45 protein-coding genes, 4 tRNA genes, 3 rRNA genes and 1 pseudogene (1 of these 53 running past the window's edge) are annotated in these 57,671 nt (G+C 51.0%); 22 read left to right on the forward strand and 31 right to left on the reverse strand.

The annotated features are described in order from the left end of the window. Positions 1–46 precede the first annotated feature (46 nt). The 14 genes from rrf to BUB30_RS31395 form a co-directional block, all read right to left on the reverse strand. Positions 47–158 (reverse strand): 5S ribosomal RNA (rrf, locus tag BUB30_RS31325). A gap of 236 nt (positions 159–394) precedes the next feature. Then, positions 395–3,293: ribosomal RNA gene (locus BUB30_RS31330) — 23S ribosomal RNA — on the reverse strand. 310 nt (positions 3,294–3,603) lie between these two features. Continuing rightward, positions 3,604–3,677, reverse strand: a tRNA-Ala gene (locus BUB30_RS31335). A gap of 48 nt (positions 3,678–3,725) precedes the next feature. Further along, positions 3,726–3,799 (reverse strand) — tRNA-Ile (locus BUB30_RS31340). 138 nt (positions 3,800–3,937) lie between these two features. Beyond that, positions 3,938–5,457: ribosomal RNA gene (locus BUB30_RS31345) — 16S ribosomal RNA — on the reverse strand. The 16S, 23S and 5S rRNA genes sit together here with 2 tRNA genes alongside, the layout of an rRNA operon. Positions 5,458–5,965: 508 nt before the next feature. Beyond that, positions 5,966–6,487 carry a DUF2480 family protein gene (locus BUB30_RS31350; protein ID WP_073142514.1) on the reverse strand — a complete coding sequence of 174 codons (522 nt, stop codon included), beginning with the start codon at positions 6,485–6,487 and terminating at the stop codon, positions 5,966–5,968. A gap of 22 nt (positions 6,488–6,509) precedes the next feature. Then, complete coding sequence (gene tsaB, locus BUB30_RS31355; protein ID WP_073142516.1) at positions 6,510–7,217, reverse strand: tRNA (adenosine(37)-N6)-threonylcarbamoyltransferase complex dimerization subunit type 1 TsaB; 708 nt, start codon at positions 7,215–7,217, stop codon at positions 6,510–6,512. Further along, positions 7,195–8,865, reverse strand: a complete 1,671-nt coding sequence (locus BUB30_RS31360) for a S41 family peptidase (protein ID WP_073142518.1) — start codon at positions 8,863–8,865, stop codon at positions 7,195–7,197. Before BUB30_RS31360 ends, tsaB begins: the two co-directional genes overlap by 23 nt. Continuing rightward, a complete protein-coding gene (gene rnpA, locus BUB30_RS31365) occupies positions 8,849–9,220 on the reverse strand; it encodes a ribonuclease P protein component (RefSeq protein ID WP_073142519.1) in 372 nt (123 codons plus the stop codon). Before rnpA ends, BUB30_RS31360 begins: the two co-directional genes overlap by 17 nt. A gap of 49 nt (positions 9,221–9,269) precedes the next feature. Then, entirely contained in the window at positions 9,270–9,431 is a 162-nt protein-coding gene (gene rpmH, locus BUB30_RS31370) for a 50S ribosomal protein L34 (protein WP_073142521.1), read from the reverse strand. A gap of 137 nt (positions 9,432–9,568) precedes the next feature. Next, complete coding sequence (locus tag BUB30_RS31375) at positions 9,569–10,561, reverse strand: adenosine kinase (protein WP_073142523.1); 993 nt, start codon at positions 10,559–10,561, stop codon at positions 9,569–9,571. A gap of 848 nt (positions 10,562–11,409) precedes the next feature. Further along, positions 11,410–12,276, reverse strand: coding sequence for a glycerophosphodiester phosphodiesterase (locus BUB30_RS31385; RefSeq protein ID WP_073143427.1), 867 nt, complete (start codon positions 12,274–12,276; stop codon positions 11,410–11,412). Between the two features lie 122 nt (positions 12,277–12,398). Next, positions 12,399–15,194 (reverse strand): outer membrane beta-barrel family protein, encoded by a 2,796-nt coding sequence (locus BUB30_RS31390; RefSeq protein ID WP_073143428.1) that lies wholly within the window; start codon positions 15,192–15,194, stop codon positions 12,399–12,401. 46 nt (positions 15,195–15,240) lie between these two features. After that, on the reverse strand, positions 15,241–15,981 hold the full coding sequence (locus BUB30_RS31395) for a GLPGLI family protein (RefSeq protein ID WP_073142527.1): 741 nt from the start codon (positions 15,979–15,981) through the stop codon (positions 15,241–15,243). Positions 15,982–16,124: 143 nt separating this feature from the next. On the opposite strand from BUB30_RS31395, the gene BUB30_RS31400 reads away from it, so the two are divergent. Then, entirely contained in the window at positions 16,125–17,627 is a 1,503-nt protein-coding gene (locus BUB30_RS31400; protein WP_073142529.1) for a sensor histidine kinase, read from the forward strand. Positions 17,628–17,670: 43 nt separating this feature from the next. After that, positions 17,671–18,363: a response regulator transcription factor gene (locus tag BUB30_RS31405; protein WP_073142531.1), complete on the forward strand. Its 693-nt coding sequence runs from the start codon at positions 17,671–17,673 to the stop codon at positions 18,361–18,363. On the opposite strand, the gene BUB30_RS31410 is transcribed toward BUB30_RS31405, so the two are convergent. Beyond that, complete coding sequence (locus BUB30_RS31410; protein WP_073142532.1) at positions 18,345–19,058, reverse strand: response regulator transcription factor; 714 nt, start codon at positions 19,056–19,058, stop codon at positions 18,345–18,347. The genes BUB30_RS31405 and BUB30_RS31410 overlap by 19 nt on opposite strands. Before the next feature lie 3 nt (positions 19,059–19,061). Beyond that, positions 19,062–20,333 carry a sensor histidine kinase gene (locus tag BUB30_RS31415; protein WP_084138503.1) on the reverse strand — a complete coding sequence of 424 codons (1,272 nt, stop codon included), beginning with the start codon at positions 20,331–20,333 and terminating at the stop codon, positions 19,062–19,064. Positions 20,334–20,475: 142 nt separating this feature from the next. Between BUB30_RS31415 and BUB30_RS31420 the strand changes: the two genes are divergently transcribed. Both BUB30_RS31420 and BUB30_RS31425 read left to right on the forward strand, forming a co-directional pair. Beyond that, a complete protein-coding gene (locus tag BUB30_RS31420) occupies positions 20,476–21,099 on the forward strand; it encodes a YceI family protein (RefSeq protein ID WP_073142536.1) in 624 nt (207 codons plus the stop codon). Between the two features lie 28 nt (positions 21,100–21,127). Then, complete coding sequence (locus tag BUB30_RS31425; RefSeq protein WP_073142538.1) at positions 21,128–22,048, forward strand: WD40/YVTN/BNR-like repeat-containing protein; 921 nt, start codon at positions 21,128–21,130, stop codon at positions 22,046–22,048. A gap of 241 nt (positions 22,049–22,289) precedes the next feature. Here BUB30_RS31425 and BUB30_RS31430 read toward each other — a convergent pair whose 3' ends face one another. The 4 genes from BUB30_RS31430 to BUB30_RS31445 form a co-directional block, all read right to left on the reverse strand. Then, positions 22,290–23,621 carry a paraquat-inducible protein A gene (locus BUB30_RS31430; RefSeq protein WP_084138505.1) on the reverse strand — a complete coding sequence of 444 codons (1,332 nt, stop codon included), beginning with the start codon at positions 23,619–23,621 and terminating at the stop codon, positions 22,290–22,292. Between the two features lie 133 nt (positions 23,622–23,754). Next, positions 23,755–24,516, reverse strand: coding sequence for an SDR family NAD(P)-dependent oxidoreductase (locus BUB30_RS31435; RefSeq protein ID WP_073142541.1), 762 nt, complete (start codon positions 24,514–24,516; stop codon positions 23,755–23,757). 64 nt (positions 24,517–24,580) lie between these two features. Then, positions 24,581–26,293, reverse strand: coding sequence for an IlvD/Edd family dehydratase (locus tag BUB30_RS31440; protein WP_073142543.1), 1,713 nt, complete (start codon positions 26,291–26,293; stop codon positions 24,581–24,583). A gap of 101 nt (positions 26,294–26,394) precedes the next feature. Continuing rightward, positions 26,395–26,907, reverse strand: coding sequence for a YdeI/OmpD-associated family protein (locus BUB30_RS31445; protein ID WP_073142544.1), 513 nt, complete (start codon positions 26,905–26,907; stop codon positions 26,395–26,397). Between the two features lie 172 nt (positions 26,908–27,079). Here BUB30_RS31445 and BUB30_RS31450 point away from each other — a divergent pair, with 172 nt between their 5' ends. From BUB30_RS31450 to BUB30_RS31485, 8 genes are all read left to right on the forward strand, one after another. Further along, the gene (locus tag BUB30_RS31450) at positions 27,080–27,529 is read left to right on the forward strand and encodes a MarR family winged helix-turn-helix transcriptional regulator (protein WP_073142546.1); all 450 of its coding nucleotides are present in this window, start codon (positions 27,080–27,082) and stop codon (positions 27,527–27,529) included. 233 nt (positions 27,530–27,762) lie between these two features. Further along, the gene (locus tag BUB30_RS31455) at positions 27,763–28,473 is read left to right on the forward strand and encodes a pirin family protein (protein WP_073142548.1); all 711 of its coding nucleotides are present in this window, start codon (positions 27,763–27,765) and stop codon (positions 28,471–28,473) included. A 49-nt stretch (positions 28,474–28,522) separates the two neighbouring features. Then, complete coding sequence (locus tag BUB30_RS31460) at positions 28,523–29,392, forward strand: pirin family protein (RefSeq protein ID WP_073142549.1); 870 nt, start codon at positions 28,523–28,525, stop codon at positions 29,390–29,392. Between the two features lie 46 nt (positions 29,393–29,438). Next, on the forward strand, positions 29,439–29,834 hold the full coding sequence (locus BUB30_RS31465; RefSeq protein WP_073142551.1) for a DUF6069 family protein: 396 nt from the start codon (positions 29,439–29,441) through the stop codon (positions 29,832–29,834). A gap of 60 nt (positions 29,835–29,894) precedes the next feature. Then, the gene (locus tag BUB30_RS31470; RefSeq protein WP_073142554.1) at positions 29,895–30,473 is read left to right on the forward strand and encodes a nitroreductase family protein; all 579 of its coding nucleotides are present in this window, start codon (positions 29,895–29,897) and stop codon (positions 30,471–30,473) included. Then, positions 30,473–30,874 (forward strand): OsmC family protein, encoded by a 402-nt coding sequence (locus BUB30_RS31475; protein WP_073142556.1) that lies wholly within the window; start codon positions 30,473–30,475, stop codon positions 30,872–30,874. Before BUB30_RS31470 ends, BUB30_RS31475 begins: the two co-directional genes overlap by 1 nt. A 60-nt stretch (positions 30,875–30,934) precedes the next feature. Continuing rightward, complete coding sequence (locus tag BUB30_RS31480; RefSeq protein ID WP_073142557.1) at positions 30,935–31,693, forward strand: outer membrane protein assembly factor BamD; 759 nt, start codon at positions 30,935–30,937, stop codon at positions 31,691–31,693. A gap of 32 nt (positions 31,694–31,725) precedes the next feature. Continuing rightward, positions 31,726–32,178: a hypothetical protein gene (locus BUB30_RS31485; protein WP_143165161.1), complete on the forward strand. Its 453-nt coding sequence runs from the start codon at positions 31,726–31,728 to the stop codon at positions 32,176–32,178. A 5-nt stretch (positions 32,179–32,183) separates the two neighbouring features. Here the strand turns inward: BUB30_RS31485 and BUB30_RS31490 are convergent, their stop codons facing one another. Continuing rightward, positions 32,184–34,064: a sensor histidine kinase gene (locus tag BUB30_RS31490; RefSeq protein ID WP_178377245.1), complete on the reverse strand. Its 1,881-nt coding sequence runs from the start codon at positions 34,062–34,064 to the stop codon at positions 32,184–32,186. Positions 34,065–34,308: 244 nt separating this feature from the next. Here BUB30_RS31490 and BUB30_RS31495 point away from each other — a divergent pair, with 244 nt between their 5' ends. From BUB30_RS31495 to BUB30_RS31505, 3 genes are read left to right on the forward strand one after another with little or no spacing between them, the layout of a single operon-like run. Next, complete coding sequence (locus BUB30_RS31495; RefSeq protein WP_073142563.1) at positions 34,309–36,591, forward strand: TonB-dependent receptor; 2,283 nt, start codon at positions 34,309–34,311, stop codon at positions 36,589–36,591. 15 nt (positions 36,592–36,606) lie between these two features. Further along, positions 36,607–37,461 (forward strand): DUF4249 domain-containing protein, encoded by an 855-nt coding sequence (locus tag BUB30_RS31500; protein ID WP_084138506.1) that lies wholly within the window; start codon positions 36,607–36,609, stop codon positions 37,459–37,461. A gap of 46 nt (positions 37,462–37,507) precedes the next feature. Beyond that, a complete protein-coding gene (locus tag BUB30_RS31505; protein WP_073142567.1) occupies positions 37,508–39,697 on the forward strand; it encodes a PQQ-dependent sugar dehydrogenase in 2,190 nt (729 codons plus the stop codon). A gap of 11 nt (positions 39,698–39,708) precedes the next feature. Here BUB30_RS31505 and BUB30_RS31510 read toward each other — a convergent pair whose 3' ends face one another. Further along, a complete protein-coding gene (locus tag BUB30_RS31510) occupies positions 39,709–40,209 on the reverse strand; it encodes a cupin domain-containing protein (protein WP_073142569.1) in 501 nt (166 codons plus the stop codon). Between the two features lie 205 nt (positions 40,210–40,414). On the opposite strand from BUB30_RS31510, the gene BUB30_RS31515 reads away from it, so the two are divergent. Then, positions 40,415–40,487, forward strand: a tRNA-Lys gene (locus tag BUB30_RS31515). Between the two features lie 54 nt (positions 40,488–40,541). On the opposite strand, the gene BUB30_RS31520 is transcribed toward BUB30_RS31515, so the two are convergent. Next, positions 40,542–41,006, reverse strand: coding sequence for a hypothetical protein (locus tag BUB30_RS31520; protein ID WP_073142571.1), 465 nt, complete (start codon positions 41,004–41,006; stop codon positions 40,542–40,544). Positions 41,007–41,012: 6 nt separating this feature from the next. Further along, a complete protein-coding gene (locus BUB30_RS31525; protein WP_073142573.1) occupies positions 41,013–41,957 on the reverse strand; it encodes a heme-binding domain-containing protein in 945 nt (314 codons plus the stop codon). Positions 41,958–42,155: 198 nt separating this feature from the next. On the opposite strand from BUB30_RS31525, the gene BUB30_RS31530 reads away from it, so the two are divergent. The 5 genes and pseudogenes from BUB30_RS31530 (at position 42,156) to BUB30_RS31545 (ending at position 46,421) form a co-directional block, all read left to right on the forward strand. After that, positions 42,156–42,230: transfer RNA gene (locus BUB30_RS31530), tRNA-Val, on the forward strand. Between the two features lie 226 nt (positions 42,231–42,456). After that, positions 42,457–43,215 (forward strand): hypothetical protein, encoded by a 759-nt coding sequence (locus BUB30_RS31535; protein WP_073142575.1) that lies wholly within the window; start codon positions 42,457–42,459, stop codon positions 43,213–43,215. A gap of 207 nt (positions 43,216–43,422) precedes the next feature. Further along, complete coding sequence (locus tag BUB30_RS31540) at positions 43,423–43,752, forward strand: PadR family transcriptional regulator (protein WP_073142576.1); 330 nt, start codon at positions 43,423–43,425, stop codon at positions 43,750–43,752. After that, a pseudogene (locus BUB30_RS36045) lies at positions 43,749–43,943 on the forward strand (permease prefix domain 2-containing transporter); the annotation flags it as partial. The gene BUB30_RS31540 and the pseudogene BUB30_RS36045, both read left to right, overlap by 4 nt. Positions 43,944–44,006: 63 nt before the next feature. Further along, positions 44,007–46,421 (forward strand): ABC transporter permease, encoded by a 2,415-nt coding sequence (locus tag BUB30_RS31545; RefSeq protein WP_073143430.1) that lies wholly within the window; start codon positions 44,007–44,009, stop codon positions 46,419–46,421. A 75-nt stretch (positions 46,422–46,496) separates the two neighbouring features. Here the strand turns inward: BUB30_RS31545 and BUB30_RS31550 are convergent, their stop codons facing one another. The 6 genes from BUB30_RS31550 to BUB30_RS31575 form a co-directional block, all read right to left on the reverse strand. Then, entirely contained in the window at positions 46,497–48,434 is a 1,938-nt protein-coding gene (locus BUB30_RS31550) for a WG repeat-containing protein (protein WP_073142578.1), read from the reverse strand. Positions 48,435–48,620: 186 nt separating this feature from the next. Further along, a complete protein-coding gene (locus tag BUB30_RS31555) occupies positions 48,621–50,072 on the reverse strand; it encodes a WG repeat-containing protein (protein ID WP_143165162.1) in 1,452 nt (483 codons plus the stop codon). A gap of 5 nt (positions 50,073–50,077) precedes the next feature. Beyond that, entirely contained in the window at positions 50,078–50,620 is a 543-nt protein-coding gene (locus BUB30_RS31560) for a WG repeat-containing protein (protein WP_073142581.1), read from the reverse strand. 161 nt (positions 50,621–50,781) lie between these two features. Next, positions 50,782–51,507, reverse strand: coding sequence for a hypothetical protein (locus BUB30_RS31565; protein ID WP_143165163.1), 726 nt, complete (start codon positions 51,505–51,507; stop codon positions 50,782–50,784). 27 nt (positions 51,508–51,534) lie between these two features. Beyond that, positions 51,535–51,828: a YciI family protein gene (locus tag BUB30_RS31570; RefSeq protein WP_073143432.1), complete on the reverse strand. Its 294-nt coding sequence runs from the start codon at positions 51,826–51,828 to the stop codon at positions 51,535–51,537. A gap of 93 nt (positions 51,829–51,921) precedes the next feature. Beyond that, a complete protein-coding gene (locus BUB30_RS31575; RefSeq protein ID WP_084138508.1) occupies positions 51,922–53,907 on the reverse strand; it encodes a sensor histidine kinase in 1,986 nt (661 codons plus the stop codon). Positions 53,908–53,951: 44 nt separating this feature from the next. Here BUB30_RS31575 and BUB30_RS31580 point away from each other — a divergent pair, with 44 nt between their 5' ends. After that, positions 53,952–55,184: an acyloxyacyl hydrolase gene (locus tag BUB30_RS31580; RefSeq protein WP_143165164.1), complete on the forward strand. Its 1,233-nt coding sequence runs from the start codon at positions 53,952–53,954 to the stop codon at positions 55,182–55,184. Positions 55,185–55,268: 84 nt separating this feature from the next. Here BUB30_RS31580 and BUB30_RS31585 read toward each other — a convergent pair whose 3' ends face one another. Beyond that, positions 55,269–57,671, reverse strand: partial view of an FtsX-like permease family protein gene (locus tag BUB30_RS31585; protein ID WP_073142588.1) — the 3' portion only. 3 nt of this gene lie beyond the right edge of the window; 2,403 of the gene's 2,406 nt are visible here — the last part of the coding sequence; its start codon lies off the right edge, out of view; its stop codon occupies positions 55,269–55,271.

Genomic DNA, 57,671 nt, shown 5'->3' on the forward strand with positions numbered 1-57,671 from the left:
AGCAAAAAAGCCTTGTCGATTTCTCAACAAGGCTTTTTAAATAAAAGATAGGCAACGACTTACTCTCCCGGGTGTTATCCAAGTACCATCAGCGCTGGCGGGCTTAACTGCTCTGTTCGGAATGGGAAGAGGTGATCCCCGCCGCTATAGTCACCTTAAGATCTTTGGTGTTGGTGGGGGCTTATCCCCGCCGTCCCGATAGCTATCGGGATCACCTTAAGATTTGCCCTTTGTGTTTTTACACAAGGGGTCTTAATGTTCATAGCTGATTGTCGTTCGTTTTATGCGAACAACGCTCAAACTTAATATCGTTGACATGTTGTCTGATGAAAGAGCAGTGTAGAAGAGTTAAACGAGCACACAGTGTGCGTCTGAATAAAATTGTATTTTATCTTTCTTGAAGCGTTCGGGTAATTAGTACTGCTCAGCTTTGACATTTCTGCCTTTACACCTGCAGCCTATCAACGTCATAGTCTCTGACGTCCCTTAATGGAAGTCTCATCTTGAGGTGAGTTTCGCGCTTAGATGCTTTCAGCGCTTATCTCGTCCCAACGTAGCTACCCGGCGATGCAGCTGACGCCACAACCGGTACACCAGCGGTTGGTCCAACCCGGTCCTCTCGTACTAAGGTCAGATCCTCTCAAACTTCCTACGCCCATCACAGATAGGGACCGAACTGTCTCACGACGTTCTGAACCCAGCTCGCGTGCCACTTTAATAGGCGAACAGCCTAACCCTTGGGACCTTCTCCAGCCCCAGGATGTGACGAGCCGACATCGAGGTGCCAAACCTCCCCGTCGATGTGAGCTCTTGGGGGAGATCAGCCTGTTATCCCCAGCGTACCTTTTATCCTTTGAGCGATGGCCCTTCCATACAGAACCACCGGATCACTATATCCGTCTTTCGACCCTGCTCGACTTGTCAGTCTCACAGTCAAGCATGCTTATGCTATTGCACTCCACATACGGTTACCAAGCGTATTGAGCATACCTTTGAAAGCCTCCGATACACTTTCGGAGGCGACCACCCCAGTCAAACTACCCACCACGCACTGTCTCCGCAGGTCTTGCGGATTAGACATCAGATAAATAAAGGGTGGTATTTCACCGTTGACTCCCCTATACCTAGCGGCACAGGATCAATGCCTCCCACCTATCCTACACATCATCTACCCAATGTCAATGCGAAGCTATAGTAAAGGTGCATGGGGTCTTTCCGTCCCGTGACGGGTACACGGCATCTTCACCGTGACTACAATTTCACCGAGCTCATGGCTGAGACAGTGCCCAGATCGTTACACCATTCGTGCAGGTCGGAACTTACCCGACAAGGAATTTCGCTACCTTAGGACCGTTATAGTTACGGCCGCCGTTTACTGGGGCTTCAGTTCAACGCTTCGCCTTGCGACTAACGTCCCCCCTTAACCTTCCAGCACCGGGCAGGTGTCAGGCCATATACTTCATCTTACGATTTCGCATAGCCATGTGTTTTTGTTAAACAGTCGCCTGGGCCATTTCTCTGCGACCTTCTTTATTGCTAAAGAGAGGCAACCCTTTTCCCGAAGTTACAGGTTTAATTTGCCTAGTTCCTTAGCCATGACTCACTCGAGCACCTCAGGATTCTCTCCTTGACTACCTGTGTCGGTTTGCGGTACGGGTACCGTATCAATATGCTTAGAAGATTTTCTCGGAAGTCTGCTTACATTCTCTATCCATTCGGCCGGAGCCTCCTGGTACTGTTGGACTTCAGCATTCTCTGCGGATTTGCCTACAGAAAATATACCTACATCTTTTAACGCCCTATTTCGTCAGGGCGCGGAATTGTCACTCCTCCTTCTCTCCATCGCTCAATACGGTAGTATGGGAATATTAACCCATTGGCCATCAGATTCGCCTTTCGGCTATTCCTTAGGTCCCGACTTACCCGCGGATGATTAGCATTGCCGCGGAACCCTTAGTCTATCGGTGGGCAGGTTTCTCGCCTGCCTTATCGTTACTTATGCCTACATTTGCTTTTCTGACTGCTCCACCGTCCATTACCAGACGACTTCGCCGCTGTCAGAATGCTCCCCTACCACTTAGCATTGCTGCTAAATCCTGAGCTTCGGTACTACACTTGATGCCCGATTATTATCGATGCTCTGTCGCTCGACCAGTGAGCTGTTACGCACTCTTTAAATGAATTGCTGCTTCCAAGCAAACATCCTGGCTGTCTAAGCAACTGAACCGCCTTAGTTCAACTTAGTGTAGATTTTGGGACCTTAGCTGCAGGTCTGGGTTCTTTCCCTCTCGGACACGGACCTTAGCACCCATGCCCTCATTGCAGAGTATATTTGTTACCATTCGGAGTTCATCAGGATTTGGTAGGATGTGACTCCCCCTAGTCCTATTGGTAGCTCTACCTGTAACAAACTCAACCTCCACACTGTTCCTAAAAACATTTCGGGGAGTACGAGCTATTTCTCAGTTTGATTAGCCTTTCACCCCTACCCTCAGTTCATCCAAAAACTTTTCAACGTTTACTAGTTCGGACCTCCATCCCGTGTTACCGGAACTTCATCCTGACCAAGGGTAGATCACAAAGTTTCGCGTCTATTCCCACTGACTAAGCGCCCTATTCAGACTCGCTTTCGCTTCGGCTGCGGACCTTAAAGCCCTTAACCTCGCCAGTGACAATAACTCGTAGGCTCATTATGCAAAAGGCACGCCGTCACTGAATCTCTCAGCTCCGACCGCTTGTAAGCGTATGGTTTCAGGTTCTATTTCACCCTCCTATTCGGAGTACTTTTCACCTTTCCTTCACAGTACTGGTTCACTATCGGTCTCTCAGGAGTATTTAGCCTTACCAGATGGTGCTGGCAAATTCAAACGGGGCGTCTCCGACCCCGCCCTACTCAGGATACCACCTCCTTCTAACATTTTACATTTACGGGGCTATCACCCGCTATGGCCCGGTTTCCCACCCGGTTCAACTTCTTGTTAGTCAGATTATGTGGTCCTATAACCCCGATCCAGCCGTAACTGAATCGGTTTGGGCTCTTACGCGTTCGCTCGCCACTACTTGCGCAATCACTCGATTGTTTTCTTCTCCTCCAGGTACTTAGATGTTTCAGTTCCCTGGGTTTGCTCCATCCCTTACGGGTGGTAATGTGTCTTCAACACACTGGGTTGCCCCATTCGGACATCTACGGATCAATAGCTATTTGCGCTTCCCCGTAGCTTTTCGCAGCTTATCACGTCCTTCTTCGCCTCTGAGAGCCTAGGCATTCCCCATACGCCCTTATTTACTTCTTTCAACGACGTCTTATCCAATTACTTGGTAAGACTCACCTATGTGCTCGTTTAGTTATATGTATTGTTTGACGAATCACTTCGTCTCCCATACACACTCTTTTACTACTCTTTCATCAGCATGTCAATGAACTCCTTCATCAATCTTTTTCCAACCAGGTGGCATCGAGATGGCTTATCTCATACAGCCCGCCGATTGGGATTGATAACGTGGTAACTTTTTTCAGTCCTCTCAGATCTGGTTTACCTTTTCTAACTTTTCAATTGTCCTGGTAACGCATCTCGTTAACCAGTCTTTCTTTACTTCTTCAAGTGGAGAATATCGGAGTCGAACCGATGACCTCCTGCTTGCAAAGCAGGCGCTCTAGCCAGCTGAGCTAATCCCCCTGATTCATTACAAAGTCCTGGGCCCTTCCACCAAACCCATTTTTACCGTGGGCCTGCGTGGACTCGAACCACGGACCTCTACATTATCAGTGTAGCGCTCTAACCACCTGAGCTACAAGCCCGGATTTTGTCCTCTTTCCTAATAAACTCGAATAAATGTAATTGATAGCGAACCCTAATAAGAGTCGTCGGTTTTCGTTTCGTTGTGCGTCCTTTGGCGAACAGCCTTTAAAGGTTGTTCAAGACTAACACAACTCCAGAAAGGAGGTGTTCCAGCCGCACCTTCCGGTACGGCTACCTTGTTACGACTTAGCCCTAATCATCGGTTTAACCCTAAACAGCGCCTTACAGCAACTGCCTTCAGGTCCTCCCGACTCTCATGGCTTGACGGGCGGTGTGTACAAGGTCCGGGAACGTATTCACCGCGCCATTGCTGATGCGCGATTACTAGCGATTCCAACTTCATGCAGGCGAGTTGCAGCCTGCAATCCGAACTGAGACGTACTTTTTGTGATTGGCTTACCATCGCTGGTTTGCAACACTCTGTATACGCCATTGTAGCACGTGTGTAGCCCTGGACGTAAGGGCCATGATGACCTGACGTCGTCCCCTCCTTCCTCTCCGCTTGCGCGGGCAGTCTTTTTAGAGTCCCCAGCTTAACCTGTTGGCAACTAAAAATAGGGGTTGCGCTCGTTGCGGGACTTAACCCAACACCTCACGGCACGAGCTGACGACGGCCATGCAGCACCTTGCTCCTTGTCCTTGCGGAAAAATCCATCTCTGGATCGGTCAAGGGCATTCTAGTCCAGGTAAGGTTCCTCGCGTATCATCGAATTAAACCACATGCTCCACCGCTTGTGCGGACCCCCGTCAATTCCTTTGAGTTTCACCGTTGCCGGCGTACTCCCCAGGTGGATTACTTATCGCTTTCGCTTGGCCGCGTACTGTATATCGCACACAGCGAGTAATCAACGTTTACAGTGTGGACTACCAGGGTATCTAATCCTGTTTGATCCCCACACTTTCGTGCCTCAGCGTCAGTTACAGCCTAGTAAGCTGCCTTCGCTATAGGTGTTCTTGACGATATCTAAGCATTTCACCGCTACACCGTCAATTCCGCCTACCTCATCTGTACTCAAGCTCATCAGTATCAATGGCACCCCTCTAGTTGAGCTAGAGTATTTCACCACTGACTTAATAAGCCGCCTACGCACCCTTTAAACCCAATAAATCCGGACAACGCTTGCCACCTACGTATTACCGCGGCTGCTGGCACGTAGTTAGCCGTGGCTTATTCACCAGGTACCTTCAATTAACCTCGCAAGGTCATTTTATCCCCTGGCAAAAGCAGTTTACAACCCAGAAGGCCTTCTTCCTGCACGCGGCATGGCTGGTTCAGACTTCCATCCATTGACCAATATTCCCTACTGCTGCCTCCCGTAGGAGTCTGGCCCGTATCTCAGTGCCAGTGTGGGGGATCAACCTCTCAGTTCCCCTACTGATCATCGTCTTGGTGGGCCGTTACCCCGCCAACTAACTAATCAGACGCATGCCCATCCTTTACCTCCGTAGATTTAATAATCAAATGATGCCATCCAATTATATTACGGCGGGTTAATTCGAGTTTCCCCGAGCTATCCGCCTGTAAAGGGTAGGTTGCATACGTGTTACGCACCCGTACGTCACTCTCATATCTATTGCTAAATATTTACCGTTCGACTTGCATGTATTAGGCCTGCCGCTAGCGTTCATCCTGAGCCAGGATCAAACTCTCCATTGTAATAAACTTTCATACTTTCCCAATTGCTTGGTCCAGTATACGTCTCAGCTTTCTTCACCCAGATTTCTCCAGGTCAAATACTCGCCAGACTACAATAATTGTCTGAATTCCTAGACTCTCATTTATTTTTTCTTTCTTAAGAATCAATCACAAAAACCCCAACCTCGCGGCTGTAGTTTTCGTGGGTCCGCTATCAATTATCATCCATTCAAAGAACGTGTTTTATCCGCCGAGGCGAATAACGTGTGGTTTCTCAACCCGTTCTGAAAACCCTTCCGATTTTCAGCCCTTATTTTCAATTTGGGAGTGCAAAGGTACTTGGTTTGTTTTCACTTCCAAAAAATATTTCAACTTTTTTTATTTCCCCTGCCCTGCTAGCAAAAGGGTCCCAAATGTACTTCCTGTTCGATAAACTGCAAAAAATCTTCAGGAATTAGTTATCCACATCGCCCCAGAAAAGCACTATTCAGCACAAATCGTACTGATTATAAAGCGTTTAGGCGATCGCCTAATTTTTTGGTTTTTTATACAGCGGAACCGTGCTGCAAGGCTCGCCAAACATAATGCTGGCGGCATAGGGTCTTAAATTATTTGTGGCCTCCACATAAATCGCCACCGGAACGTCAACTTTGCTGCATCCTTTCACCACAATCTTGGCATTTTGGAACGACGACCAGTCCACTTTTTCAAGCGATTTTTTGAAAATGGCGGTCTCCAATTCCTCCAATGTTCCAAAAACAACTTGTTTTGCATAGGGCTGCAACGCAATTGACACCAACATATAGGCCCAGGTAGGCACGATCGCATCGGCCGTACAGGTGATGGCCACATATTTATCCTGGTAGGCTGCCCAGTCGTGTTGACGAATAAAATCGCGGAAATCTTTTTCCTTCAGGATCAATCCCTGGTAGAGCTGGCCCTTTATATCCAGCACCACGCGCTCGCCGGGCTGATAATAGTGCTCCAGGTCGAAGGTGACCAGCGCACTGTTGGCTACTTTATTGACGATTTGATCCTGTGTTTCTTCCATAGATGCTGGTAGAACAAAAATGTTAGGCCAATTTGTTCGGCACGGGTTGATTTAGGGTGGACGGCTTCTTCACCATGAATTCCTTCAAATAAAAAGGCTCGAAATGCACCAGGTCCTCCACTTCGTTTCGCAAAAGTTTTTTACTAGCCAGCGCCCCGAGACTCACCGCCGAGGGCGTGACCCCCGAAACAAACAAAGCCGCGGGGTGACGGATCACTTCACGACACTTTTCTGCGCCGTTGCCAAAAAACAAAATGGGCGCTTCGTTTAATTCCGTTATAAAACTTTGCTCGTCGATGATCTTTGCTTCCACCGGCTGCAGCGCTGTGTTCTGTGCGTCGAAGAGCTGGCAGTATACTTCCATTCGCCGCGCATCGATCATGGGGCAGAGACGGGCGCCCGTGATGTTGGTCTTATTCATTTGTGCCGCCAGGATCTCCAGCGTGCCCACAGCGACGAGCGGCACCGACAACGCATAGCACAATCCCTTTGCTGTTGAGGCGCCTATGCGAAGCCCTGTGTAGGATCCTGGGCCGGAAGAAACGGCCACGGCCTTTATATCGCTGACCTTCACATCGGCCCAACGCACCACCTCATCGATCAGCACCGCCAGCTTTGACGCATGCGATTGTTCGCGGTGCACTTCGGCAGTGGCCAGCAACACTTCGTTTTCATGGAGCGCTACGGAGCAAACCGTGGTGGACGTTTCAAGGCTTAGGAGCAAGGACATCGGTTGAGGTGAGCGTTTTATGATAGGTCCCGCCATCGTTCAAGAGCTTGCGGGCTTCCAGTATGGTTTGATCGCGGTGAATGGAGACGGCGGCCTGGCCTTCGTTGAGGCTGTAGTGAAAACCGATCTGCTCTTCCAGCATCTCCACGATCTCGCCCTTGAAGCGCATGAGATCCGTGGCCTTGAGGGCCTCCACTTTATTTTTCAATCCCGAGAGCTGGCTTTCCATCTCCGTGTAATAGCGTTCTTCCTTTGCCACCTCGATCAATTGGTTTGTGTTTTTTTCCAGCACCGTGGCGTAGGTAAATTTTTCTGTCTTTAAAAACTCCAGGAATTTTTCGTAGTCCTTGTCGCTGAGATGAAAAGATTGCAGCGATGCCGGTGCGGGGTTTTCCGCGCAGTAGCGGGTGGCATATTCAAAAATGAGTCCGTCGCTTGCCATGGATGCGGCCACTACGCTGAGGAATTCATCTTGCATGACGATGTCGGGATCCAGTCCGCCGCCGTCATAGACTTTGCGACCGTGGAGTGTTTTGAATTCTGATTTTAGGGAGTCGGCCATTTTCACGACGGTGCCGTCTTCTTTGCGGTGGGTGTAGTCGAGGGCCTGGATGCAGCGGCCGCTGGGGATGTAGTATTTCGCGGTGGTCACTTTCAACTGCGAGTTATACGCCAATGGCCTGGTGGTTTGCACCAATCCTTTGCCAAATGTCTTTCTTCCGATGAGCACGGCGCGATCATAGTCTTGTAACGCTCCCGCCACGATCTCGGAGGCACTGGCGCTGCCGTCGTTCACCAACACGGCCAACGGGATCTCCGTGTCCACGGCGTTGTTCAGGGTCTTATATTGTTTGTTCCATTCCTCCACTTTTCCCTTTGTGGAAACCACTTCTTGTCCTTTCGGCACGAAGAGGCTGACGATGTTCACCGCTTCGTGGAGCAGGCCTCCCGGGTTGTCGCGCAGGTCGAGGATGATCTTGGTTGCTCCTTGCCGCTTCAGCGCCACCAGCGCGTCGGAAACTTCACGGCCGGCCCCGGTAGTGAAATCATCCAGCTTGATATAGCCTACGGTGGGCTCGACCATGCCGAAGTAGGCAATGTTGGCGAGGGTGATTTTTTCGCGGGTGATCTTGAGTGTGATGGGATCTTTTTGGCCGTAGCGCTTCACTTTCAGTTCCACGTCGGTGTGGGGTTGGCCTTTGAGCAGGGCGCTGACGTCGCTCGTCATTTTTCCCTGGAGACTTTTTCCATCGATGGAGATCAGTTCATCGCCCACTTTGATGCCGGCCTTGTTGGCGGGAAAATTTTTGTAGGGATGGGTGACGATCGTTTTTTTATCGATCACGCCGATGAGGGCACCGATGCCGCCGTATTGACCTGTCGTGGAGATGCGGAAGGATTCGAGTTCGTCTTCGGCGATGTAGTCGGTGTAGGGATCGAGCGACATGAGCATGCCGTCGATGCCTTTGCGGATAAGTTTTTGGGGTTCTACTTCATCGACGTAATAGGCGTTCACCTCTTTGAAGAGGGTGGCGAAAATGTCGAGACTTTTGGCGATGTCGAAATATTTTTCGGCCGGCTTGCGGAAGGCCACCAGCAGCGCGACGGAGATCACCAACAGAAAGGGCCACTTAATTCTTCTCCACATAGTCGAAACGTTTTATCGTTTTTACCAATCGTTCCTGGATCTGCGCCGACGGCAGAATGTCTTTCACACTATAAATATACGCAATGAGTAATTTGTTCTGTGCAGGAAAGCGTTCCTTATTCAGGCGGTAGGCTTCGCGGATGCGACGCTTGATGAGGTTGCGGTCGACAGCCCTTTTGAAGTTTCGTTTGGATACGGAGACCAGGACCTGGTGGGCGGACGGCGCCGGGTCGGGGTGGGGCATGAAAAACACCTTGAAGGGAAAGAAATAAAAAGAGGAACCCTTGTCGAAGAGTTCCTGTATGTGTTTTTCTTTTGAAAGACGTTCGTTCTTGCCGAATGTATACCTCCCCATGAGCTGAAATTAATCAATCTCGGGTGGGGACGCGTAAGGCGGAAAGCAATTATTTATGCTTTACGGTCTTCTCGCTGGAAACAGTCAACTTCTTACGGCCGTTCTTTCTGCGGTTCGCCAGCACTCTGCGGCCATTGGCCGTTGCCATTCTCTCACGGAAGCCGTGCTTGTTCTTTCTCTTTCTGCGGGAAGGTTGAAATGTACGTTTCATCGCGGTATTTGTTAACCTCTAAAAATAAAGGGCTGCAAAGATGACCAGGATTTTCTGGATTTACAAGATTACCCTAAGTTTTGTGCCCCCTTTGCAGTTTATATTCTGAAAATCAATACGTTATATAAAATGCCGGCCTACACCAGGTCGGCCAACACTTTGTGAACTTGCGCCGTTTGGAGGCGTGGTCCGAACTGCGACACCACTCTGGACGACGCCAGGGACGCCAATTTGCCCGCCTCAGCAAAGCTGTGACCGTGGGTGATGGCATACATGAACGCCCCGGCAAACATGTCGCCGGCGCCATTGGTATCGACGGCTTTTACGGTGTAGGGCTCTATGTTAATAAAGGTGTCGCCATCGTAAATGAGGGCGCCATTGGCGCCGAGGGTGATGGCGAACCGCTTGGCTGCTTTTTTGAGCTCCTCGCGGGCTTCATCGATGGAGCTGGTGCCGGTGAAGATCATGGCTTCCTCGTCGTTGCAGAACAGGAGGTCGACGCTGGCGCCTACTACCTGCTTCATCTGGTCGCCAAAATATTTTACCATGCTCGGATCCGAGAAGGTGAGGGCCACGCCCACTTTATGTTTTTCGGCGATCTTTTTTGTTTCCAACATGGCCTGGAGGCCGTCGGGACTGGGCACGAGGTAGCCCTCCATATATATATAAGCCGAATTCTTTATTGCTTCTTCGTCGAGGTAGGCAGGGGAGAACAATGCATTTACGCCCAGGAACGTGTTCATCGTGCGGCCCGCATCGGGTGTGGTCATGACCAGGCAGCGGCCGGTGTGCCCCTCGGGAAGGCTTTCGTATTTAAGGCTTGTGCCGATACCGTTGCGGGTGGCGTCTTCGAGGAAGAATTTTCCGAGATCATCTTTTGCCACTAAGCAAGAGTAAAAGCTTTTGCCTCCGAATTGGTTGATGGCCGCTACCGTGTTGCCGGCAGAGCCGCCGCCGGAGAGCTTGCTTTTTTTCATGTCGATCGCCTTCATCAATTCCGATTGGCGCTTTTCATCGACCAGGGTCATGAGACCTTTTTCGATGCCGTTGATCTGGAAGAAGGTGTCGTCTACTTCGGTGACTATGTCTACGATGGCGTTGCCGATGGCGTATACGTCGTATTTTTTCATGAGGGATGTTTGATTTTGGATATTCGGGTGCAATGATAAGAAAAAGGGATTGGTTCGCCGCGGGGTGGGTGTTGAGATAGGGAGTGGTAACGTGGTAGATGCTTGTTTTTTTTCTGAAGCATGGTCCCCGAGGCGGGAGACTATGCTTGGGTGGGTGAATGGCCTTGATTGGGCTGGTGGGGGAAGATGATGAGGATTGGGATGGCTGGATCGCAGGAGGTGTGGAGCAGGGTTGGTGAGCGGGGTCAGAAATCTTTGTTGGTGGGACACCAACAAAGGGGTGTGGGGTTGGCTCTGAGCGTGGAGAAAATAAATATGGGTGGGGCACGAATTGCTGGGAGCGCGTGGCGTGGGGAGATGTCAAGGGGTGGGGCCGGAAATCTTGTTGGTGAAGAACATTAACAAAGGAGGGTGGGGACGGCATTAACAAGGGGTGGTAGTATGGCGGAGGAACGGCCAAGGATAGGAGTGGAAAGCCCGAAGTGCGTTGGGTTGGGGTGATGGGCGGACTTGGAACGGATAGCCTGACCCAAGGTACGAGGGGGGCCGCCAGATGCGCTAGTTAGGTGTCACACGTTTATTTTTTTCATAATCATAATGTGTTGCAGCTGAGAAATCTTTGTTGGTGGGACACCAACAAAGGGGTGTGGGGTTGGCTCTGGGCGTGGAGAAAAAAAAATATGGGTGGGCACGAATTGCTGGGAGAGCGTGGCGTGTTAACGGGTGAGCCATAAAATCTTTGTTGGTGAAGAACACCAACAAAGGCGTTACACCAACAAAGGTGGGCTATTGTTCCAAGCATAGCCTCCCGCCTCGGGGACTATGCTTGTTCGGATACGATGGCTGATTTATTTCCGGCCGATGTTAAGGGTCATTTTGTATTTACGGGCGCGGTCGGGGTAGTCGGTGATGATGCCGTCGACGCCCATGCCTTTGAGGGAGAGCATGTCGGAGACTTCGTTGACGGTCCAGGGGATGACGCGGATTTTTTCCTGGTGGAGATAGTGTACTTTTTCTTTGTTGATCAATTTAAAATACGGGCTGTAGACGGAGGGTTTGAAGCCGAGGTCCTTTAGGTTGGCGTCTATCGACTTGGTGTTTTCGACGAGGGCGGCGAGGCGGATGTCGGGATATTTTTTGTGCCAGTATTGGAGGACGCGAAAGTCGAATGACTGGATGACGAGACGGTCGGTGGGGATGTATTCGTTGACGAGGTTGTAGACCAGGTCGGAATACTCTTCGATGGTGGGGTGAAATTTCTTTTCGTCCTGCGGGGAGCTTTTGATTTCGATGTTGTAGTCGACTTCGTAGGAGTTGAGGTTTTTGATTTGAGTTTCTACGGCGGCGAGCACGTCGCTGAGCAGGGGTTTGGCCACGCGCATTTTTTGTTGTTCGGGAAACTTCTCGTTGCCTTTAGAGCCACAGTCGAAGAGTTTCACTTCGTCGTAGGTCATCTGGTAGATGTTATACTTCTTCTCGCTTTTTTCGGCGATGGCAATGCCGGTGGAGTCGAGGCAAATGGCTGCCGACATCCACGGTTCGTGCGACACGACCACTTGTTTGTCTTTGGTGATGACGACGTCGAGCTCCAGCGTGGTGACGCCGGTGTCGAGCGCAGCAAGAAATGCGGGTATGGTATTTTCAGGACGCAAGCCCCGCGCGCCGCGATGGCCTTGCACATCGAACTTGGGGATGTATTGTGATGAGGCTGCCATGAAGATCAAACTGAAGAAAAGGAGATAGGGGTACCGGAATCGCATAAACAAAGATAGGTGCGCCGCTCAAACGGCACAAGTTTCTTGGGAAGAGCGGTCACGATGATCCGGTGTGTCGCCGCTCATTGCCGTTGGATCCGGATCATGCCGCCGCGCGGGCGATTGCCCATGGGGTTGAGGTGCTTGTTGAGGGTGTAGACAAAGGTGAGCATGTAGTATCGCCCCAGCGAATTGGTGACCTGGCGTTGGAAGTAGTTGACGTCTGCCGTTTGGGACACGCCAAGACTCTTGTCCAGCACGTTGTTGACGGCAAATTTCAGCTCACCGCTTTTGTTCTTTAAAAGAAAACGCGACACGGAGAAATTGAGCAGGGGTATCGCCTGCTTGTAGTCGTTGGTGATGCTTTGGTAGACGAGGTAGTCGAATGTTCCGTTGAACGAAAAGTTTTTGAGGAACGTGAGGTTGGTCTCGGCGGAATAGGTCTTGTTGAAGAACAGTTGGTCGGCTTGCGTATTGAACTCGTAGTTGGTGGACTGCCGGCTGAGGTTGGCGCTGAGGTCGATGTCGAAGATCTCGTTGTAGCGAAAGTTGTAGCGCAACGTGCCTCCCACTGTATTTTGGGCGATGTTGCTTTCGACATCATTCACCACGTTCGCGCCATTTTGCCGGGTGGCCGTGGCCGTGATGCCAAAGCGGCTCTTCAGCTTCGTGATGGGAAAGCTGTAGGTGGCGTTGCCGGTGACGCGTGTGTTCTGGTCGACGTTGACGGGTCGTGAAATACGAACTTGTTGATCGGTGAACGTCTGTGAGGTGGTGATGGCGTTGCGTGTGTAGGTGGCATCGATAAACGCAAAGAAGCTGGAGAAGTTTGTCGGGTTGAAGAGGGTGAAATTCAACCTCCAGTCGTGGGCATAGGCCGGCCGCAGGTTGGGGTTACCGGTGGTGAGGTTGAGCGGGTCGCTGTTGTCGATGACGGGTTGCAGTTGCTGGAGCGTGGGTTCTTGTACCGAGGTTTCATAGTCCAGCCGGAAGTGTTTGCTGGAGGAGAAGTCGTAGTTGAAGCGGGCCACGGGTAAAATGTTTTGATAGGATTTGTTGATGGTGGTGTTGAGCAGCTTCAGATCGCCGTTGAGAAAGGTCTGTTGGATGCCGGTGCCGACGGTGATGTTGTATTTTGTCTTGTTGACTCTGAAATTGAGACCACCGCGATGATATTGATAATCGCTGCTGTATTGATTGCTCAGCGGAAGGTTTAATGTTGCTTCGTCGCCGTTGAGGTCGTACACACGGCGGTCCACATCGTTCATGTTGCGCCGGTAGGCGTAGTTGGCTTCGAGGTACATGCGGTTGCCCAACGGTTCGGTGTAGGAGAAGTTGATGCCGTATGAATTGTTCTTGGTGTCTTGCACGTTGTTTTGCAGCACATGATTGATTTGGGTAGTGTCGCCATAGAACGTGTTGGTGGCATCTTGCGCGCCGTCGCGGTCGGTGTCGGTGATGCCCAGGGTGAGGGTGGTGGAAAGTGTTCTGCCCTTCTTGGCAAACCGGTGCCGCCAGAGCAGCGAGGTGTTCAGCGTGGTGGTGCTGCCGGAGGATGAGGTTTGGCGTTGGCTTTCGTTGGCGGTGGTGCCGTCGGCGTTCAGGTTTTGGCTGGTGCTGATTTCGTGTGCATCGGTTTCGTTGTAGGTTAGGGTGGTTGTCCAGCGCAGGGAATTCAGCGAGTCGATCTTGTGGTCCAGCACGGTGTTGAGGCGATGGTTTTGGTTGGTGTTGTGTTGCCGGCTCACCTGGTTGAAGGTGAGGTCGCCCGTGGGGAAATAGTTGATGCGATCGGTGGTCTGAAGTAAGTTGTGGTCGAGCGCGTTGTAGAAATAACTGCTGTTCAGCTCTGTCTTTTTATTGAAGGTGTTGTTGAAATTGAGACCGCCGCCATAGTTGCTCATGATCCCGCTGTTGCGCCCGCCGAAATTGAGGGGCACGCCGCTTTGGTTGTTGCCGTTGATCTGGACGCGCACCGGTCCACCGCGCGCCATTTGCTGGGATCCGCCGGTGAAGGTCATGTAGTCGTCGATGGAAAATCCTTGTTCGTTCACGTTGTTGGCCATGCCCAGAAAGGAAAATTGTTGTCCCTTTTTGAAGCGATTGAAATTGGCTTTCGCCGCATAACGATCGTCGGTGCCCACCCCTGCCGAAGCGTTGCCGAAAGCGCCGTTGCGTTTTTCTTCTTTCAATTCTAGGTTGATGGTTTTTTCGCGCTGGCCATCGTCGATGCCGGAGAAAACGGCCTGGTCAGATTTCTTATCATAGACCTGCACTTTTTTGACGGCATTGGCGGGCAGGTTTCGGGTGGCCAGTTTGGGGTCGGTGCCGAAGAAGGGTTTGCCGTCGACCATCACGCGCTGCACTTGTTCGCCCTGGGCGCGAATGGTGCCGTCGGCATCGACTTCAACACCCGGCAATTTTTTCAGCAGGTCCTCCACCACAGCGTTCTGTTTTACGGTTTTGAATGCCTCGGCATTGAATTCGATAGTGTCTTTCTTGACCGTAACGGGCGCGCGATCCCCCTCCACCGTGACCTCGGCCAACATACTGGACCGTGGTTTCATGAGAATAACACCCAGGTCGATCTCCATTTGCTCCGCAGTGGGTTGAATTAATCTCGCATACGGCGCAAGGCCGACGAAGGTCACTTTGAAAATATAGTTTTGGCGCGCCAGGTTTTTTATTTCGAAGGCGCCCGCGGCGTTGCTCATGCCATAGTTCAGCAGCGTGGAGTCTTTCGGATTCAGGATCATGATCGTGGCCGACGGCAACGCCGCGCGCGCCGTGTCCTGGAGTTGACCTTTGATGGTTATTTTTTGCGCCGTGGCCACACCGCTGGTCAGAAAAAATAAAGTCAGTAAAAAATTCTTTTGCATAAGCGCGCTTACCGTCAGCATTGGCGTGTAACTGAGAATTAAAAAATCAATTTCTGATCATCACGCCGCCGCCACCGTTGGCACGCATGCGTTCCATTTGTTCGTCCATCATCTTGGAAAATGCTTTTTGAGAGATGCGTTGCCCGGAAGACGGAATTTTCATTTCATTCTTTTTCAAAGGCCTGCCCTCGATCTTGATGGCCGTGATGACGCGCTCCCCTTCGTTGATGTCGATCTGTAGGATCGTGCCCGGCAGCGAGTTAAAATTTTCGGGGCCCATGGACGGACGCAGCTGGTCGGTATACCACGCCACCACATTTTGTTTGCGCTCTTCGTTGCGAAAGGTTGCTTGTTTGCAGGGATAGCCTTGGATGGTCTTTGTTTCGTCGCCAAACTTCCAGGGCGTTACTTTCAGCGTGTCTTCGATGAGGTAGCGTTTGCCCATAAATTCCTGCGACACCAGGTGCCGGCCGGAGGCAGGGTGCACGTAGATCTCGGCGTTGGGACGAGCAAAGCGCATGCGCACCGGGGCATTGTCATCGCCGAATTCTTCCTCCTCTTCCTCCACCGGTTTGTAGAGCGACTCGGAAGGGTTGAAGAAAAGCTGGTCTTTCGAGATGTTGTATTCCGGCACCATGTTTTTCATTTCCTGGCGATCGGGCGGCAGGCGGCGGTGCATGTTGGTTTTCACTTCGTAGGTGATGATGCCCTCGGGCACTTGTTCCAGCACGATGCTGGAGGCGGCAAACATGGTGAGCACCCCCAATAGCAATAGTATCCGTTTCATATTTTTTGTTTTGTTTGAGTCCGTTCTATGCCTGTAAAAGTACTGGGGCCTTTCCTCGAAAGCGGTTAATGAAGCTGAATGGAATGTTAATTAAGGTTAAAAGGCGCTCGGGGCATGGATGAACTGTGTTACCTTTGTTTTGTATGAAAAAGAGAAAGGATGTTCTCCCGCTTGCCCTCATGGCCAGCAGCATCGCGCTGATGGTCGTGCTGCAAGGTTTGTGGCTGCGGAGCTCGTACGAGAAAGCCTATCTTGACTTCCGGCGTGAAACGAACTACATTTTCCGGAACACGCTGTTCACGATGCGCGATTCGCTCATGGCCAAGCGCATCCAGCCGATCGGCTCAATGGCCGATACGGCAACGGTGGCCGTGGGCGGGCATTTGGAGAGGACAGGGCATTTTTCGGATATGCCCGACACCGGCCTCATCCGAAAGATGAAAGTGGTGGGGAAAGGAAGGGACATACAAATTTTTATTACCTCCGACGGCTCACCGGATTCCATCAAGAATTTTGTATCGCCACTCACCGACAAAATCCAGAACACACCCGGGCGTCATAATTATTTTATACGCTTCGGTCAGGATACACTGAACCTCGATACGATCGCGTATCGCTACAACATCGCCTTGTCCAAGGCCGGAATAGCCGTGCCGTTCCAGGTGAAATTCGTCGCTACCCGCCGACCCTCCTTGTTTCCCCTGGAGGATCGACCCAGCGGACGCAAAAATGACGACGACGAAAACAATTACCGCAGACCGCGTTTTCTACGCGACACCCTGGTGTCGGATTACGTCCACGTCAATCCAACGGATCGCTATGCAGCTTCTTTTCCAAACATATCCCGGATGCTGCTGGGGCAGATCACGCCGCAAATCCTGTTCTCTGTTTTTCTGACGGGCATGACATGCCTTGCTTTTTTTGTCATGTATCGCAGCATGCGCGCACAACGTCAGTTGGTACAGTTAAAAAATGATTTCATCAGCAACATCACGCACGAGTTAAAAACGCCTGTGGCCACCGTGAGCGTGGCATTGGAAGCGGTTCGGAATTTCCAGGCAAAAAACAATCCCCAACTCACCGCCGAGTACCTCGACATCGCGCAAAGCGAACTGAACCGCCTGAGCGGCATGACCGACAAGATCATGGAGAACTCCATCCTGGAAAGCGAAGGCGCTCAATTGCCCCGGGCCACTTTTGATTTTGACGAAATGCTTCAGCAAGTCCTTGCGTCCATGAAGCCGGTTTTTGAGAGACGGAGCGCCACCGTTCAATACATAAAAGACGGCACCGATTTTATTTTGGATGGCGTGGCGGTGAACTTGTCGTACATGGTCTACAATTTTCTGGACAATGCGCTGAAGTACAGTCCCCAGAAACCGAAGATTGAAGTGACCTTAAAAAAGCGTGGTGCTTCGCTCGTGCTGACGGTTCGCGATGAGGGCGTGGGGATTGATCAGGGCTATCAGAAAAAAATATTTGAAAAATTCTTCCGCGTGCCCACGGGCAACATACACAACACGAAAGGCTATGGCCTTGGCTTGAGCTATGTGGCCAATGTGGTGAAGAGTCATCACGGAAATATTGAAGTGGAAAGTGAGCCGGGAAAAGGCAGCACGTTTAAAGTAACGCTCCCGCGAAACTAACTTCAGGATCATGCCGATACCGTTTACTCCACGCTTCTGAATCATGAAAAAGACAAAAATTCTTTACGTTGAAGACGAGCCCTTCCTGGGGCGCATTGTGAAGGAGAGCCTGGAGAGTCGCGATTTCGAAGTGGCGATGATCACCGATGGGAACGAAGCCACAGCCGCCTTCAAAGAATCCCTCCCCGACATTTGCGTGCTCGACATTATGCTGCCTTCCAAAGATGGGTACGCCATCGCCAAAGAGATCCGCCAGGTTGCGGCAGAGATGCCCATCATTTTTGTGACGGCCAAAGTTCAAACCGAAGACCTGCTGAAGGGCTTTGAGGTAGGAGGAAATGATTATTTGCGAAAACCTTTCAGCATGGAAGAGCTTATCGTGCGGATCAACAACCTGCTCCAACTCACCCGGGTTCAAAAAAATGGCTCGTCCTCGCAGGAGATCATTTCCATCGGGCAGTATCATTTTATTCCTTTGCGTTATGAACTTCGCTTCGGCGATCGCACGCGACAACTCTCCCACCGCGAGTCCACTTTGCTTCAAACCCTGATCGACAACAAGAATGCCACCGCCCTTCGCAAAGACATCCTGTTGAAACTGTGGGGCGACGATTCCTTTTTTAATTCCCGGAACCTCGATGTGTACATCACGAAGTTGCGCGACTATTTAAAAGAAGATCCATCCATCAAGATCATCACCATCAAAGGGATCGGTTATCATTTTTCGGTGGGCTGAGCTTGCGGCATCACTTCCAGCTTATAGCCGATGCCGTGAATGGTTTGAATGCTCACCGCCGGGTCGTCCTTAAATATTTTGCGCAGCCTCGATATGAAAACATCCATGCTGCGGCCCACAAAATACCCTTCGTCTTCCCAAATGGCTTTTTGGATGATGTCGCGCTCGATCACCTTATTTTGATGAAGACAAAACAAGCGCAACAGCTTTGCTTCTTTGCGGGTGAGTTCAACAGCCAGATCATCCTTCACGATCTTTTGTTGATTGAAATGAAACGTGAACTTCGCTAATGGATACGTGAATTGTTCGTCGGCTTTGGTGGGCGTGTGATATACGCGTTTCAGGATGGCCTCGATGCGCAACAAAAATTCTTCCAGGCTGAAGGGTTTTGTGATATAGTCGTCTGCACCGATCCTGAAACCCTGGATGCGGTCCTCCTTCACATTTCGGGCCGTGAGGAATACGATGGGAATTTGTTGATTGAGTTTCCGGATGTCGGTGGCCAGGGTGAAGCCGTCCTTTTTGGGGAGCATGACGTCGATCACGCAAAGATCAAATTCCTCTTTCATGAATGCGCTCAGCGCCGTTTGGCCGTCGGCAAGGGGACGCACGCGGTAGCCGGCCATTTCGAGGTTGTCGTGCAGCATGAAACGCATGTTCTCGTCGTCTTCCACCAAAAGGATCTTGAGGCTCATCGGTCAACACGTTTCAAAATACAGTTCGAAGCGACTTCCCTGGTGGGGTTCGCTTGTCAACGAGATCTTTCCCTGGTGGGCCTGCACGATCTTCTGAACGTAGGTCAGGCCAAGCCCAAAGCCCTTCACGTCGTGCATATTTCCGGTGCCCGCGCGATAGAATTTGTCAAAAATATAGCGTTGCACATCACGGCGGATGCCGATGCCTTTGTCGGCAATCGCGATCAGGATGCCGCTGAGGGTGTTGGTGGTGGTGATCACAATGTCCGGCTTGTCCGGCGAATACTTATCGGCGTTATCCAACAAGCTGTAAAAAATATTCGCCAAATGAAACGCATCCGCTAGCACGACAGGCTTTGTAGCCTCCAGGCGACAATTCAATTGGCCTTGGCGGTGTTGGACACGCAATTGAAAATTCCGGATCACCTCCTCCACGAGCGTGTTCACGTTCACTTCCGTTTTGATCAGCGCGAGCTGACCCTTCTCACACAGTGCGGTCTGAAGCACCTGTTCCACCTGGAATTTCAAGCGCCGGTTCTCTTCATAAATGATGTTGGCGTAGTGAAGCGACTTATGCTCATCCATTTTTCCTGTGCCGGCCCGCAGCACCTCGCTGGCAATGGAAATGTTGGCAATGGGCGTTTGCAGTTCGTGCGTGATGTTGTTCATCAGATCGGTCCTGATCTCCGAGAGTTTCTTCTGCTTCATCAAATCGATCACCAGAAATGCAAAGAGCGACAGCACCACCAGGAACACGATCGCCGACAGGATCCAAAATTTCATCCCGCCCACGATGTCGGCGCGTTTTCCGGGAAAGGTGATCATAAAATCCATCGGTGTTGATGCGGGCAATGCGCGAGACCCGCAGGTGGCGTGGTCTTTTGACGTCGCACCCAGGGAATAATAATTTCCCAACACAATGGTCCCGGGCTGCGCACCATAGATCGTCAGCTCAAAGGGCAGATCAATGTCGTGGCGAGCAAAGTTTTTTCGGAGCAAGGAGTCCAGGATGTTGTAGGATAGCGCGTGTCTGAAATCAACATAGTAAGCATTGGTGGCTTTTTTTACGATGGGCCTGATCACCGAGGCAGAATCACCTTCCGCTTTCAGCAAGTCGTCGGTCAGGGCGCGGATGGCCAGGTTCACTTTGTTGTCAAACTGCTGTTCCTCCACATTGTAGGCGCTTCTGAACCAAATAGTTTGCAACACCAGCAGGCCGGCCAGGGCCAGTACGGCGGCCCCCAGGAGGATGCTGAACATTCTTCGTTTTTTCATAAGAAATGGTTGTACCCTAAAAGTAACACCAAAAGCGCCGTCGCTTTAAAATTTTACAAATCATTAACATCTTTTTACATCGCTTTTACCAAGCCCCATGACGGCCGCGCTAGGTTTACTGACATTTTTAAACCCATGCATCATGAAATCCTATCGCAACAGTAAAGTTATCCTCGTCTGTTTTGTTATTCTCGCCCTGACCGGTTTCCGGAGCGAGCCAGGCGATTCTGATTTTTATATTGTCAACACCCAGCAAAGCACCGTTGCCTGGACGGGCTACTACGCTTTCAATTTTAACGAACACACCGGTACCATCCGCCTGACCAAAGGCGAGATCGAAGTGGCCGGCAATCGCATCACCGGCGGGTTCTTCGAACTCGACATGAACAGCATCGAAGATGTCGATATGCGTGGAGAGAGCAGCGCCAAAGACCTGGAAGAACATTTGAAGAGTGACGATTTTTTCTCTGTTGCCCAGTATCCCACGGCCCGGTTCACCATCACCAAAACCAAGGACGTACAAGGTGGCCCCATTAACTATGAAATTACCGGTACGCTCACACTAAAAGGCATCACGAACACACTCACTTTCCCCGCAACGGTCGCGATCAAAGACGGCCAGCTGCAAGCCACCGCGAAACTCAAATTCGACCGCACGCGCTGGAACGTGCGCTACAACTCCGGGAAAATTTTCTCCTCCATCGGCGACGGCGCGATTTCCGATGCCATCGCCTTGGAGATCCACCTCTCGGCGAGACCGTGTTGATCTTTTCAAACCCTTACAACCCACCATTATGAAGAACTTACTTTTCCTGGCATGTCTCATCTTTCATGGCCACATCACATTCGGACAAACGCCAACCCTCTACATCAGCAAAGATCAAGGTGAAAACTGGGAACCGGCAAGCGACGGACTGCCGCCGGAAGGATCCGTGAGCGCATGGACGACTTTTGGAAATACATTGGTCGCCGGCACCCGGGCGCACGGCATCTACTTGAGCGACCGAAACCTGAAGTGGTATCGCAGTCCCGGCTTTCCAAAAGAGACACAAGTGAATGCATTGCTGAATTACGGGAACAAACTCTTAGTGGCCGGCACCCGCGGAAAAGGAATTTTTCTTTCGGCTGATGGTGGCGAGCATTGGTACGCGTCTTCATCGGGATTGACCAACTTGACGGTGAGATGCTTTTATGCCGGGAGAGGCATGTTGTTGGCAGGCACCGACCACGGTCTGTTCGCTTCATGGGATGGGGCACGTTCCTGGAAACTGGTGAAGGGAGATTTGCAGGTCAACCAAATGGCGTCGAATGGTGACCGCCTCTACGCGGCCACGCAGGGCGGGTTGATGTTTTCTTCTGACGATGGTGGCTCCTGGACATTCCTTTACACTGATGATGCGATCGCTAAACTTTGGACGGATCGCGATGAGATTATGATGATGGATTTTAAGGGACATACGATCCACTCCATTGATCGGGGGTTGACCTGGTTGCGGTCGGATGTTTATTTGCCGGATAGTTTTACGTTTCGGCTTACGCCAGGGAGCGCCAAATTTTTTGTGGCTGCGTGGCAAGGGCGGTTTAAGATGTTGTCGGGGAAGATGTCGTTTGGGATCCGGTGTTATGGGTTGCCGGAGGGGTTGCCTTTTATGCTTTTGTTGAATACGCCTTTTGGGATTTTGGCGAGCGCGGGTAGCGGTGGGGATGGATGTTAGTGTGGAAAAGATTGGTGACGGGATGCCGAAGGGGGAAGCTGGTTGTGGGGGATGGCAACAATGGGCGCTGGTAGTTTGGTGAATTTGTTGGCGGAGCGCCAACAAACGTGGCGAAATAGAATGTGTTTGGTGGGGGATAACCGATAGGCCTGGCTTGGGGGATAGTGGAAAGGTGGGTGGAAGCTGAATTTGTTGGTGAAGAACACCAACAAAGGCGGGGGGCGGGGAACACCAACAAAGGCTATGCGATGGCGTGCCGGACATCCTTGCCGAGTTTGGGGGTTGGTTCGGGTTTGGTTTCGAGGGCGGTTATTCTTTGGAGAATGGCGGAGAGCATCAATCCAAACAACACAAAGGCCACGAATAAAATAAAGCCCGGCTGCAAGGTTGTTTCGTTTGTGGAAATGCTGGCGAGCGAATCTGTTTTTGTGTTGAGGTGCGAGAGTTGGCTGTCGAGGATGCCTTTGAAGCCGATGTAGGCCATGAAGATGGCGACTACGTTCACGTCGGCCATGCTCCATTTGCCGGATTTGAAAGCAAAGTAGTGAATGATCTTGTTGCTCCTCCACCGTTCGGTACCCAGCAAGTAAAGTTTGGTGGAGATGAGCTTTGCGATGGGGAACACGACGCTAAACAACAGGATGAGTACGCCGACGATCGCAGAGTCATATTTACCGGTCTCGATCAGGATGCGCACCACATCCACAATGCTTTTGCTTTGAAAAAAGATCACCTGGTCGTGAAATGAGATGCGCTCGCCGATCAACAGAAAGCTCAGCTCTTTGATGCGCGCGTCGATCTCGATCATGGGCGATGTGAGCCCCACAAACAAAACGATCAGCGCCAACAATACCGACACCACAAAGAACGGTGTGTGCAACTGTCGCTGGTTGCGCAGTACCCACCACATCATTAAAAAGAAAATCATAATACCCAACACCACATAGGTAAAGAAGTACGCCCGCGACTGCAAACCGTCCAGTTGTTGCTCACAGTTTTGATTGAAGGAGGCCAGATCAGTGACGCCGTATTTCTTCAAAATATCTTCTGCGCGATTCACATCGGCGGCGCTGTCGTAGGTGATGGTGCCGAATTGTTCGAGCTTGCTCTGGACGAGGGCTTTTAGTTTCTCCTTATTCTTGGGTTTCTCGATTTCGCCCAAGATGGTTTCGGCGAATTGCGGCACTTTGGCGTGAAGCTTGTCTTCGTTTACAAGCGCTTTCACAGCAAACTTCCTAAGCTTGCCGCCGATTGTTTTTTGCTTTCGATCAATCATACTGTCGGCCCTGTTGATGACAGCGTGGAGCGCAACCGCGATCTCCTCTTTGGCGGCGGCACGTTGGTCCTTCGTGAATTCGAAATCGTCGATCCGATGGGTGACCACGCGCACGATGTGATCGCGCCACGCGTTGACCGACAGCACGCCGAAGGTGATGTTGTTGAGAATGCTGTAGTCCTTTTTTATTTCCGCACGCTGAGCCGAGAGTTCATGCACCTTGTAACCGCTCATGATGGCAATGGCCAATAATATCCCTCCCAGAAAAATTAAGATGGTGCGTTGTAGAGATATCATAACAGTAGGGGTTTGATGATTGGCGGAGTACAATCCATATGCCTCATCTATTCCCCGCGAATTCGATTGAATTCGGGCGATTCATATTTTAGGACGTGAAGGGGTTGGGGAATTTTATACCCAAAGGCGCGACTTAATACGGCGATGGACTCACACTGGTCCAACCTCCGTCCACCACCAGCGTCTGCCCCGTCACATGGCCGGCTTGCGGCGAGATCAAAAACAGCGCGGCATGCGCGATGTCTTCCGTGGTGGCTGGCTTTCCAATGGGGGTGATCCGCGACCAGGTGGCTTCATAGTCGGGATCGTTTAGTGTGCGCTCGGTGGCGGTAGCACCGGGCGCAATGGCATTCACGGTAATTTGATATGGCGACAGTTCCAACACCAGCGTCTTTGCTAACATTTCCAATGCGGCCTTGCTCATGCCATAGGCCGCCAGATTCTTATGTGCCTGGTGGCCCGTCACCGACGACATGAACAACACCCGTCCACCCGAACCCTGCTCTTTCATCTGGCGCGAGGCGGCCTGCGCCAGGAAGAAGCTGCCTCCAAGGTTTACGTTCATCACTTTATTGAAATCGGTGGGCTTGTATTCAAAGAAGTCACCAAACAACGTGATGCCCGCGTTGGCCACGGCAATGTCGAGCTTGCCGAATTGCTTCACGGCGGTGGCCACCATTTCCTGGATAAAGAACGGATCGGAAGCATCGCCCCCAAACGGGATGCAGACGCCATGTTCCTTGTGAACGGAGGCCGCTGCTTCTTCGGCGAGCGATGTCTCAATGTCGTTCAACACCACGCTGGCACCTTGCGCGGCCAACTGCTGGCAGATCGCCAACCCGATGCCTTGTCCTGCGCCGGTGACGATGGCGACCTGATTTTGAAATGTTTTCATGTATGGTCGGCGTTTGATTGAAGGAATGTCGGGAACACTTGAACGACAGAACTGACTCGCGTGATCAATGCGAATCGCGCGTCACCTCACTGCCGGAGCCACCCACCAGGTAATCCATGTCGGCGCCAAGGTGCGCTTGTTGCACGTGTTTCTGGTAAAGACTCACATAGCCACGATCGTATTTTTTGTGGATGGGCTTCCATGCTTTTTTGCGGCGCGTCAGTTCCTCGTCCGAAACCTCCAGGGTGAGCGAACGGTTGGCCACGTCAAGGCTGATCATGTCACCATTTTGGATGACCGCAAAATTTCCACCCAGGGCCGCTTCGGGCGACGCGTGTAGGATCACCGTGCCAAAGCCCGTGCCGCTCATGCGTCCATCGGAGATGCGCACCATGTCGTGGATGCCTTTGGCCAGGATCTTTTTGGGCATCGCCATGTTGCCGACTTCGGGCATACCGGGGTAGCCAATGGGGCCTACATTCTTCAACACCAATACGCTGTTTTCGTCTAGCGGCAGTGCAGGATCGTCGATACGATTCTTATAATCTTCGATATCCTCAAACACAACGGCCTTGCCTGTGTGCTTCAGTAAATGCGGACTCGCGGCCGATGGCTTGATCACCGCTCCGTTCTCACAAAGATTGCCTCTCAGAATGGCCACGCCCGACAACGGATTGAAAGGTTTGTCTACCGTAGCAATCACTTCGCGATTGTAGGTTTCCGTGGTGTCGTAGTTTTCTTTGATCGTCCGGCCGTTCACCGTCATGCAGCCGCCGTGAAGATGGCCGTCCAGTTCTTTCATCACCGGCGGCAGTCCGCCGGCATAGTAAAGATCTTCCATAAAATATTTTCCGGAAGGCTGCAGGTTCACGATGAAGGGAACGTTCCTGGACAGCTTGTCGAAATCCTGCAACTCCAACGGCACGCCCATCCGCCCGGCAATGGCCAGCAGGTGGATGATAAAATTGGTGGAGCCACCGATGGCTGCGTTGGTGATGATCGCGTTCTCAAACGCCTCGCGCGTCAGGATGTCTGACATCCGTAAATTTTCTTTCACCATTTCCACGATGCGCACACCCGACATTTGGGCCAGCACCTTGCGGCGTGAATCGGCGGCGGGGATCGCGGCGTTGCCGGGTAATGAAAGTCCAAGCGATTCAACCATGCAAGCCATCGTTGAAGCGGTTCCCATCACGGCACAATGTCCGCGGCTGCGGCACATGCAGGCTTCGGCCACGGTAAGGTCTTCTTGTGTCATTTCGCCGGCGCGCACGGCGTCGTTGAAGCGCCACACATCGCTGGTGCTGATGTCGCGGCCTTGAAATTTTCCAGTCAACATCGGGCCTCCGGACACTACCAGTGTGGGGATGTTCACACTGGCGGCGCCCATCACCAGCGAGGGCGTTGTTTTGTCGCACCCGCAAAGCAGCACCACACCGTCCACGGGGTTGGCGCGGATAGATTCCTCCACATCCATGCTGGCGAGGTTGCGGTATAGCATGGCCGTTGGCTTGATCAGCGTCTCACCCAGCGACATCACGGGAAACTCCACAGGGAAACCGCCGGCTTCCGAGATGCCGCGCTTCACCGACTCGGCCAATTCGCGGAAGTGAGCGTTGCACGGCGTGAGCTCCGACCAGGTGTTACAAATCCCTATGACAGGCTTGCCCCTGAATTCATAGTCCGGTATACCTTGATTTTTCATCCAGGCGCGGTAAATGAATCCGTCTTTTCCGGTCTTACCAAACCAGCCTTGGCTGCGAAGTTTATCTTTCATGATGGTGTGATGGTTGTAGGCTTAAAGATGTCAAATTTTTTCATGCGAAAGGGCACCTCCTATGCGTAAGGCATTGTGCCCGGCGACAGTGGTAAAAAAAATCAAAAGACGTTGTCTTTATAGGTGCGCATCATTTCCGAATAGCCCTGCTTCTTACCAAAAGCGGTGATCGCCGTGACGATCCGGCGCGCCTTCGTGGCGGCGGTCTTGGCGCCTTCGATCCATTTGCTGAAATATTGTTGATGCGACATGGGGAGCGACTTAAAAAATTTCATGGCCTCCGGATCTTCTGCCAGGCATTCCATGAGGTCGCGCGATAGTTGCAGCTTGCGCTCGTCCACTTCCAACATCACTTTCAGTTTATCGCCGTGACCCTTGCCGATGGCCTTGCGCATGGTCAGGTTTAGCGGCATGATGAAATTGCCATCGCCCATCGGCAACAGCGCCACTTTTTCGAAAGCATAGTCATCCAGCGTTCCCTTCACCCGGAACGACACCTTCTGGCCGGGTTTGAGCTTTGCGGCCTGGGCGCCCGTGATCTCAATATAAGACCACCCGGTCTTCTCCCCTTTTTTGTCGAACTTCTGTATGACGGTCGAATACTTTACAGCCATTGGCAATTCCTGTGGGTTTGCGACCAAGTTTACGAGAATTTAGAATGGGGCACCAGAATTTCTTGCCCCAAAAAGTGCATTCAGGGCCTGTTTTCGAAATATTATCGCAAAAAATAAACTTTATTCGGTTATTAATGTTGTCTATACAACAATTGATTGTACCTTTAACTCTATGTCATTGGAACAAGATATCAAACAGGAGAAATTCCAGAACGAATACGAGAAAATGGTGGTGAACATCTTGTACACCAGCAGTTGGCTCTACAACATCAATTCGTCCCGGTTCAAACAACACGGCATCACCCCCGAGCAGTACAACGTGTTGCGCATTCTGAGGGGAAGCAATCCAAAGCCGATGATGCTGGCCGACATCACCTGCCGCATGATCGACAAGAACAGCAACGCCACCCGTCTTGTGGAGAAGCTGCGTCAGAAGGGTTTATTGCGTCGGGAGATCTGCGAGAACAATCGCCGGCAAGTGGATATTTCGATCACCGAAAAAGGTATGGAAGTACTCAAAAAGATCGACCGCGAAACGGAGACCTGGCTGGAGCCCTTCAAGGTGCTGACCAAGCCCGAAGCCCAGGAATTGAACCGTATGCTGGACCGGTTGAGGGAGTAGATTCCCCGGAGACTGGCCTTTTGCAGCCGTTTCCAAATCCCCTCGAATTAGCTTAAAAAGCCCAAAAACTGTCTGAAAATGCCGTTTTGCAATAATTTTGATTTAATACTTGTAAATACAACAGTTGTATGAACCTTTATTATTCATTTCGCGTATAATTACACAGAATGGATAGGAAACGATAACCTCCCATCCACTGAAAACTTAAAATTTGTAACCATAAATCTTGCTATATGAAAACCGTCACCCATAACGCCAACACCCGCGGACATGCCAACCACGGCTGGCTTGATTCTCATCACTCTTTCAGCTTTGCCAATTATTATAATCCCGAGCGCATACACTTTGGCGCCTTGCGGGTATTGAACGACGACATCGTGAAAGGCGGCAACGGCTTTGGCTCACATCCTCACGACAACATGGAGATTGTTTCCATTCCCTTGAAAGGTGCGTTGGAACACAAAGACACCACGGGTCGTCACGAGATCATCAAAACCAACGATGTGCAGATCATGAGCGCAGGCTCGGGCATTACGCACTCGGAGTATAATGCTTCGAAAACCGACCCGGTAAACTTCCTCCAGATCTGGGTGTTCCCTAAAGTGAAAAACATTGCCCCGCGCTACGAACAAAAGACGTTTGATCCTGCCGCACGGGAAAATAAATTCCAAGTGGTGGTTTCGCCTGAACAAAACAGTGAAGCTGTCTACATCAACCAAGACGCGTGGTTCTCGCTGGGCACGTTGAAAAAAGAATTCACCACGTCCTACGACGTCAAGCGTCAAGGCAATGGGGTCTATGTTTTTGTGCTCTCCGGCGAAGTTACCGTGAACGGACAAAAGCTGAACACCCGCGACGGCCTCGGCGTATCCGAAACCGAATCGCTCTCCATCACGGCCAACGCCGACGCAGAAGTGCTGCTGTTGGATGTGCCCATGATGTGAGCCTTTTGAAAAACAAAAAATTGAAGAAAGAGAGCTTCAAACAGATGTTATGAAAAACAGAACCGTATCCCGGATCTTATATGCCCAAGAGGTCGACATGGGCGGCATGCCCATCCGGCAGCCGTTCCCCACACAACAAGTGGAGCAGATCGATCCTTTCCTGTTGTTGCATCATGCGGATATTAAAGTGCCGGAGCATCTTGATCCCGACGATGCCGGTGTAGGCCCTCACCCCCACCGTGGTTTTTCGCCGGTCACGTTCATCTTCAAAGGTGGCGTGCACCATCGCGACAGCCGTGGCAACGACAACGTGGTGTATGCTGGTGGTGCACAGTGGATGAACGCCGGTATGGGTGCCGTACACAGCGAACGCCCTCCCCGCGACATTCACGAGATCGGCGGCCGCCAGGAGATCATCCAGTTGTGGATCAACTCGCCGGCGCGGCATAAAATGGATCAGCCGGCCTACTATTCGGCGAAAAAAGAAGACGTGCCCACCTATCGCAGCGACGATGGAAAAGTTACGGTCAACGTGTTTTCCGGAAACCTGCTGGGGGTGAAAGGCCCCATTCCTTCGAATACGGAGGTGAATGCCTCCACGCTTGAAGTGAAAAAAGGTGGAAAGATATCGATCGCGTTGCCCGCAAATCACAGCGCCTTCTTATACTTGCTGGACGGAAAACTTACCCTGGAAGGCTTCGGCCTCGTGGAAGGGCTCAACGCCGTGATGTTGAACCGCGACGGCGAGGGCGTTACCCTCGAAGGCCTGGAAGACACGCGCGTGCTGCTGATGAGCGGCGAGCCCCTGGATGAAGAAGTGGTGTCGTATGGTCCGTTTGTGATGAACACACAAACACAGATCATGGAAGCGATGCGCGACTATCAAAAGGGAAAAATGGGTATCTTGATCGAAGAGTGACCGCCCGCGCCGTCGTTGGTTTAGGGTGGTGTTAACCAACAAAACTATGCAAGCGACGACGCTCACGTTTGGAAAAGCAGTAAGGGCCGGCGGCATTGCCGGCCTTTTGGCTGCCGGCCTCAATAATATATGGAGCCTTTTGGCACAAGCCATGGGCAGCGTGCCTCCTCCGGGTTTTCCCTTTGCTGTGACGGTGTCGTCTATTTTTCCGTTGCTGGTGGGAGCCATGCTGTATTTTATGCTGGTGCGCTTCTTTCCAAAAGGAGCACTGCTTTATACCGCCGTGGCGGTACTCTTTTTACTCCTTAGTTTATACCCCACCTTATATTATGCCCGCCTCGACAACATGCCTCCAACCAAAGGCTTTACGCTGTTGACGTTGCCGATGCACTTGATTGCGGGTGGCCTTGGGATTTGGGGCATCCCTAAATTTTCGAGATAGATTGTCGTACGAAAACTTTGCGGAAACCGTAACTTGCCCTCCACAACGGGAGGTGATCTCATGCAAAAGTCACATCAAATTGAACATCCCATATCGGACCTGATCCGCAACCGGAAAAGCCCTCGTGCTTTTTCGCAAGCGCCTATCGAAGCCGATAAGATCCGTTCGCTGTTCGAGGCCACCCGCTGGGCGCCTTCAAGCACCAACGAACAACCCTGGGTCTATATCTATGCCACGCGCGACCAAACAGAGCTGTGGGACAAACTTTTTACGTGTCTCAACGACAGCAACAAGATCTGGGCGAAAGATGCGCCCCTACTGATCCTGAGCCTGGCGCGCAAAAATTTCACGCGCTTCCCCGGGGCCAACGCCCACGCCATGTATGACCTGGGAGGTGCGAATTCGTTTCTTTCTTTGCAGGCGGTTGAACTGGGATTGCAAGTACGTCAGATGGCCGGCTTCCAGTACCAGAAAACCATCGAGCAGTTAAACATTCCCGACACCTATGAAGTGGGTGTATTCATTGCCGTGGGCTATGCCGGCAACCCGGACGCGCTTCCCGAAAACCTGAAACTCCGCGAACTGGCCCCCCGCGAAAGAATTCTTCAGCATGAATTTGTGATGAACCATACTTTTTAATGATTGCAGATAACGGTACCGTTGTAGCCTCTATTGGCCGCGACCACTACAAAACCGAACTTACCGCCGGCACGCACACGTTGCTGGCCGACGAACACACTGGCAACGGCGGTACCGACTCCGGCCCCATGCCCGGCGACTTTATGCGCATGGCCCTTGCCTCGTGCACGGCCATCACGCTGCGCATGTATGCCGATCGCAAAAAAATGGACATCGAACGCATTGATGTGACGGTAAACAGCGAGCGCACGGATTACAAAACGGTATTCAAATGCGAAATCAAAATCACCGGAAACATTACTGACGAACAACGCGAGCGAATGGAAGACATCGCACACAAATGCCCCGTGCATAATGTGTTGTCGCACCCGATCGAGATTGATACCTGGATTGCGCATTGAAAAAAATCATGTAGTAATTTTCCCACCCTACACAGTTAGTATTCAGAGAAATTCCATTTTATGGCTCAAGACGATTGGTTCAGAAACAAAACTTGGAACAACGAGATTGAGAATCGATTTGAAGAGAAACTGAACAGATCGAGAACAACCTTCAACAAAGCGCAATATCTGAGGATTCAGGCGGGCTACTTGTTGGACGCGTCAAACGAGGACCTCCAAATCGTTGGCGTTAACTTGATGGAGAGGTTACTCAGAGACTTTCCAACTGAGGAGTTTGAGACCATACTCGGTAAAGAGCAATTGGGTGACTACTATTTTCGAAAGGGTGACTTCACCAGGGCAGAAACCTTCTATAAACATGTAACAGACCGCTATAAATTAAAGAACCGAAGCGGAACGTCTGGCGTTGCTGATATTAAGCTGGTTGAAACCATATTGGCGTTGGATCAAACAGATAAATACCAGGTGGCCTATCAATTGCTTACCGATGACTTCAAAAGGACTGGAGGCTCGTTCTCCATGTCTATGAATGCCAACAGATTTTTTTACTCGCGCGTAGCTGCAGAACTTTGCTATCGGCTTGGTAAGAAGAGCGAAGCAAAGATCTTTGCAGACAATGCGCTAGAACTGGCAAAAATAACAGAGCCTCAATTTAGCCGGCACAAAACCGTTGGGCTCGTAACCGCTTCAAAGCAGATGTTGGAAAGGTTAGCGGTAATCAGCGAGAATAAAAGGTCCAAAATCGGCGGAGTTGGTTTTATGTCTTTATATAAATCAGCGAAGTTGTTCCGGATATGGTTTAACAAACCAAAGACATGAATCTGTCGATACTAATAAATGCTAACTTAATAATGACAAAAAGTATACTTACAAAATCCTCCGCCTTTGCGATGCTCTTCATTTTTCTCGGCGCTCAAGCGGTTGCGCAGCGGACCTCCTCGCAACAAGATCCTGAGAAGCGACTGTATTTTGAAAAAGCGGAAAAATTTCGCAGAATGAACAATGCCGGAACGACGCTCTCTTTTTTAGGCACCACGGTTGCCCTCATCGGCGTAGTGACAATGCTCAACTCCAGTGAGACCACCATCCACAACGGTTCGAGCTCGCAAAAAGTAACGACTGGCAACCCCGAGGGCGGCAAGGCTGCCTTTCTCATTGGCACAGCGGCCGCCGGAATAGGTGTTCCCTTATGGATCGTTGGCGGTGTGAACGAAGGTCGCTACCGTCGCAAATACGAAGCCGTGACCGTAGGCGCCAGCATCCTACCCCAACACGCCGGATTAACCCTGCGCTACCGGTTCTAGCATTCTTATTTCTCACCCAACGGCAGCGTGAAAGTTATTTCCGTGCCATGACCAGGATGACTGTCGATGGTGAGTGTGCCGCCGTTGCGGTGAATAAATTCCTTGCAAAGCAAAAGGCCAAGACCTGTGCCCTTTTCTTGCTGTGTGCCGATCTTTGTGAAATATTCTTGCGACGAGAGGATCATCTCCTTCTCTTCTTGTGTCATGCCGATACCAAAATCTTTGATGCGCACGTGACATTCGTCGTGGTGTTCGCTGGCCGACACGAGCACTTTGCCATCGGTTTTCGAAAACTTGATGGCATTGTGGATGAGGTTGCGCAGGATGAGTTGGACCTGATCCGGGTCAGCCATCACCATCACCGGTGTCCGGGTGGTGTTTTCGATGATGATGTTCTTGCGATGTGCCAGATCCTCCATGAGACGGCAGGCTTCTTCCATCACGCTCTTGATCTCAAATTTCTTTTGCTCGGTCCGGAGACCTTCCATCTGGCTTAACGACCAATTGAGCAAATTCTCCAGCGTGCGCTGGGTGACGTTGAGGTTTGATTTCAGCTTGTCGGAGATGGCGAGGAATTCTTCCGGCTGCATGATCCGGTTGGTGACCAACTCCAACAACGATTGGAGATTGTTGATGGGTCCGCGCAAGTCGTGGCTGATCACGGAAAATAATTTCGACTTCAGGTGGTTCAATTCCTGGAGGCTTTCGGCTTGGGCCTGGATCTCTTCTTTTTGTTGTTCGATCGCCTTGTTCTTGATCGACAGCGCATCGTTGGCTTTCTTTTGCTGGGCGCGAAGCCTCCACAACACAAAAATGAGCGCCGTCAGCGAGAAGATGCCCACCGACAGGAACCAGGTCACCAGGCGCTGGTTGCGCATTTGTTGTTGCTTGAGCTCATTCTCATTTTCGAGCATGAAGATCGTATCGGCTTTCTTCTCCGATTCATACAGCGATTGCAGCTCCTGCACATGGCCACTGCGTTGTTGTTCGTAGAGGCTGTCCCGGTATTGTGCGGCCTTTCTCAAATGGTCCACGGCCATAAGCGACTTGCCTTGCGCGGTATAAATCTCCGACAACAGATTGTGCATGCGGATGAGCGAGAGCAGGTTGCCGATGCTGGCGTTCATGGGGATGCCGCGTTCCAGGAAATAGATGGCACTATCGTAGTGGTGGAGGTAAAACGAATTTTGCGCGGCCTGGTATAGCGATACGGCCAACGCGCGACGGTTGCCCACCAGGCTGTCGAGATGCATGGACCTTCGGTTGAAGATGCGGCTTTGCTTGTAGTCCTTCAACGAAAAATAGATCCGCGCCTTGCGGCCATAGAGCACGCTGATGTCGACGGTGTCTTTTCTCGGTTCCAAAATGTCCAATGCTTTGTTCGCGTATTGTAACGCCGAGTCGTACTGCTGCTGAGCCAGCAACAACATGGACCGCTCGCGATAGGAATCTGCCAGCAGAAAGGGGCTGTTATGGTCGCGGGCCAACTGCGCAGCGCGGTCGAGATACATTTTCGACTCGTCGTAATTTTGGAGATCGATAAACGTTCTGGAGAGGGAAACAAGGCTTTCGCCCCATTCGCGGATGTAGGATGAGTTCTCGAATATTTTCAGGGCCTTGAATCCAAACTCGGCGCTGAGGCGGTAGCTGGCTTTGGCCCAATGGGCTTTTGAGAGGAGATAATAACTCCGGCCTTCGTAGTAGCGGTTCCTGAGCCGGAGGGCTTCAGTGAGGATGGTAGTGGCGCGGCGGATGGACGAATCGGGTTCGGAAAGGTAGTTGCGTCCAGCCGAAACCAATCCGCGGTCCAACATGAGACTATCCTCCAGCCGGGATCCCGGTTGTCCATAACTGATGGACAAAGTCAACACCGTTGACAGCGTCAAGAGAAGGTTTTTTATCATGTCGGCTCCAAAACGCTCAAATACTGATTAATCCGGTATAGTTACAAGCAAATACAACTCAAAAAAGCATGTAAGAAATACGGCAATTCGAAATGCATTTTCCTGGAAAAACCATACGCCAGGGCCTTTGTTTGGAAAGAAACGGGCCAGTATAATCGAACCTTGACCGGTTTCATACTAACGTCACATGTTCTTTCTAACTTAAGACTCCCAAACCTCACCTCCCTTGGCAAAAACATTCGTCAGCGTGCTTTTGTTAGTCCTCACCCACTGGGCGAGCAGCCAAAGCCTTGTGCTAAAGGGCACGGTTCGAGGCGACGAGGACGGCAAACTGCCACAAGCCTTTATCCTGCTTCTACCCGATTCCATCCATCACACCTCCGACGGCAGTGGGCAGTTCACCTTCCGCACCAGCCCGGGCAAAAAGACCCTGCAGATCTCGTTCGTGGGATATGAAAGTTTTCAACGGTCTTTTTATCTCCGGAAGGACACGACCCTCTCTATTACTCTGAAAACGAAGGTGGACCACCTCAGTGAAGTGGTGGTCGTGGGCGAGCGCAATACGCAGGAAGACATTTTCAACGACAACCAAACCAGCCGCCACGTGTTGACACGCGACGACCTGAATGCCATACCCGTTTTGGGGGGTGAAGCCGATGTGATCAAAACGCTCCAGCTTTTGCCCGGCGTGGTGCGCGGCGTCGACGGCAGTTCCGACCTGTTTGTGCGTGGCGGTGCGGCCGACCAAAACCTGGTTTTGTTGGACGACGCCCCCATCTACAACACCAGCCACTTGTTCGGTTTTCTTTCCGTTTTTAATCCCGATGTGCTCGATCACGTGGAAGCGCTCAACGGCGGCTTCCCCGCACAATACGGCGGCAGGCTATCGTCTATTTTAAATGTGCGCACGCGTTCCCTCATCCCGGAAAAAACCAGCGTGTCGGGCGACGTGGGCATTCTCGCGTCGCGTTTGTTTTTTGAGCAACCCATTGTGAAGAAGAAACTCAGCTTCTGGGTAGCCGGGCGGCGGACGTATATCGATAAGGTTGTGCGGCTCACCGGCGAGCGCTTGCCCTATTTCTTTTATGATCTGAACGGAAAGATCTTATGGAAGCCCAGCACCCACGACGACGTGGAGTTCAGCTACTATCACGGCGAAGACCTGCTCGACTATTTCCGCGACCGCAATGGCGACGGCCGCGGCTACACGACTACTTTCGGCTCCGGCAACAGCAGCCAGTCACTGCATTGGAATCACCGACTGAAAGGGCACTGGCAAACCGATGTGTCGTTGTTGCGCACGCAATACAATTATCGCGTCTCCAATATTTTTGAGGACAACCAGCTGCGGGCGTTCTCGAACATTGAAGACTATGGCGCCCGCGTCATGATCTCGAACGACACCGTGGGCAAGACCGGCGCCTTCAAGGCCGGCGCCGAATGGACACACCACAATGTGAGCCCGAATGTGATCAACACGTCTGGCAGTCTCTCGTCGTACCTGGAGAGCAGCGCTTCGCGTGGCCGGGTCACCAACGAGATGGCCCTGCATGCGCAGTATGAATGGGCACCGGCTCCAGGTTGGCGATTGAATGCAGGGATTCGTGGTTCCGCGGCCACGGTCACCAACAAAACGTATCTCATTCCCGAACCGCGCGTGTCGGCGCGTTATGCGCTCAGCGAAAATCAGGCCCTCAAGCTCAGCTATTCGCGCATGGCGCAGTATATGCACCGCATCTCCAACTCCGCCATTTCATCGCCCACCGACATTTGGTATCCGGTGACCGACACCATCAAACCCCAGACCTCGCACCAGGTAGCCCTGGCGTGGCAGCGCAACCTGCCGGAGCGAAAGCTGTTCGTCAGCGTGGAAGGATATTATAAGTCCATGCGCAACCTCATCGGCTATGAAGAAGGCACCAATCTTTTTTTGAACGCCGACTTTCAATCCAAGCTCATCCAAGGCCGGGGGCGTTCCTATGGTCTGGAGTTTTTGGTGCGCAAAGATGCGGGGAAACTCACGGGATGGATCAGCTACACGCTGTCGTGGTCGTGGCGACAGTTCGACCAGATCAACGGCGGAGAATGGTTCCATGCGCGCTATGACCGGCGGCACAACGGGGCGATCGTGGCGCAATATGCGTTTACCAGACGCTGGGCCGTGTCGGTGGTGTGGGAATTTATTTCCGGCGCACGGTTCACGCCCATCATCGGCCAGTATGCCGTGGTGGCGCCTACCCTCACCGGGGTGGATTTGGTTCCGCTGTACACGGGGGTGAACCAGGTGAAACTGGCCGATACACACCGGTTGGACGTCGGCATCAAGTACAAAAGCCGTCCCGACAAGAAGTTTCAGTGGCATTGGTTTGTCGGGGTGTATAATGCGTACAACCGGGCCAATCCCATCGGCATGACCATCGCGCAAAATGAGACCGATGGTTCGTTGCATTACGAGCAGCCGGGGTTGTTCGGGTTGATTCCCTTTATCAGTTACGGATTTAAATTTTAAGCGTCACAAAAAAATATGAAGCCGGTTCGAATGCTTTTGCCGCTCATCCTCCTCCTGCCCTTGGTGTGGGTTGCCGGATGTTTGCCGGATCCGCTCGCGGTAACCGGACTGCCGGCGCTGAAACCACAAATTGTGGTGTCCAGTCAAATCATTCCCGACCAATCCCTGGTGATCCTGCTGACAAAAACTTTCGGTGCGCTCGACGCCAGCGGAGACAGCGACCCCCAGGCGTTGCTGGAACAAATTGCCGTGAGCGATGCCACGGTCATCGTTACCGGGCCGGATGGAAACTATACGTTACACTCGGTGGGCCTGGGTCTTTATGGCGGCGTGGCCATTCCCTTTGAAGAGGGAAAGTCGTACGAGCTTCACGTGACGAGCGAGACCTTGGGTGAAGTGAGCGCGGTGACCACCGTGAAGCGGAAGGTGAGTTTCGAAACCATTTCGGCTAATCTCTATTATAACGGTTATGACGATACACTGGCGCAGGTGACGTATAGCTTCCGCGATTCTGCTGAGCGGAATTGGTATATGTTGAATACGCAACCCATCCGGCTGGGCGAAATTCAGGACAACTTGTTAGATCCCCGTTCATTTACCCGGCTGCTGGATGATACGACCTTTAATGGCAGCAACTTCGCGGAAACTTTTCGGGGATTTCGCGACGACTACCGATCCGGCGATACACTCGCCGTTTCGTTGGCGAACATCAGCGAAGATTATTATACCTTCATGAAGTTGAGACTCGACAATCGCTACACCGTTTCGCAGTTTATCAGCGAGCCCGTGAATTACCCGTCGAACGTGAACGGCGGGAAGGGATTTTTCAATTTGTATGTGCCGGACGTCCGGTTCTTTATCCTGCATTGACCCCAGGTGGGGCCTGCGGTCATAAAAAAAATAAACCTTAGCCCTCATGAAAAAAATTTACGCCCTCTTCCTCTTTCTGCTTCCTGCCGCAGCGGTATATGCACAAACCTATCCAACTGATTTTGCACAAGTGCTTGTCGCCAACGGCATCAGCAACCCCACGGCCATGACCTTTGCGCCAGACGGTCGCATCTTTGTTGCCCAGCAGTCGGGCGCCCTTCGCGTGATCAAAAACGGGGCCTTGCTGGCGGCGCCCTTTATCACGTTGAGCGTGAACGATGATGGCGAAAGGGGACTCATCGGGGTTACGCTGGACCCGGATTTTGATACGAACCATTACCTCTACTTATATCACACCACCACGGAGGGCGGGATCCACAATCGCATCACGCGCTTCACAGCCGATGGCGACGTGGCCCTGGCCGGAAGCGCTTCGATCGTGATCGATCTTGATCCCCTGAGCGCTGCCACCAACCACAACGGCGGCGCTATGCACTTTGGTAAAGACGAAAAATTGTATGTGGCCATTGGTGAAAATGCGAATGGCACCAATGCACAAAGTTTGGAAACCTATCACGGCAAACTCTTGCGTCTCAACAAAGACGGCAGTGCGCCGGCCGATAATCCGTTTCCCACCGGGTCTGAACATAAAAAAAGGATCTGGGCCTACGGTCTCCGCAATCCGTTCACGTTTTCGGTGCACCCCGAAACGGGCCGCATCCTGGTGAACGATGTGGGGCAAGGCACCTGGGAAGAGATCAACGACGCCACAACGGGTGGGAAGAACTTCGGATGGCCGACCGCGGAAGGCACCAGCACGAATGCGGCGTTTACCAATCCGATCTATCAGTATCCACACAGCGGCGGCGACATCAATGGTTGTGCGATCACCGGAGGGACCTTCTTTAGTCCGGGCGCCACGAATTATCCGTCCGAATATGTAGGCCGCTATTTCTTCCAGGATTTGTGCGGCAATTGGATCAGCTCGATCACGCTGAGCGGCACCGTGACACGCACGACGTTTGGAACCGGTGTGGCGGGCAGTGGCGTTGCCATCACCACGGGGAACGATGGCAATTTGTATTTTCTGAGCCGCACGAACGGAGCTTTGTATAAGATCATCTACAATAAGACCACCGTACCCGTAATCACTACCCAGCCTGCCTCGGCTACGATTGCCATAGGGCACGCGGTCACCTTTAGCGTGAAGGCGTTGGGCAGCACGCCGTTTACCTATCAATGGCAAAAGAACGACGTGAACATTCCCGGTGCTAAAAGCTCAACCTATTCCATTACGAACGCCATCGAAGCCAACAGCGGGAAATATCGCGTGATCGTTTCGAACAGCGCGGGCAGTACCCCCAGCAACGAAGCCATGCTGACGGTGATCGCCAACAAAGTGCCCGTCGCCACGATCACCACGCCCGTGGAAGGGACGACGTATGTTGCCGGATCTACGCTAAACTTCACGGGCACAGGCGTCGATGCGGAAGACGGCCCACTCGCGGCCAGCGCATTTAGCTGGTCCATCGATTTTCACCACGACACGCACAAGCACGACCAACCCGACGTGACCGGAGTGAAAAGCGGCTCCTTTGAAATTCCGAATGAAGGTGAGACGTCTGCCAACGTCTGGTATCGCATCATTCTCACCGTGACCGATTCCAAGGGATTAAAAGGCAAAGACTCCGTGGACATCTCTCCGCGCAAAACAACGCTCGCCTTTGAGACCACACCCCCGGGACTGGACATCACGCTAGACGGACAACCGTTGACCACGCCCTACAGCGTTGAAAGTGTGGAGGGCATTCGAAGAACCGTTGGTGTTCCTTCGCCGCAGACGGTCGATCACGTGATCTATAGTTTTGCATCATGGTCCAACGACGGAACACAAACGCAGACTTTCGCCACGCCAACAGACGATGTTACGTTGAACGCGCGGTTCACCTTCGTGGTGGGCACAGAGCACCAGGTTTTGAATGTGCAGGGTGTTTCGATCTATCCTAATCCATCATCGGTGGGCTACGTGAACGTATGCTTGCCTGCTGATATCTCGCCGTTGGTAAAAGTCCGGCTCGTGGATATGCTGTCGCGCGAAGTGAGCGCGCAGGAGCAGACGGTGGACGACACCGGGTGCTTCCTGCTGTCGTATGGAAAGCTGAAAAAGGGCGTGTATGCGCTTCACCTGGATCGCGGCGGGAAAGTTTTTGTGCAGCGCGTCGTTGTAGCTGATTGAGGTTGGGTGTTCTACGCGGGTGTCAGTAGCCGGATGATCTCGTGGTGTTTTGGAAAGTCATTCAACAGCTGGGAAGTTGTGGCCATCTCGAAATCCTGGAAATCAAAACCCGGTGCCACGGTGCAGCCTGCCAGGGTGTAGGCGTTGGTGTCAACGACCTTTGCTCCGAACCATGTATTCGCCGGGACCACCACCTGCAACCTATCGCCTTCCTCCAAACGACTCCCCAGTTTGTGGATGGTCAATCCTGTTTCGGACAACACATAAATGGCCAGCGTGCTGCCGGCGTGGAAATGCCAGAGCTCGTCGGACTTGATGCGGTGGAACAGCGATTTGTCTTGTGAGCGTAGTAGAAAATAGATCGCGGTGGAAAAACTTCGTGCTCCTTTGAAGCGACCGGGCAATGCGGCGACCGGAATGTTTTCGGTGGCGCGGTAGGTCTCTTTGTAAAATCCTCCTTCCGGGTGGGGTTTCAGATCCAGGTGATCGATCCAATATGCGGCAGGTTGCATGCTTTGGGATTGCTGTTTGATATGCCGAAGGTGCTTAAAAATCGCGAAGCCAAAAAAAAATTTGGGCCGAAATCGTGCAGGTATCCCCCGTGACGCGCCGGCGTTATCGAGGGTTTGCTAAAGGACCACCGGATTAGCTGGTGGCTGAAAAAAGATTTGCTTGCTATGCCGCCAAAGGTTTACTTTGCTACCCCAGAATTAACCTGACTCCGTAGCTCAGCTGGTAGAGCAATTGACTCTTAATCAATGGGTCGAGAGTTCGAATCTCTCCGGGGTCACAAAATAAAAAGCCTTCAAAACGCCATGTTTTGAAGGCTTTTTTATTTTATACTTCATCGCGGCACGATCATCATTTTCTGGGCCTTTATCCATGCCAGCGACGCCGGGGCATTGCTGTTTACGGACCGTGTCAGATTTTTTCCTTTGTAAAAGGTATATGTCGTACTGTCATCATAGCGAACGACCTCCATACTTACCAGGCTGTCGGGTATGTTGCCGCCAAACCAACGGGGATCGGAAGTTTGTTGCCAGGTGAGCAGGGTCACCACGCTGCCCTTGGGGTAGTTATTGTCTGTCGAGTCCTTTAAATAGTTGGCCACTACGGTGTTTCCATACAACGTGCTGGTGGTGTGTTTTTTTGTGTCGACAAAAGAATTTATAACAAACCCATTCAAGGCTTGCAACGCCTCCGTTTGGACTGGCGTGGCCGCCGTGTTGTAGCGCGTTTTCAAATGAGGTTTATCCTGACCGCAAGCGGCGAGGAACATCGCGATGAGTATGATGGCATTGTTCCGCATGGCAAACTAATTTGAAAGATGAAAGGGATACGTAAATACAAAATCGTTGTCCTGCACCGGCGCGTGACAGCGGGTGCACTCGGTGACGAACAAAGCATTTTTTCCGTAGGGCTGTAAATCGAGGCCTCGCCAACGCCCCCAGCCCCATCCCTTGGTGTCACGGTATTTTACAGCATCCTTCACCATAAACTCCACTTGCCAAAACTCTCCCGTGCTGATGTTGCCCGTGCTGTCCATATTTTCTTTCCATGCCGCCTTCGCGAACACCGTTCCATCGGGCCAGGGGTTGATGCGATTTTCGGCAATGGCGTTGATCGCTACATCGTTGCCATAGATGACCCGCATCGTGCCATTGTCGAAGCGGTCGGTTGTACTGATGGCTTTCCAGTTTTGCCAGCCCGCGATGTAGGCCAGCCCATTCCATTCGTCGGCTATTTTTTGAGTGGCTGAAGATTTTTTTTCAAGCGCTGCATGCTGTCGGTCGATAGCCTTCAAGGCGGCCGTATCGCTTATTTTTCTGGGAGAAATATTAGCAAGATAGTCCTCCAGGACGGCGATGTCGCGGTCGCCCAGTTTGGCGGCGCCGTGCAAAGCCAGGTAGCCATCCAATGGCATTTCACCATTGCGAATATCGTTGACGGCCCAAAATAAAATGTTCTTTTGAGCTGGGGGTGGCAAACTATCCCAGTGCGAAAAGTTCAGCGCCCTGCGACCATCCTTCACATGCGAGGCCACCAGAAAATTCGCTGGTGTGACCTGATCAAACCATTTCAAATTCGTTTCATTGCTATGGCAGTCGTAACAACCTTTTTCAAGAACGGCTTTTACGTTGGCGGGCACCCCAGCCGAAATATCCTGCGTGGCCGGCGGATGGGTTATGGACGGCCTGATGAATTGGCCGGCCGCAAATGCTCCCATGGCAATGATGACAAGGATAAGAATTCTGTTCATGCGTGTGAAAAGTCAAAACTACTATGCTGCACATCCGTGGCGTGATCGCAGCTGGAACCAATTTGTTAACCCTCTACCTTCTTCCCATCCCTGTGCACACTCGCAAAGCGGTGCGCACGGCGATATCCATAATATTTCGAGTATCTATTTATTAGTTTCTTTTAAATCTGTTACATTTATCCGCCGAAAAAATAATTCGGGGTGTTAGCTCAGCTGGTTTAGAGCACTACCTTGACAGGGTAGGGGTCACTGGTTCGAATCCAGTACATCCCACAACGGGTCCTCCGCAAATTGGCATTTGAAAATGCCACGCACCTTCACATCATAGTCCATCCAAATCCTGCTTTCTGAACCGCAACGACAGGGTGATATACCGGTTAACCGGTTTTTTTCCGATTTTATTGGCTTTGGCGTCTGTTCACAGGCACATCGGAAAAAACAGTCGCAACGGGTGCGTTAATAGGCTGTCTAAATGACCAAACATTAACCCATTCCCTTTATGAAAACAAACAAAGCATTTTTGTTTCTGACTGTACTTGCTGCGGCAACGGCCTGTAACAAAGACAATGATTCGCCGGCAAACGCCATCACGACCGATGAAGCCGCCGTAATCGTTTCTTCTTCGCTGGCCTCAAACACTTCCGGGTTCACATCGGTGTCGGCCAAGGCCTCCGGTGTAACGGAAGACCTGTTGGCCGACAACGCTGGCGGCCGCGTAGATGCTTGCGGTATTTCACAGAACATTGCCTTCTCGGGATCCAGTCCGGCCGGCGACACCACCAACGTCTATGCCTATGATTTCAGCTACAAGTTCCGTCTCGTTTGCAACGACGACAACACGCCGAAAGAAGTTTCGATCGACATCAGCTTCAGTGGTTCCTTCGACACTCCCAAGCTGAAAGCTTCACACACCGGCGTATCCGAACTTGACGTGACCGCCCTGGCCGATACCACAAAAAGCTTTTTGCTGAACGGCCTCTACAAACGCAGCGGTTCCTTTGAAAACAAAGAGAAGAAAACCTCCGGCAACAGCAGCGTTGAGATTACGCTCACCGACCTGGTGGTGAACAAGCACACGCACAAGATCATCAGCGGCAAAGGCACCTACACCATCACCGGCACCGTGCCCGGCAAAGGCGACTTCAACTACAGCGGCGACATCACCTTTGAAGGCAGCGACGCCGCCATCCTGGATGTGCATGGCGACAAGTTCGACATCGACTTGAAAGCCGGTGGCGTGAGCAAGAAACATTCTTAAGCGGAAGATCTCCAACAGAAAGATTTCTTCACACAAAGGGCCCTTTCTATAAGTAAGAAGATCCGGTATGTGCCGGATCTTTTTTTATTGCCGGTATCGTCAGGGTTTTTAATGAATCTTTCGTTAGGGCTATTGATTCAAAAAATATCGCAATTATATCTGAAAAGTAGAAATATATCGGTACATTTATTTACTGTCTGACGATTTATGAAAGGCTACATCGGTGAATTTGAAGAGTTAGTACTTCTTACGATTACCAGCCTGGGCGATAATGCCTACGGTGTTTCCATCAAGAACGACGTTGAAAAAAGAAGCGATCGGAAGATCAGCATCGGTGCCCTTCATTCTACAATAACTCGCCTTGAGGAAAAAGGACTGATCAAATCGAAGGTCGGGGAGCCTACGCATGAACGCGGGGGCAAGCGGAAAAGATTCTTTGAAATCACCAACAGCGGAAAAGCTATTCTGCACCATGTGAAAAATTTGCGCGATGAGCTTTGGGAGCTTTCCAAGGCGACCCTAATCCCTTCCAAATGAAAGATCACACCCGGATCGAACCGCCTCAGTTTGCCAGAAAGTTGTTCGCTTGGTATTGTAGAAATGCCTCCGTAGAAGACCTCGAGGGCGACATGGAAGAGCTTTTTTATCAAAACCTTGACCGGATGTCGCCCGTCAAAGCAAGAGCAAAGTATTGTCTGCAAATACTCTCCCTCCTATTTTCTTACGCGCTGCGAAGGCGAAAACGTGAACCTTTTTCCAGTCGTCAAAATTACACTTCATCGCACCCCGCCATGATCAAAAGCTATTTCAAAATTGCCTACCGCACAATCGGCAAAAACAAAGTTTATAGCGTCATCAATGTCCTTGGGCTTGCCTTGGGCATATGTGCTTGCCTGATCATCTATCTGGTGACGCTCCATGAATTCAGTTTTGATACGTTTCATCCCGATAAGGAAAGGATCTATCGGATAACCGGTGAGACAAAAAATCCTGAAAACGAGAAGTGGTTTGTGAACTGCGTTCCGGCGCCTGCGCCTGCTGCCGTTCGCGAGGAGATCTCGGGTTTTGAAGTCGTTACCGGCTTCCACATTCTGAATCCAAATGTGAGCATTCCGGATGGCGTCAACCCCGCTAAGTCCTTTGGCCGAAAGAACAACGCTGTTATCGCGGCGGAGCCAGACTACTTCAGGCTATTCCAATATGAATGGCTCACGGGAGATCCTCAGACATTGAATCAGCCGTTCAAGGTTGTCCTTTCGGAAAGCCGGGCCCGCAGTTTCTTTGGTTCGTTGCCATGGGATAAGGTTATCGGAAAGGAAGTCGTGTATGATGATTCGCTGCGTGTCACCGTATCGGGTATCGTGAAAGACTGGGATAAGAATACTGATTTTCCATATACGGACTTCATTTCATTCACAACCATTCGTCACAGCTTTCTCAAAAACTACATTCGCCTGGATGATTGGAACGACACCCGGCACTCCTCACAGGGCTTTGTCAAATTGAAACCTGGGAATTCTCCAGCTTTAGCTAACACCTTAATCACGGCGTTGTTTAAGAAATACCGGAAGGACAATGATGGGGCACCGTTTTTAATAAGCCTGCAACCGCTGCGTGACATTCATTTTTTTCGCAACGACGAAGCCGAATCAAATTTTTTACCGACGTTATATGCCTTGATGGGGCTTGCCCTTTTCATATTGATCATTGCCGCGATCAATTTTGTTAATTTGTCCACCGCACAATCGATCCGGCGATCCAAAGAAATTGGCATCCGAAAAGTTCTAGGGAGTTTGCGGTTAAGCTTGGTTGTTCAGTTCCTCACAGAAACTTTTGTGTTGACTTTCTTTGCCGTTTGTCTGGCCGGACTTCTGGTTAAGCCCGTCTTGTCTGCTATGGGTTCCTATATTCCCGCCGGGGTCACCTTCGATCTGTTTAGTTTGCCAACCCTTCTATTCTTATTGCTCATGACCGTGGGTACCTCGATTTTGGCTGGCCTGTATCCCGCAGTCATCCTGTCCTCCTACTTGCCATCTGCCAGCCTAAGGGCCACCGGCTATTCCAGGAACGGAAAACAGTGGTTGAGAAAAGGATTGATTGTTTTTCAGTTTTCGGTCTCTTTGTTCTTTATCATCGGGGCGCTCGTGATGGGCAATCAGATCCGATTCATAAAAACGAAGAACCGGGGTTTTAACACGGAGTCGGTCATAACCATCAGGACAAACTGGGACGACAAAAGTAAACGCCCAAGAATTCTTGTGGAAAACATCAAACGACTTGCGGGAGTGGCCAATGTTACGCTGCAAATGTTTCCCCCCATGGGCTTCGCCGTTATCGCGAGCAACATACAGTATCAAGGTCAAAGCCTGGTCGACATTCCTGTCGCGTTCAAATCGGGTGATGACGAATACATACCCTTGTATCAGATACGTCTATTGGCCGGTAGAAATATCGTTAAAAGTGATAGCCTCCGGGAGTTTGTCATCAATGAGCGTTACTCAGAGGCGCTTGGGTTTGCGAAACCGGAGAATGCGATTGATCAAATCCTGTCTTATAATGGAAAAACGTACCCGATCGTTGGTGTCGTTGAAAATTTTCACCAGCGATCGTTTCATGAAAGCATCATGCCGTGCGTCATTGGCAGTTTCGCAGAATTTCAACATGGCATTGGCGTCAAACTGTCATCAAAATTAACGGGCGAGGAGACGGCTGCCCTTCGAACACAAATTGAAAAACTATATAAACAACTTTATCCCGACGAGGCCTTTGAATCCCACTTCATCGAAGATGAAATCGCATGGATGCATGATGGCGAGCAAAAGACGGCCAGGCTCATGAATGTGTCCATGGCCATCACCATTTTTATTTCGTGTCTTGGCATATTTGGTCTGGCCCTTTTCACGGCGGAAATAAAGACGAAAGAAATTGGAATCCGGAAAGTCCTGGGGGCTTCCGTAACCAATATCGTTGCCATGTTGAGTCAGGAATTCGTCGTTCTCATCGTGATTGCCATCGCCATCGCATCGCCGGTTTCCTGGTATTTCATGAATCAATGGCTGATGGAATTTGAATACCGTGTCAACATCACGGCTTGGGTATATATTCTTGCTGGCATAGCCGCCATTTCGATTGGATTGATCTGCGTTAGCTTTCAGACCATAAGAGCAGCGCTCGCCAATCCAACGGATAGTCTGAAAAGTGAGTAGACCCACTGCGTTGCTGTATCGCCGGAGTTCCCATAGCTGATTGGTGTTTGTGCCACATCGAGACTGCAACGCCGATCAGTTACCGTAAGGATCGACAGTGCCCGTTCGGGTACTATATGAAGGTGAACGCCAGAACTGTGCAGGATTTATGCTTCCTTCAAACTCGGGACTTAATAATACCAACTCCCTTTCTGAATGCCTTCTTCTATTCTTATGTTTGGGATCAATATACGTTACTTCCATGCGCATCTTCGTTTTAAAGTCGCCTTGGTAGCGGGGAACCGAAAATGTCCAGCAAGTTTCAGGATTGAGCTTTAATGTATGGTGACTAAAGCGGCACATCCGTCCTGGCACAACTTCGATGTCGCGCCATCGGCCGTGCCTGTCAAGGGCCTGCATTTTCATATACAGATGACCATCATCTGCGTTAAAAAATATTGATTTCCCCGACGTGTTCCCCAGCCGCATGACAAGACGATCGCGGAATGCAGATTCACCGCTGTCCAATGCAAAGGACAAATTTTTTGGAACAAAGCCCATCCTTTTTTTTATCGGCCGTGGAAAATTATTTTCCCCGTCACGATCATAACGGTCACTATTTCTTCCAGACCACGATCGCGCACAGTAATAAGCACGATTCATAAAGTCAATGTTGAACCCTGCTTCTTTATGGATAACGGGAGAAGCTTGCCACACGATCTTACCTTTTTCATCGATATACGTTCTTTTAGAGTCTATTACACACGCCAATAAACCGTTCACAAATCCCTTAGGGTTATAGTCTTCCAGTATCGGGTTAACAATCACATTTCCCTGGCTATCGGCCACGCCATAGCGGACTCTATTCAAATCTTTTGATTCGGGATTCTCCTCTTCAAAAAAGAAATAGTCGCCAACAAATCCCTGATATCCGATTTTCTTAAATCTAGGTTTGATGATAAAATTGGCGCTGGTGTCGATCAATCCCCAGCCCTCATCCGTGGCGACGAAAGCTCTTCCGTTCCTGAAAGGTGAATCTCTCCACAGGGGTGACAATATTTCAGTGAACTTATCTTCGGCAATGAATTGCCCCTTCGTGTCGATGAGTGAATACAGTCCATTCCGCTTTTCGACAACACCGCGGTTGTCGGCAAAATCGAAAGCAGTAACAAAGTCGGGATCGTCAAATATCAATTCACCCTTGAGATTTATGTATCCTCCATAGCGCGCCTCCGGTTCTCCGCGCACATCAGATTTGTGATATAATTCGACGCGAACCAATCCGTTGGAAATATCACCCATGATGCGACCGCGTTCCTGACTGTCCCGTGCCATCACCAGTGTACCCTCCCGGTCTATGAAACCCATCTTACCGTGTTGCTTCGGATCTTCAGGATTGGGGTCGGGAATTTCAACGCGATAGTATCCTTCCATGGGGCCTCTGATCGTCTTGTACTTTCCGAACGGAACGACAAACTTGCCGTTTTCGTCAATAAGGCCCGCTTCATCGGCTAAGCTCACGACTGCGCGATGGTCGATCATCCCTCCAACCAACTCATACACCGTATCGATCAACAGTTCTCCTTTCGCATTGATGAAACCCCATTTGTTGGAATAAGTACAGACGCTAGCCCTGCCGTTCTCCAGGTGAGAAATGAATTTGAAGGGATTGGCGAACGGTTCCTTTCCATTCCTGTCAATATAAACGCGTTTCTCGTCCTGAAAACAAACCGCCCGGCCTTCGACAAATCGCGCAGCATAATCATACTGTGGAGGTATGACAAAGTTGCCATGAATATCGATGAACCCAAACGCCCCGTTGACTCGCGCGGCACATAATCCTTCTGAAAAATTGTTGGCATTCCTGAACACGGGATCAATCACGATCTCACCATAGGTATTTATGAATCCAATCTTGCCGTCGACCCAAATTCGAAATCTATTCTGATCTTCCTGGTGTTGGATTTGCCGGGATGGCTGTGCAAGCCCTGCAGGGAGCATGAAAAGCGCAATGAAAAGAAATACAAGTCTCATAAGGAATGCACGATGGAGTAGGCCGTTTGCACAGCGAGCAGAGAGCCCTCTCAACTTCACGTCACAAAAACGATAGCGGATGGTCTCCCAATATAAATGACGCTAAATTTTTTAGTGGCTAGCAGATTATCGTATCACCGAAGCCCGCATGAGATACCTCGCATCTTTGTGTCAACGCCGGGTCGTTCAGTTATTATAAGGGTCCATGATACCCCGCGGTACGTAATTATTTTGCCGCCAGAATTGTCCCGGGTTAATGCTTCCTTCAAATTCGGGACTGTACAACAGCAGTTCATGGTCCGAATGCCTTGCGTATTCTTCGGGATTGTGTTTAGGATTGATATAGCTTATCACCATGCGAAGCCTGGTTTTGAAGTCGCCCTCGTAGCGAGGAATCGTAAAGGTCCAGTACGTTCCCGGATTAAGCTTTAGCGTATGATAACTGTTACCGCACCAACTGCTGGGTAAGTATTCGATGTCCAGCCAATCACCTTCGTTGTTGAGCGCTTGCATTTTCATATACAACCTGCTGTCCTGAGCATTGAAGAAGATCGATTTCCTTGACGTATTGCCAAGGCACAAAGTGAGTCCGGCATAGCGTTCAAAAAATAATGTGCCTTGTGTGCTGTCTAAAATAAACGAGAGGGATTTCGGCGCAAAATTCTGATTAGCCTGGATTCGCTTGGGATAATTCCTATCGTCACTATATCCATGCCCGGTGTTGTTTCTTCCCGACATTGACCGGGCGTAGCAATAGCCGCGACTCATATAGTCGATGTTCAAGGCTTCTTTTTCTTTTTGATTTTCTGGGACGGCCTGCCAAACGATTTTGCCGTGCTCGTTGATAAACGTTCTTTTTTTATCGACGACGCATTCCAGCAATCCGTTTACGAATCCGTCGCGATCATAGTCCTCCATGATCGAATTGACAATCACATTGCCATTTCTGTCCGCAAAACCGTAGTAGCGCTCGTTCAGACTTTTCGCCTCCGGATTACCTCCCGTAAAAAAGAAATAGTCGCCGACAAAACCGGGCGCTTCAATACTTTCAAAGTGAGGTTTGATCAAAAAACTTCCACTGGTATCGATCAGTCCCCAGCCGTCGTCTGTGGCCACGAACGCCGTATTGTTTTTAAAATGCGCCAACTCGGCCCAGCTTGTCAACAATTCTGTAAATCCATCCCTGACGATAACTTCACATTTGGTGTTGATCAGTGAGTATTGCCCGTCCCGTCTTTTGACGAAAGCGCGGTTTTCTGAAAAGTTTGTCACTTCCTCAAATTCGGGATCGTCAAATACCAATTTTCCTTTCAGATCGATGAACCCCTGATAGGCATTTTCAGTTGAATACGTATTCGGATCTATCGTCTTATCCTTCCGTTGCAAATGGATTCGCGCCAGTCCATTGAAAACACCATCCCATAAATAGGAGTTATCCTTTTCTACATGCGACATGACCAATTCCCCATTGTGATCAATGAACCCGCTCTCACCCACATCGTCTGCGGCTTCACGGACGTGAATTTGTACACGGTAGAACCCATCCGACGGCCCCTCGATGTCTTGATACTTTCCCAAGGGAACAATAAACTTTCCGTTCTCATCGATCAAGCCAAAACCGGGTTCCTCATCTTTCATTTTTTTCACACCGGAATCATCCGGCAAGCCCTGACAATGGCGCGATGATCGATCATCTTGTCGATCTGGGAAAAGACCGTATCGATCAACAGTTCACCTTTTATATTGATGACACCCATTTTTTCCGAATATGTTGTGACATACGCGCGGCCGTTCTGAAAGGCCCTGATCGTTTGGAAAGGATTGTGAAAGGGACTATTGCCATTCCGGTCGATATAGAACGACTTGCCATTTTTAAAGGCTATCGCGAAGCCCTCGTTAAATTGTGTGGCGAAGTCAAATTGCGGGGGAATGACGAAGTTGCCCTGGACGTCGATGAACCCGAACAGACCGTTCTTGCGGGCAGCGCATAAACCTTCGGAGAAAGTATTGGCATTTCTAAAAACCGGTGCAATGACGACTTCCCCGAACGTGTTTATAAATCCGATTCGGTCACCGTCAACGATCCGGAATCTGTTTTGATCTTCGGGGTGCATGATTTTTTGAGGCGATTGCCATTGGATAAACGAGAGCGAACAGATTGCCAGGAGAAAAGGTATCGTTTTCATAACAGAGCAGGTTAGGCAAAAGAAAGACATGCATGCTACACAACGAGCCGGAAGCTCTGTCAACTTCACGTGACAGAGAACGATGCATTGCGGCTTTCATTATGCGGAACGCTGACTTTTTTGTTTCTTAATCCATCGGCAACGGAAAGGTCACCCGTTTGCTAAAAAAAACTTCCCCAGTAACACGCAAAAATGAGCCCCGTTTTATGGTCGGCTAGATAGGTTTGAATGGGCGATGTATCCGATTTGAAAATGAGCAATTCATCACCCACTACAACGACGCGACCCGAACGACAACTGTCGGGCAATGGCATGGCGCGATGATCCTGGTTGCGTATCTGATATTTTTTTCCGTCCAGTAAAAAATCTATTCCCCGTTCGGTTTGATGAACGTCGACCATCTTCCCTTGTTGGTTCAGCAACTGTTGCGTCTTTCGTTCGTCGGGATAGTAGCCTTGGTAAACGTCGCGTTGGTAGCCACACAGGTTTGTCCAGAGATAGATGGCTGCGTTTCTTGGGCCGTCCGTGAGGGGCTCATTCCCATATTGCACGCACCCGGAGGTTGAGTGCCACGCCCGGTATTGCCGATCGAGATTAAAAAATCCTGGCCCGGGATAACCCACCCCGCCCAAGGCCGCGGTTCCTGAAAAGTAGCCTATTGTTCCCGCTGTGAAATGGAAGAGTGGAATAATTATCCATGGCGAAAAGAAAAGTAATCGCCAGGCTTTTCGCCGGTCTTGCCGGATCAACAAAACGAAAACAGCCACCCAAAAAATAGCCACCACGTAGCCGCCAATTTCAAAAAACAAAAACGCTGGCCACGAGCAATACAATGCGATCTTGAATAAGGGCCGGTGAATATTTTTGCGACGACTATCCGACATCATTTATGGATGTAAACGGGCTCCAACAGATTACTGTTTCACGGAAGCGCGCATCGGATACATCTCATACGTATTGATTGCCAACGACGGGTCTTTCGACATCAGCGCTCTCGCTTCGTCCTCGCTGTCCACACAAACGATGGCCAGCCCCCACGGCCCCTTGGGATCCAGAACGGGGCCGTAAACCAGCAGCTTTCCATTCTCGAGCGATGGCTTCCAGTATTCAATGTGTTGCATCATCACCTGCTTCTCGGCATCGGTCATGGTGAACGCAAAATCGGCGCGTGGCGGGATCAGTTTCATGACGAAATATTTCTTGTCCATGGCAGTGTTGTTTTGGTTTAGTAAGATAAGCATGGAAGAAAAAACTTCATTCGCTTTGATGCAAAATTCCAGTGAAGTTTCAGCCGGCAAGACTTACGCCACGTTGTCTGCGCGCAGGAGGGTGAAGGAAATGGTGGTGCCTTTTCCTTCGGTGGAAGAGATAAAGAACACACCGTGGTTGTATTGAATAAAATCGCGGCACAGCAGCAGGCCGAGGCCGGTGCCTTTCTCTCCCTTTGTGCCGCGGGTGCTGTCTATTTTGTCGCCGCGCATGATCCTATCCACTTTTTCGGCACTGATGCCCGGACCCTGATCGGCAACGCTGATGCGGATGTGGTGTTCTTCCGCTGTCACATGGATGCGGATGATCGAACGGTCGGGGCTGAATTTTATAGCGTTGTTCACCAGGTTGCGCAGGATGATCCGGATATGGTCGCGATCGGCCCGGACCAGTGCTTCCCGCAGATCGCCAGTCTCGATCCGGATGTGTTTTGCTAAGGCAAGGGACGACGCCAGCTGGATCACTTCCTCCAACAACGTCTCCACGTGGAACACCACGGGGTTGGGCACGATGCCCTGTTGTTGCGAGCTTACCCAATGCAAAACCTCTTCCAGCATCTTGTAGGTGGTGTCGACATCCAGTCGCAGGTGTTCGGACACATTTTGAAACTCTTCTTGCGAGAGGTGTTTGCTTTTCAGCAGCGCCATCACCGAACTTAAATTTCCCACAGGGCCGCGCAAATCGTGCGACAGCACCGACAGGAGTTTGTCTTTTGTCCCGTTCAGTTCGGCCAGTTTGCTGGCCTGCTCTTCGATTTCCATCTTTTGACTTTCGATGGTGACGTTGCGAACCAGCAATTCATTGTTTTGACTTTTGAAGATCTCCGTTTCACGCTCCTGTTGCATTTTGGTGAAGGTGATCTTCATGAGATCCTCGTGTACTTGTTGATATTGTGTGACCACTCCCAATGAAAGAATAAGGCTTTGAAGAAGAAAGGAAACACCGGCCAACAGGTTAAGTCCCGTCACCGTGAGCCATCCCATTTCATTGGCCACGATCAAGAGCGCCACCAGCACCGGTGCTGCGAACGAGAAAAGGAAATAGCGTGCCGGCTGGAAATTTTGCCGGAAGAATGCCACGCCGGCGTACACGGCAATCGCCAAAACGCTAACGATGTTGTAGAGCAGGATCAGGTTGGAGTTCAACGTCAGGTTGACGGGGATCGTGATGACGCAAACCAACGAGAAGATCATCAGCCCCACGAACGCCCTTTTCCAACCGAGTGATTTTCTACGGATATCAAAAAATGAATAGGCAAACCAAAGCAACGACAACGGCGCAAAAATAAAATACAATTGATTGGATGCTGAATTCAAAAACAGGAGTGGAAAGCGCTCTCCGAAATAGAACGACAAAAATTGTCCGTTCACCATAAAATACATACAGAAGAGATACAAGCAGAACCACATGTAGTTGCGATCGCCTAGAAAAAGGAAAAGGGTGAGGCTGGTTAAAAAAATGATGAGTAGGCCGCCCGTGATGAAGAACGACAAGTGCGTGTTGGTTGCAATGAGGGCCTCCACATCGGCTTTCTGTTCGAGAAAAATGGCGAGGGGTTGTGCATCACCTTGCAGGGGATCTACCCGGAGATAGATCACGCTATCGGCGGGGTGAATCGAAAAGCAGATGTTCATGAAACGGCGCGGAACGGATCGCGTGGAGGGTGGCGTATTTCGGCCGTTTTGTTGGTGAACTGTTTCGCCGGAACGAAAGAGGTAAAGATGTATGATTTCCTCCACGCGGGTGGTAGTGCAATACTCACCGGGCGGAATACCGGCGGGAATTTTCAATTTCACCCACGTGGGAAATTGATTCGACAACAGGTTTTGGTCTGTAAATCTGCGCTGCACACTGGGCGACGCCATGCTGTCGGGCGTGAGGATGTTCGTGCTGTCGGGAAGGAAACCGGCGCCGGTGATGAGGGAAACCCGGAAAGCCGTGGATTCGCGTGCCTGGGCCTTGCTTTCCGACGCCCAAAGCATGATCACTCCAAAAACAACTATGCAAACCCAACGCATGGAGCAAAGAAAATAAATAAAGGGGTGCCTTCATAGCTCCATTAGTGCCCTTCCAAACTCCGGAGTACGCAGGCAAGGAAAAGCCTCAAAACGTCGTTTCTTCTTTTTTCCGGACAACCATTTTATCGGCCGGTGTTTTGTGTGGATTGGCTTTTCTGCCCGCGGCAACGTACTTTACTCCAGTGAAATCGTTGCTGTTTTTCATGGTGGGATTGTTCGTCCTTTTCGGATGTGAAAAAGTGCTGGGTCAGGGGGGAGACAGTACGCGGGCTTATTTTATCGATGCACGCTTTCACACCGGGAAAATATTGGACCACATCCCCACCGATTATTCTACGGTCAGGTCCCCGTTCATGGCTGAGCTGGACTTTAGCATTCTGAAAAATGAACAGCGGGTGTGGGACTACGCCAACTGCTACGCCAAAAACGGCCTCGCCCTCAGCTACATCGATTTTGGCGACGCCGGTTTGCTGGGGAAAGCTGCAGGGCTCACCATTTTCACCGAACCTTATGTGGTTCACTCACAACGATTTTTGTTCACTTTCCGCGCCGGCGCAGGGCTTTCCTATCTGACTAAACTCTACAATGCCGACTCCAATCCCGAGAACATTTATTTCAGTCAGCACATCAGCTTTTTATTGTTGCTGAACCCAACGCTCTATTATGTGATCCACCCGCGCTGGCGCATTTTGGGAGGCGTTCAATTCACTCATATTTCAAATGGTGGCAGCACCTGGCCCAATTGGGGGATCAATATTGTCACGGCCAATGTGGGTGTATCCTATGCCGTGCGTCCGTTGGAATTGAAGCCGCGTACGCGCAAAGCTTTTACCGAGCGCAGCCTGAAAGTGATCACCCATCTTTTTGGCGGCAGCCACACTTCGGACCCCACCGACACCGAGCCTTCTAAAAAAAGATTTGCCGGAGGCGTCAATGTAGGCGTCGTAAAACCGTTGGGTAGGGTGTGCTCCATCGGTTTGGGGACAGAGTTTTTTTATGATGGCGTCAGCAACGTGCTGGAAGCTCAAAACAATAAACCCTACAACACTTTCGTAGCTTCCGTGAGCCTGCAGAATTACTTCTTTTTTGGGAAAATTCTCTTCGGACAGCAATTGGCGTATTATGTGTCACCCCACCATCCCAATCCAGACAACAATCTGTACCAACACTATCTCCTGGAATATCGCATCACCGGCCCGTTGTATGCGGGCATTTCACTGCATGCGCACGGCAAGGTGTCGGACTTCCTTGCGCTCACCGCGGGTGTGATTTTCTAGCCTCTATTCTTCCAAAAAAATAAGCCGGCACTCATTTGAACTTTGTCAAAGAGACGCCGGCCGCTTATTTATTTGTTGAAATACTTATTCGCTTCGCATGGCGTTGACGGGATTTTCACGCGCTGCCCTCAGTGACTGGAAGCTGATGGTGAAGATCGCGACGAACAGCGATGTTGTCCCGGCCCATATCACGGCCCAGGCATCCACGCCCGTGTGGAACGCAAAACCATTCAGCCAATTGTCGGCCATATACCAGCCCAGCGGCGCGGCGATCACAAAGGCGATGAGCACCAGCACGGCAAAATCTTTGGCGATGAGCACGATGATGTGGGGGATGGATGCACCCATCACTTTGCGAATGCTGATTTCCTTGGCGCGTTGTTCGGCGGTGAACGTGCTGAGTCCAAACAAGCCGAGGCTGGCGATGGTGATGGCAAGTACAGTGAAGACGAGAACGATGTAACTCATCCTTTGTTCGGCGCGGAAGAGTGCATCAAAATTTTCGTCGATAAAAGAGTACTCAAATGCGTTGCTTGAATATTTTTTCCATATGCTTTCCAGCAAGGCGATTTTCGCTTGTATGTCGCCGGGAGCAAGACGAATGGCCATCTCTCCGTTGGGTTCGCCACCCAATATGATCGCCATGGGCTTCACGTCGTTGCGCAGGGTTTCGAAGTTGAAATCTTTCATGACCCCGATCAGTTTCATGGCATGGGGCTTGTCGCCGGCATAGTTGAGCACGAACTGATTTTCCATGGTCTCGAATCCCATTTGTTTGAAGGCCGCTTCGTTCAGAATGATGGACGCCGTGTCGGCGGGAAAATCGCGTGAAAAGAACCGGCCTTCGGCCATCGTGTATTGCATGGCTGCCAGGTGGTCGTGATCGACGTTATATACTTGCAGCAGGAAATCCTGTTCGGTTCCTCCTTTGCGGAAGGCATTGCTCCAACTGATGTGCGGCGGCAAGGTGTTGGCAAAACTGGAGGCTTTGAATTCAGGATGCGTGGCCAGTTCGTTTTTGAAAGCCTTGGCGTTTTTGTCGAGCGACCAGGTGTGAAACAAATCGATGACGTTCTCTTTGTCAAAGCCCATGTCACGATTCTGCATGAAGGTGAGTTGCTTATACACTACGATGCTGCCCAAAATGAGGGCGATGGAGATCACAAACTGGAACGTGACCAGTACGTTGCGCAGGCGCGAATTCTTGAAGCCCGACCGGATCTTGCCCTTCAATACGTCCGACGGATTGAACGAAGTAAGATAAAACGCCGGGTAGCTACCTGCCAGCAAGCCGACTACGACGGTGAACAAAATGAGGCTCACCACCACCGCTGGCCTGGCAAAAAATGAAAGCGTCAGCATCTTGCCCGAGATCACATTGAACGGCGCTAACAGCACGGCGATGAGCAACAACGCCAGCAGCATAGACAGTGCACTATAGATCAGCGACTCGGCTAAAAACTGCCCCATCAACCGCGAGCGCAACGCGCCGATGGTCTTGCGTACGCCCACTTCCTTGGCGCGGTTTGCCGATCGCGCTGTGGACAGGTTCATAAAGTTGATACAAGCAATGAGGATAATGAACGCCGCTACGGCTCCGAAAATATAGAGGTACTGCAAGTTGCCGACGGGAATGATCTCTTCGGCTTTGTTGGACTTCAGGTGAATGTCCACCATGGGCGTGATCGTGAAACCGATGTCGCTGCCTTTCTCGCGGAAATGTTTGAAGTCGATGCCCAGGTATTTTTCAAGGTCGCGGCCGATATTCTTTTCGGCCAGCACCGCCAGTTTTGACTTGACCTGTTGCACACCGGATTGCGGGTGAGTCTTGAAATAGGTGTAGAGGTTGTTGGAGGTCCATTGTTCGTCGTTCATATACTTCCACGACTGGCCCGACAACACCATGTCAAAAACGATCGTAGAATTGCCCGGAGGATCCTGGGCCACGCCCGTCACTTCGCAAGCGGTTTTCTCGCCGCCGCGCAACAGCATTTTTCCAATAGGATTATCGTTTCCAAAATAACGTTTCGCCACCGACTCGGTGATCACAACCTTGTTGGTTCCCTGCAGCACCGTTTTCGGGTCGCCAGAGATCAACGGGAAAGAGAAGAACTGGAAAAAGTTGGAGTCGGCCACCAGCATGTAGCGTTCGGTGAACGTTTTATCTCCGAAGGCCATCGGCTGCGAGCGCCACAGGCCGAAGCGCACGGTGGTTTCCACTTCCGGAATTTCGGTCTGCATGGCCCCGGCCACCGGTGCGGGCGACACGGCCATGTCGAAATTGTTGTCTTGCAAACGGCCTGCAAATCCAATGCGGAAGGTGCGATTCGCATCGGCATGGAACTGGTCGAAGCTCAATTCGTCGACGACGTACAGCATGATGAGCAAGCTGGCGGCAATGCCCAGACCCAGCCCCACAATGTTGATAAGCGAATAGGCCTTTTGCCGGAGCATGATGCGGAAGGCCGTGGTAAGGTAGTTTTTGAT

The sequence above is a fragment of the Chryseolinea serpens genome (assembly GCF_900129725.1).
GTDB classification, from domain to species: domain Bacteria; phylum Bacteroidota; class Bacteroidia; order Cytophagales; family Cyclobacteriaceae; genus Chryseolinea; species Chryseolinea serpens.

Excerpts from the sequence above, each read along its gene's own strand:
- BUB30_RS31485 (WP_143165161.1), top strand. The coding sequence starts at position 31,726 with ATGACAAAAAGTATACTTACAAAATCCTCCGCCTTTGCGATGCTCTTC.
- BUB30_RS31400 (WP_073142529.1), top strand. The coding sequence starts at position 16,125 with ATGAAAAAGAGAAAGGATGTTCTCCCGCTTGCCCTCATGGCCAGCAGC.
- BUB30_RS31415 (WP_084138503.1), bottom strand. The coding sequence starts at position 20,333 with ATGAAAAAACGAAGAATGTTCAGCATCCTCCTGGGGGCCGCCGTACTG.
- BUB30_RS31555 (WP_143165162.1), bottom strand. The coding sequence starts at position 50,072 with ATGAAAGATGAGGAACCCGGTTTTGGCTTGATCGATGAGAACGGAAAG.
- BUB30_RS31405 (WP_073142531.1), top strand. The coding sequence starts at position 17,671 with ATGAAAAAGACAAAAATTCTTTACGTTGAAGACGAGCCCTTCCTGGGG.
- BUB30_RS31535 (WP_073142575.1), top strand. The coding sequence starts at position 42,457 with ATGAAAACAAACAAAGCATTTTTGTTTCTGACTGTACTTGCTGCGGCA.
- BUB30_RS31375 (WP_073142523.1), bottom strand. The coding sequence starts at position 10,561 with ATGAAAAAATACGACGTATACGCCATCGGCAACGCCATCGTAGACATA.
- BUB30_RS31385 (WP_073143427.1), bottom strand. The coding sequence starts at position 12,276 with ATGGCAGCCTCATCACAATACATCCCCAAGTTCGATGTGCAAGGCCAT.
- BUB30_RS31520 (WP_073142571.1), bottom strand. The coding sequence starts at position 41,006 with ATGCGGAACAATGCCATCATACTCATCGCGATGTTCCTCGCCGCTTGC.
- BUB30_RS31420 (WP_073142536.1), top strand. The coding sequence starts at position 20,476 with ATGAAATCCTATCGCAACAGTAAAGTTATCCTCGTCTGTTTTGTTATT.
- BUB30_RS31500 (WP_084138506.1), top strand. The coding sequence starts at position 36,607 with ATGAAGCCGGTTCGAATGCTTTTGCCGCTCATCCTCCTCCTGCCCTTG.
- BUB30_RS31550 (WP_073142578.1), bottom strand. The coding sequence starts at position 48,434 with ATGAGACTTGTATTTCTTTTCATTGCGCTTTTCATGCTCCCTGCAGGG.
- BUB30_RS31440 (WP_073142543.1), bottom strand. The coding sequence starts at position 26,293 with ATGAAAGATAAACTTCGCAGCCAAGGCTGGTTTGGTAAGACCGGAAAA.
- BUB30_RS31465 (WP_073142551.1), top strand. The coding sequence starts at position 29,439 with ATGCAAGCGACGACGCTCACGTTTGGAAAAGCAGTAAGGGCCGGCGGC.
- BUB30_RS31450 (WP_073142546.1), top strand. The coding sequence starts at position 27,080 with ATGTCATTGGAACAAGATATCAAACAGGAGAAATTCCAGAACGAATAC.
- BUB30_RS31480 (WP_073142557.1), top strand. The coding sequence starts at position 30,935 with ATGGCTCAAGACGATTGGTTCAGAAACAAAACTTGGAACAACGAGATT.
- BUB30_RS31390 (WP_073143428.1), bottom strand. The coding sequence starts at position 15,194 with ATGCAAAAGAATTTTTTACTGACTTTATTTTTTCTGACCAGCGGTGTG.
- BUB30_RS31565 (WP_143165163.1), bottom strand. The coding sequence starts at position 51,507 with ATGATGTCGGATAGTCGTCGCAAAAATATTCACCGGCCCTTATTCAAG.
- BUB30_RS31525 (WP_073142573.1), bottom strand. The coding sequence starts at position 41,957 with ATGAACAGAATTCTTATCCTTGTCATCATTGCCATGGGAGCATTTGCG.
- BUB30_RS31445 (WP_073142544.1), bottom strand. The coding sequence starts at position 26,907 with ATGGCTGTAAAGTATTCGACCGTCATACAGAAGTTCGACAAAAAAGGG.
- BUB30_RS31425 (WP_073142538.1), top strand. The coding sequence starts at position 21,128 with ATGAAGAACTTACTTTTCCTGGCATGTCTCATCTTTCATGGCCACATC.
- rnpA (WP_073142519.1), bottom strand. The coding sequence starts at position 9,220 with ATGGGGAGGTATACATTCGGCAAGAACGAACGTCTTTCAAAAGAAAAA.
- BUB30_RS31430 (WP_084138505.1), bottom strand. The coding sequence starts at position 23,621 with ATGATATCTCTACAACGCACCATCTTAATTTTTCTGGGAGGGATATTA.
- tsaB (WP_073142516.1), bottom strand. The coding sequence starts at position 7,217 with ATGTCCTTGCTCCTAAGCCTTGAAACGTCCACCACGGTTTGCTCCGTA.
- BUB30_RS31510 (WP_073142569.1), bottom strand. The coding sequence starts at position 40,209 with ATGCAACCTGCCGCATATTGGATCGATCACCTGGATCTGAAACCCCAC.
- BUB30_RS31460 (WP_073142549.1), top strand. The coding sequence starts at position 28,523 with ATGAAAAACAGAACCGTATCCCGGATCTTATATGCCCAAGAGGTCGAC.
- BUB30_RS31475 (WP_073142556.1), top strand. The coding sequence starts at position 30,473 with ATGATTGCAGATAACGGTACCGTTGTAGCCTCTATTGGCCGCGACCAC.
- BUB30_RS31505 (WP_073142567.1), top strand. The coding sequence starts at position 37,508 with ATGAAAAAAATTTACGCCCTCTTCCTCTTTCTGCTTCCTGCCGCAGCG.
- rpmH (WP_073142521.1), bottom strand. The coding sequence starts at position 9,431 with ATGAAACGTACATTTCAACCTTCCCGCAGAAAGAGAAAGAACAAGCAC.
- BUB30_RS31435 (WP_073142541.1), bottom strand. The coding sequence starts at position 24,516 with ATGAAAACATTTCAAAATCAGGTCGCCATCGTCACCGGCGCAGGACAA.
- BUB30_RS31455 (WP_073142548.1), top strand. The coding sequence starts at position 27,763 with ATGAAAACCGTCACCCATAACGCCAACACCCGCGGACATGCCAACCAC.
- BUB30_RS31540 (WP_073142576.1), top strand. The coding sequence starts at position 43,423 with ATGAAAGGCTACATCGGTGAATTTGAAGAGTTAGTACTTCTTACGATT.
- BUB30_RS31395 (WP_073142527.1), bottom strand. The coding sequence starts at position 15,981 with ATGAAACGGATACTATTGCTATTGGGGGTGCTCACCATGTTTGCCGCC.
- BUB30_RS31360 (WP_073142518.1), bottom strand. The coding sequence starts at position 8,865 with ATGTGGAGAAGAATTAAGTGGCCCTTTCTGTTGGTGATCTCCGTCGCG.
- BUB30_RS31560 (WP_073142581.1), bottom strand. The coding sequence starts at position 50,620 with ATGAAAACGATACCTTTTCTCCTGGCAATCTGTTCGCTCTCGTTTATC.
- BUB30_RS31570 (WP_073143432.1), bottom strand. The coding sequence starts at position 51,828 with ATGGACAAGAAATATTTCGTCATGAAACTGATCCCGCCACGCGCCGAT.
- BUB30_RS31545 (WP_073143430.1), top strand. The coding sequence starts at position 44,007 with ATGATCAAAAGCTATTTCAAAATTGCCTACCGCACAATCGGCAAAAAC.
- BUB30_RS31350 (WP_073142514.1), bottom strand. The coding sequence starts at position 6,487 with ATGGAAGAAACACAGGATCAAATCGTCAATAAAGTAGCCAACAGTGCG.
- BUB30_RS31470 (WP_073142554.1), top strand. The coding sequence starts at position 29,895 with ATGCAAAAGTCACATCAAATTGAACATCCCATATCGGACCTGATCCGC.
- BUB30_RS31575 (WP_084138508.1), bottom strand. The coding sequence starts at position 53,907 with ATGCGTTGGGTTTGCATAGTTGTTTTTGGAGTGATCATGCTTTGGGCG.
- BUB30_RS31410 (WP_073142532.1), bottom strand. The coding sequence starts at position 19,058 with ATGAGCCTCAAGATCCTTTTGGTGGAAGACGACGAGAACATGCGTTTC.